The sequence below is a fragment of the Rhodococcus sp. IEGM 1241 genome (genome assembly GCF_033142365.1).
GTDB lineage: Bacteria > Actinomycetota > Actinomycetes > Mycobacteriales > Mycobacteriaceae > Rhodococcus_F > Rhodococcus_F erythropolis.
This window is the reverse complement of the sequence record NZ_JAWLSE010000003.1, coordinates 250,356-306,212: the sequence shown is the minus strand read 5'-3', so window position 1 is coordinate 306,212 and position 55,857 is coordinate 250,356. Positions and strand designations below refer to the sequence as shown.

Sequence of the window (55,857 nt, the reverse complement as noted above, 5' to 3'; positions counted from 1 at the left end):
GTACGTCGCGCCTTCGGTCAAACAACCGTCGACGACGACCCCCGTGCCGTCCTCGACCGAGCCGACGACCACCTCCGAGGCTCCGTCCTCGGAATCGAGTACGGGCAGCTCCGGTTCTCCGACGCCGACTTCTGGTCCAGCGCCTGCTCCGGGAAACGCCGAACAGTCTGCGACCACAGTGCCGACGACTCCTGCGACGACGACCGTCCCGCAACCTGGCGCGGCAATGCAGGCACCGACGTCGGTGCCACAGTCACCTGCGACCACAGGTACCGGATAAGGACGAGGTGCTCGCGCGTGGCGCCAAGGTCACCGTTAGATAACGGCTAGACTGGCTAGTTGTGATCAGCATGAAGAATGTGTCGAAGTCCTACAAGGCCTCCACCAGGCCGGCGCTCGACAAAGTCAGCGTGGAGGTGGAGAAGGGGGAGTTCGTCTTCCTCATCGGCCCCTCCGGCTCTGGCAAGTCGACGTTCATGCGGTTGCTGCTCAAGATGGAGTCACCCACGTCCGGTGACATCGAGGTCGCGGATTTCCACGTCAACAAGTTGGCGGCCCGCCGCGTGCCGAAGCTTCGCCAGAGCATGGGCTGTGTTTTCCAGGACTTCCGCCTGCTTCAGCAGAAGACGGTGTCCGAGAACGTCGCCTTTGCGTTGGAAGTCATCGGCAAGCCCCGCAACGTCATCGCGCGCACTGTGCCCGAGGTTCTCGACATGGTCGGTCTGGCCGGCAAAGCCGATCGACTGCCCACCGAACTCTCCGGCGGTGAGCAGCAGCGCGTCGCCATCGCCCGCGCATTCGTGAACCGCCCGCTCGTGCTGCTCGCCGACGAGCCCACCGGCAACCTGGACCCCGAAACGAGCCAGGACATCATGCTGCTGCTCGAGCGGATCAACCGCACAGGCACCACCGTCGTGATGGCGACCCACGATCACCACATCGTCGACTCCATGCGTCGACGCGTCATCGAACTCGATCTCGGCAAGGTGACCAGAGACGAAGCGCGGGGTGTGTACGGCGTCGGCAGGTAGCGCCGACTACGACCACACGTCCCGTACGCCCACCGGTTGTCGTGAAACAACCGGCCTCTCGAAAAGGAATCGGATTCCCCGATGCGCGCCAGCTTTATTTTCAGCGAAGTCCTGACCGGCCTACGCCGCAACATCACGATGACCATCGCCATGATCTTGACGACGGCAATCTCCCTCGGTCTCTTCGGCGGTGGTCTGCTGGTCGTGCAGATGGCAGGCAAGACCCAGCAGATCTTCCTCGAACGTGTCGAGGTGCAGATCTTCCTGACCGACGACATCTCTTCGGCTGATCCCGGTTGCGAGCAGGAGATCTGCAGTTCGTTGCGCAAGGAACTCGAGCAGACTCCGTCCGTCGTCGCGGTTCAGTACCTCAACCGCGAAGACGCCGTGAAGGACGCCACCGAGCGCGTGTTCAAGGACCAGCCCGAGCTGGCAGCGCTGGTGAGCCCGGACAGCTTCCCGGCGTCGTTCAAGGTCAAGCTCAGTGACCCGGAGCGGTTCGGCGTCATCAACGACACCTTCGGTTCGAGGCCCGGCGTCGAGAGTGTGCTCAATCAGCGCGAGTTGGTGGACCGACTGTTCAGCGTGCTCGGTGGAGTGCGCAACGCAGCGTTCGCGATCGCGATCGTCCAGGCGATCGCGGCCATCCTGCTGATCGCCAACATGGTCCAGATCGCCGCGTTCACGCGTCGTACCGAGGTCAACATCATGCGGTTGGTCGGCGCGACGCGGTGGTACACCCAGCTTCCGTTCCTCCTCGAAGCCGTCGTGGCGGCCTTGATCGGTGCGGTGCTCGCCATTGCCGGCCTGTTCACGGCGAAGAACGTCTTCATCGACGGGGTCCTGTCCGATGTCTACGAAGCCAATATCGTGGCGCGGATCTCCAACAGTGACGTGCTGTTCGTCTCGCCGATCCTCGTGCTTGCCGGCGTCGGAATGGCCGCGGTGACGGCGTACGTGACACTGCGTCTTTACGTCCGCGAATAATCGGTTTGCACGAGCTTCTATGCTGGAACAGCAAGAACCATTCGACAGCAAGACAGCGGACTGAGAGGCCCGGACAGTGAAGGAAAAGGGCCGCAAGGTCATTGCGACCAATCGCAAAGCACGCCACAACTACACGATCATCGACACCTACGAGGCCGGAATCGCGCTCGTCGGGACCGAGGTCAAGAGTCTGCGTGAAGGCAAGGCGTCGCTCGTCGATGCGTTCGCCACCGTGGACAACGGCGAAGTGTGGTTGCGCTCGTTGCACATTCCGGAGTACACGCAAGGCACGTGGAACAACCACTCACCGCGCCGCACCCGAAAGCTCCTGCTGCACAAGCGTGAGATCGAGCACCTCGTCGGCAAGACCCGCGAGGGAAACCAGACACTGGTTCCGCTCTCGATGTACTTCAACGACGGCAAGGTCAAGGTCGAACTCGCGCTGGCAAAGGGTAAGCAGGACTACGACAAGCGCCAGGACATGGCCAAGCGGACCGCCGAGCGCGAGGTGACCCGCGAGCTCGGTCGTCGTATCAAGGGCATGCGCTGACCTCCATCCTGCTTGCCCTCGTGGCGGCAGTTGCCTACGGAGTCAGCGACTTCGTCGGGGGAGTTGCATCACGACGAGTTGCCGCACTGCGCGTGGTGATCGTCTCGTATCCGCTCTCGCTCGTCATCGTTCTGATCGCAGCACCTTTCGTATCCGGGACGCTGACGCTGAACGGTTTGATCTGGGGCGCGATCGCGGGCGTCACGAGTGGTCTGGCGGTGTGGTGGTTCTATCTCGCGCTGGCAACTGGCCCCATGTCGGTGGTCTCGCCGCTGACAGCTGTTCTGGTGGCGGGTATTCCGGTCCTCGTCGGATTCGCTTTCGGTGAGCGGCCGGGGTTGATCGCGTACCTGGGTATTGCCGTCGCGCTGGTCGCCGTCGTCCTGGTCAGCCGCGAGTCGCCTGACGACACCGCGGGTGAGGTTGCCGGCGGAATCACTCTCCGCTTCACCAGGCAAGTGGCGCTTCTGACCGTCGGAAGCGGCGGCGCATTTGCTCTCTCGTTCATCGCACTTCACCAGATCGGCGAGGGCAGCGGACTGTGGGCGTTGGCCGTATCTCGCGGCGCCGCGACCGTCGTGGTGTGGTTGGTCGCGCTGGCGGCCGGTCACTTCGTTCTCCCACGAGGCGAGCCACTCAAACTCGCGGTGTACGTCAGCGTCCTCGACGTCGTCGCGAACGGGACGATGATCTACGCCTTCCAAGGCGGAATGCTCTCACTGGTCAGCGTGATCGGTTCGCTGTATCCGGCTGCGACGGTTCTGCTCGCCATGGTGATGCTGGGCGAGCGAGTAAGCCGCGTGCAACAAGCAGGAATGCTGTTGGCGCTGGCGGCAGTCGGCATGATTGCCGTCGCGGGCGCCTAGATTCTTTTCGAGTTCCAGCGTTTTCAGTCCTAGTGTTTCAGCCGCGTCTGTCGGCCGGCGCTGCGCGTAGGTGAACACGCTCGCCCTGTTTCCCGAAGAGACTGATCGCCTCCGCAGGTCGGCCGTCGGCAGCGCTGATGCGGTGCGGAATGTGGGTGTCGAACTCGGCGGCCTCACCTGCCCCCATGATGAAATCCCGGTCGCCGAGTTGGAGTCGGATGCGCCCGGACAGAACGTAGACCCACTCGTAGCCCTCGTGGGATCCCGGTTCGCGATCGTCGTCGGTGGGGGAGATGATCATCTTGTAGGCCTGGAGGTTGCCGGGCTGACTGGTCAGCGGAATGACCGTCATGCATCCGACCGTTCGCGGTTCTTCTCGAACGCGGGGGTCCTTGATCTTGCTGTTCACCAGGTCGTCCAACGGGACGCCGTGTGCCTTGGCGATCGGCAGCAGCAACTCCAAGTTGGCTCGGCGAGTACCGGATTCGAGTCTCGAGAGTGTGCTGACGCTGATGTCGGTGGTCTCCGACAGGTCGGCCAGGGTCATGTCGGACTGCTGGCGCAACGCACGTAGGCGAGGGCCGATGCCGGCTAGAACGGCTTCGAACGATGTTTCGGTCATGGATCTATTTTGCCAAAGTGGCAACAGTGTTTGTCAAGAACGCGATCTCTTGTCATTCTGGATTCATGACGCAGAACTCATTCGACGTAGCAGTAATCGGAGCCGGCGCGGCGGGGCTGAACGCCGCACTCATCCTTGGTCAGGCACGCAGGTCCGTGATCGTCTTCGACAACGGATCACCACGGAACGCGGCCGCCGATCACATGAACGGATTCCTCTCCCGCGACGGCATGAACCCCGCCGAATTGTTGACCATCGGCCGAGGTGAGGTCCGCAAATTCGGCGGCGAGTTCCATGACGGCACCGTTGTCTCCGTGACACGGGACGGCGAGAAATTCTCGGTAGAACTGGCTGACGGCAGCAAGATTCAGGTGCGCAAGGTCCTCGTTGCAACGGGTCTGACGGACCGCCTGCCGGACGAACTCGAAGTCTTCGGCGAGCGTTGGGGCCGCGACGTGTTGCACTGCCCGTACTGCCACGGGTACAGCGTGCGCGATCAGCCGCTTGGCGTGATCGCCAAGAGCGCGGAATTTGCGATGCACCAGGCCCTCATGGTTCGCCAGTGGTCCGACGACGTAGTTCTCTTCCTCCATCGAATCACCGAACTGAGTTCCGAAGATCGGGAAAAGCTTGCAGCTCGCGATATTTCGATCGTCGAGGGTGAGGTCGCTGGTCCCGTCGTCGAGGATGATCGGTTGGTGGGCGTGCGGTTGGCCGACGGCACTGTGGTCGCGCGTTCGGCGGTCTTTGTCGGTGGCGCTCTCACGATGGACCCCAACGATGCGATCTTGCGCGCATTCGGCGCGCAGCGCGCTGAGACGATGATGGGCGATTTCGTCACAGTCGACATGATGGGGGCGACGAGCGTGCCCGGCGTGTTCGCTGCGGGCAACGTCGTCGACCCGGGTGCCCAGGTCATCATGGCCGCAGCCGCCGGGGCGAAGGCTGGAGCGGGGATCAACATGATGTTGACCAACGACGACCTCGAGGTTGCACTCGCGCTTCGCAGTTGAATTGTGCGTAGCGTGGGGTGATGGACGCAGTGAGAGTGTTGATCACGGGTGCGACCGGATACATCGGCGGACGTCTTGCCCCTCGTCTGGTCGAAGAGGGCCATCGCGTTCGAGTGGTGGTGCGCAGCCCGGAGAAACTACGCGATGTTCCCTGGCATGATTCCGTGGAGATCAAGCGTGGGGATCTGACCGACAGTGCCTCCCTCTCAGGTGTTTTCGACGATATCGACGTGGTCTACTACCTCGTTCACGCCATGGGCGGTGGAGGGTCGTTCTCGGATATCGACAAGCGAAGCGCGGAGAACGTCGCCGCCGCTGCCCGCGATGCGGGGGTGCGCCGGATCGTCTACCTGGGCGGGCTTCATCCGTCCGACCGAGAGTTGTCGACTCACTTGCAGTCTCGGCTCGAAGTCGGTCGGATCCTCCTCGACTCCGAGGTTCCGACCGTTGTATTTCAAGCTGGGGTGGTGATCGGATCGGGTTCGGCGTCCTTCGAAATGGTGCGCCACTTGACCAATCGACTTCCGGTGATGACCACACCCAAGTGGGTGCACAACAACATTCAGCCGATCGCGGTGCGTGACGTACTCCACTATTTGATCGCAGCCGCGGCGACAACACCGGAGGTCAACCGCGCCTTCGACATCGGTGGGCCAGATGTCATGCAGTACGGCGAGATGATGAACACCTACGCCGACGTCGCAGGATTGGTACGCCGACGCATCCTCGTCTTGCCCGTCCTCACCCCGCGTCTGGCAGGTCACTGGGTGGGATTGGTCACGCCGATCCCGCGGGGCTTGGCGATGCCACTGATCGAATCACTGCAGAACGACGCGGTGATGCACAACCACGACATCGACGACTTCATCCCGCCTCCGGCCGGTGGCCTCACACCGTACCGGGAAGCTGTGCGTTTGGCGCTTCGCAAGATCGAGACCGGTGAGGTGGAGACGGCGTGGTCCGGTGCGACGATCGCGGGAGCGCCGTCCGATCCTCTTCCGTCCGACCCGGACTGGGCAGGGGAGGCAGTTTACGTAGACCACCGCGAACGTGACTGTGCTGCGGATCCGAAAACCCTCTGGTCGGTCGTCGAGTCGATCGGCGGCGAGAATGGTTGGTATTCATTCCCTTTGGCGTGGGCCATCCGGGGGTGGATGGACCGCGCGGTCGGCGGGGTCGGACTGCGCCGGGGTAGGCGGGATCCACGTCGGCTCAACACCGGTGAAGCCCTGGACTTCTGGCGGGTCGAAGAAATCGATCGAGGCAAGTTGCTCCGATTGCGCGCCGAGATGAAGGTCCCGGGCGGAGCATGGTTGGAGTTGCGAGTGTCGGAAGGTCCGGCGGGTGCGGATGGACGGCCGGTGGGTTCGCATCTCGATCAGCGTGCGGTCTTCTTCCCGCGCGGGCTCGCCGGCCGGGCGTACTGGTACTCGATCCTGCCTTTCCACGGAGTTGTCTTCCAAGGGATGATCACCAACATCACCGGTGCTGCAGAGCGTGAGACCGCAGCTATCAGGGAATCAGCTGCGGCGAAGGACACGGAAAGTGCCGCCGATTAATTGGTATGACTTCCGAACTTCGGCGCGTTATAGTGAATAGCCCCACGAAAGACGCGGGGCACACACGGGGCTGAACGGTTTCGACTGCGTGTGTTGAGTTAGGGGAAGCGTGTCGGTGCAGGCAAGAGACCACCGTAAGCGTCGCTGCAAACCTATAAGCGCCGATTCCAATCAGCGCGACTACGCTCTCGCTGCCTAAGTAGCGAAGCGTGTCTGTCAGCCCGGGGTTGCCCTCGACCCGGTTCCTGGCATCAGCTAGAGGGCTTTACTGTTCGGCTCGGTCACGGAGTCGAATGGGACATCAAACAGTGACTGGGATCGTCATCCTGGCTTGTTCGCGAGACTGGGAGATCCAAGTAGAGACTTAGCGAACTGCACACGGAGAAGCCCTAGCGATTCAACGTAGGACCCGGGTTCAATTCCCGGCAGCTCCACAACAGGTCGGGCCGGAGAGCACACGCTCTCCGGCCCGACCTTTTTGCGGTCTTGCTGCGGCACTCTGCTGAGCGCCCGGGTCTTCTTGCGATCAGGAGCCGAAGAATCCCAGGTCGACCGAGCCGACGAAGCCGGGAGCTTCCTTGGCCAGCGGCTTTCCGTCCAGATCGGCAGGCAATGCAACGCCCAGGCTTTGGAGGATGGTCGGCGTGATGTCGGCGATCGTGTACGCGTCGGTGGTCTTGCCGGCCGCGTATCCCGCACCGCGTGCAATGACGAATGTCGTTGCTTCCGCCGGCGTCTGGCCACCGTGCCCTCCAGCAGGCTTGTGGCCGTGATCCGCAGTGACCAGAACCGTCCACTTCTCACCGGTCTTCGCGGCGCGTTGATCAACGGCATCGACAATCTTGCCCACCTGAGCGTCGACCGAGGCAATGGACTCTTCGTACGCAGCGCCGTTGGTGCCGCCGCTGTGCCCCGCGCCGTCCACCTGATCGAGTTGGGTGAAGATCAGGTCAGGTCCCTTGTCGGTGATGTCGCGGGCGACGGCGTCAGCGGTCGCAGCATCGGTGGCCGCTCCGGAACCTGCATCGGCAGTGGTGACGACAACGTCGGCTTTCGGCGTGCCGCTGGATGCGATGTTGTCGATGCCGCCCCAGGTGGAGATCGACTCGGTGAGCAGAGAGGGCTGTGCTGTTTCCAACCGTGTGAACACGCTCGGGTAGAGGTCGAAGCGGGCGCCTGCGTACGTGTTGTCCTTGACACCGTGCTTGGTGTCCCAGACGCCGGTCAGGATGGTCGACCACGACGGTCCGGAGATGGTGGTGTGGCCGAGGATGGAAGATTCTCCGCTGGTTCCTTCGGCGATCAGCTTCTGGAGACGGGGAGCGTCGGCGGTCTTGATGTGGCTGAGCATGGTGCCGTCAAGGCCGATGACAACTGTCTTCTCGGCGGCCGACGGATTGAGGTCGGACGATCCGGGAATTGCTGCAGCAGTTGCAGTTCCGGCAGCAACAGCGCCGGCGAGGAGGAGTGTGATAGCGGCTGAGGTGCGTGCGATTTTCTTGGTCACGCTAAAGATATTGCGATAGGACTAGACCAATTGCACTACCTGAATGCGAGGGTTGTCCGATTGTTCACGACGGATTCAGATTGGACTAGACCAATGTTTGCTCACGCAGCCCAGCCGTCAAGGGTGACGCTGACCGCGTGATCGAGGTGGAGGGGCTCTCCGCTCCACGCCGGTACGATCGCGTCGTCGGGTACGTCTCCGCGCAATAGGTCATCGGCGAACCCCTCTGTTGGCGGTGCTGGGTCGATGACGTCTCCATTGGCGTAGTGGAACTCGAACTTCTGCTCGCCGAGTGCAGAGATCGTGAACTTGCCGTCGTGCAGCGCGCGGTGGCAGGTACCGCAAAGCATGATCAAATTGTCCAAGTCCGTATTGCCGCCGCGTCCCCAGAATTTCACGTGATGTGCGTGCAGGAAGCGGGTCCGTCCGCATCCTGGTGTGCGGCAGCATCCGTCGCGGTAGTTCAATGCCAACATTTGTTTAGCGCTGACGACGCGAGTCCGCCGACCTAGATTCAGAACGCATCCTTCCTTGGTCGTTCCCAGGCGAAGCTTGGCGTTGCAGAGCACTTCCTCAGCGGCATTTTGAGGCAATGCGGGTCCGCTCGGCACTCGGACGGTGTTCGCTTCGTGGAAGAACACAACTTCGTTCGCGGCGGCCTTGGGCGTGCGGTCCGTGACTGCGGCGGTGGCGAGCTCTGCCATCGCGACGAGACCTGGCCCGATATTTCCGACCGGGTTCTTTGCGGCCTTCTCGTCGACGGGGCGGATGGCGGCGATTCGGGTGCGTTCACGTTCCGCCACAGATAACGCTGCGAGGATTCGGGCGCCGTCCTGCGCAGGCACGCGTCCTTTGATGACAAATTCGCCCGTATCCGGGTCCCAATGCCAGCGGACCTGAAGATGTTCGACCGCTTTGGTTTTGCCGGATTCGTTGTCGGTTGCTTTACGCAGACCTGCGGCGAGACGATCGATCTGGGCTGCGGGCGCCTCACATCCGAACCGAACCATCTGCTTTTCGTTGGAGGGCGTGGTGACCCGGGTGAGGGCGCGAACCTTCGAGTAGGACAGGCGGCCTTGCTCGAAGGCCTTCCGCATCTCGGGCAAAGGTCGGAGCGCTTTGGCGACGCGAACGTATTCACGGCCGGTGTGCAGGCTCATTCCGCACTTCCACGACAACCAGTGGGCGCACGAGTGAAGTCCCGGACCGGTCCATCCGCGGTCTTCGTCGAATTTCGACAGGAGGGTAAGGAATCGAGCCGTGGCCGCGGCGATCTGGCCGGCGAGGGCGCAGATTTCCGAGCCGAGCTGATCCACGTCGTCTCGGTTGGAACCCTGCGTATCTTCATCGATCAGTGCTGCGTTCTCGGTTAATGCTGCGTTCATGGTTGCCCCCCGGCTCGCGTCCGACATCATTTCGAATGTACGTTCGATGGTAGATGTGGGTGCCGACACCTTCACGGATACGGGGTGAAAGCGTCCCCGCGGGGACGTCTAACTGCTGCCGATCGAGTACTCGGCGTAGGTGCCGACATCGTCGAAGCCGAGGTTTCGATAGAGCTGTGCGCCGTCGCTGGACGCCTGAAGTACTGCTGTTCGGGCACCTCGCTCGCGGGCGATGTCGAGTGCGGCAAGGGTGACCGCCGAGCCGAATCCGCGTCGGCGAGCCGTTTCGAGTGTGACGACGCCATACAGGCCGGCGACGCCGGCGGCAAAGTGGACCTCGGCTCCGGCGACAGGCTGGGAGTTCGCGTACCCCACGACAAACGAACTCCGCGAACGCTCATCGAGGGCGGCATCAGCGGTGTCTTCGAAGAATCCAATTACTGCGGCTGAGGGCGGCGACCAGTTGGCGGCCATCACGGCGGCGTAGTCGGCGAGCTGGGTACGAGTAGTCACCCGATGAACGGAGAGTTCTGGGACAGGCGTCGGATGAGGGACGACGTCAAGGTCCGCCGTCATCGCTCGTTCTTCCTCGGAGCGCACGCAGCCGAGGGTGGACAGGCGAGCCCCGAGGTCAGAGGGATTATCGCGGGGTCCGGTCCACCAGGAGAACGGACGTCCGGTTGCCCGAATCGAGGCGAGGATGTCGATCAGTCGCCGATCTTCGGGCCCGTCGGCAGGTACGGCGAAGCGAGCACCAGCGATGATGTTGAAAGTGTCGTCGGCGAGGCCGCTGTCTGCGACGACAACGTCCGCAGTGACCGTGACCGATGCAGTCGGCAAGTGTTCATGCAGGTGGCAGGCATGGGAAACCAAGTTGGCGTCCATGGCGTCGAGGACGTCACCGACGAGTGCTTCACGATTCACAAAAGAAATTCTACGAACCCCATCCAAATGGTTTTCGGCTCCGAATGCCATGCATGACGCCCAACCGACGGCAACAGCAGGACGGTGACCAGCACCTGGTGGTGCTCGTGCTGCCTGGAGGAAAGGTCTCGAGCCATCGCCCGGCTCGCGCCTGGCACCTGTCCAACCTTCGGATGCGCCCGTTCACCGCTCAGCTTCGCCGCTCCGGTGTGAAAGCGGTGCAGGCCCGCTATCGGGTTCGTGGTTGGAACGGTGCCGAGCGCAGTCCGGTCGCCGACGCTCGAGCCGCACTCGACGCGATAACGAAACGTAATGCACAAGCTCGGGTGATTTTGCTGGGCCACTCGATGGGCGGACGGGTCGCCGCCGAACTGTGTGGCGATCCGGCGGTGGTCGGTGTGGTTGCGCTGGCGCCGTGGTGGCCCGATGGAACGTCGGTGAATCTGCGTTCGGACACACCACTGGTTGTGCTCCACGGCACGGCCGACTCGTGGACCGACCCGGCAGCGTCTCGTCGGAAAGTTGACGAACTGCAGAAGTCGGGTAAGAGCGCTGAATGGATCGGCATCGACGGCGCAGGCCACTTCATGCTCCGTCGGGCGGCGACCTGGCATCGCCTCGTCGCGGATGCAATCGCACGAATGAGTCGCGGGGTAGCCGCAACAAAGATGGGAGAACGACGATGAGTTCCGACAAGCGCAAGGTGGCCGTCGTCGGTAGTGGTGTCGCAGGTCTGACAGCGGCGTGGGTGCTCAGTAAGGACAGTGACGTCACCCTCTACGAAGCGGATTCACGGCTCGGCGGGCACGCGGACACCCATTCGGTCACCGACCCGGAAGGGCGAAGCCTCGCCATCGACACGGGGTTCATCGTTCACAACGATCGCACCTATCCGACATTGTTGCGATTGTTCGCAGAACTCGATGTGCCTACGCAGGAATCCGACATGAGTATGTCGGTCAGGTGTGGGGGTTGCGGTCTCGAGTACTCGGGAGGCCAAGGGTTGCGCGGCGTTCTCCCGACGCCGGGGCTCCTTGTCAACGGCAGCTTTCTGTCCATGTTGATGGAGGTCAAGCGCTTCCATCGCCGTGCCCGCGCCCTGCTCGACAACACGGATCCGTCGGCACCCGACCAGACACTGGGAGTGTTTCTGCGCAGCGGCCGGTTCTCCGACTACTTCACCGCTCACTTCATGACTCCGCTCGTGTCGGCAGTCTGGTCGTGTGATCCCGGCTCCGCGCTGAAGTATCCCGCGCGGTACCTGTTCTCGTTCCTCGATCACCACGGAATGCTGAGCGTCACTGGATCGCCGACCTGGCGAACAGTCACCGGTGGATCGGGCGAATACGTTCGTCTCGTCGCCAAAAGTATCGGAGATATCCGCCTGAACACGCCGGTTCGCGCCATCCACCGGTCCGAGGATCGCGTCGACATTCGTGACGGCGACGACCAGATCCAGACCTTCGACGCAGTTGTGGTCGCAACGCATCCGCAGCAAGCGCTGAAGATTTTGGCGGATCCGACGCCTGCCGAATCCCAGGTCCTCGGCGCAATGCCGTACTCCGTCAACCACACCCAACTTCACACGGACGAAAATGTGCTGCCCGGCAACACCAATGCGCGCGCGTCGTGGAACTACTACATCCCTGAATGCAACGCGAAGCCGGATCACGTTCTGGTCAGCTACGACATGACGAGGTTGCAGCGGCTGCCGGAGACCGGTCGGCGCTACCTGGTGACGTTGGGGGGAGACGAAATGGTGTCCCCGGACTCGGTGATCGATCAGATGACCTACGAGCATCCGCAGTACACACCCACCTCCGTCGCCGCTCAAGCGCGGCTTCCCGAGTTGGACTCGGACGTGCTCGCGTTTGCCGGTGCATACCACGGATGGGGTTTCCACGAGGACGGTGCACTGTCTGGCCTGCGCGCCGCCGAACGCGTCGGAGGTCGGTGGCCGTGACCGCACGCATGACGCCGTCCGCACCCATCACGCCGTCCATCGTTCATACGAGCATCCGACACGTACGAACGGAGCCGTTGCACAACGAGTTCGAGTACCGAAGCTACAGCTGGCTCGTCGACGTCGACGATCTGCCCGAGCTCCCGAAGGCACTGCGATCCTTGGCGAAGTTCGACGCCGGAGATCACCTCGGCGACCCCACCCGATCGATTCGTGCCAACGTCGAGTCTTTTCTGGCAACTAACGGATTGGAGTTCGCCGGCGGCCGCATCCTCATGCTTGCGAACGCACGTGTTCTCGGGCATGTGTTCAACCCACTGAGTGTGTTCTGGTGTCTGAACGACGACGGCAGTCAGCGGTGCGTCGTTGCCGAGGTTCACAACACCTACGGCGAGCGGCATTGCTACCTGCTCGAAACCGACGAACGCGGCGGGGCTCGCACGTCCAAAGAGTTCTACGTGTCTCCATTCAACGATCTGGACGGCGAGTACCGGATGCGACTTCCGCTACCCGACACCGCGCTCGCGCTCTCGATAGTTCTGGCCCGTGACGGCAAGGCGCCATTCGTAGCCACGGTGTCCGGTCGTTGTGTGCCGGCGACGACGCGCGAGATCGTCCGCAGTGCGCTCTCCATCCCGCTGGCTCCGCTGCGAGTCGCCGCGCAGATCAGATTTCAAGGAATCCGGCTGTGGGCCAGGCGCTTACCTATCGTTCCCCGACCGCAACATCACCCGCAGGAGGCAGTGCAATGACCACAACCACTCTCGGCACCGAACCTTCCGCTCACCCGATCGAATCCGAGCGGTGGCCGGGCGTTGCCACGGTGCCCAGCGGTTTCAAAGTGAGGGTTGCGTCGCCGGTTGCCCGCGCTCTGTTCCACAAGGCGGTCGCGCGCTTGCCGCTGCGCGTTCAGATGCCCAACGGCGAGTTCTCCGGTGGAGGTAGTCCGGATTCGCCGTTGATGGTCATCCACCGTCCAGATGACTTCGCTGCTCGTGTGGGCGACAGTGGGTTGATCGGATTCGGCGAGTCGTACATGGCGGGCGATTGGGAAGCCTCCGACCTCACCGCGGTCCTGGAAGTCTTCGCCTCCCGGGTGGCGACGCTGATTCCCGACTTCCTGCAGCGGCTACGAGGCCTCTACATTCCGAAGCAGCCTCGCAGTGAGCGGAATTCGACGCAGAACACGCGCTCGAACATCTCCCGGCACTACGACCTCTCGAACGAGATGTTCGAACTGTTCCTCGACGACACCATGACGTATTCCAGTGCTCTCTTCGAGGATCTGTCGGTGGGAGCTACCCCGTCGTGGGACGCGTTCGCAGCGGCTCAGCATCGGAAGATCGATCGCCTGCTGGACGGTGCGGGTGTCGGTCCCGGTTCGCGAGTGCTCGAAATCGGCACAGGCTGGGGAGAATTGGCGATCCGAGCAGCCGAGCGCGGAGCAACGGTGCGCTCAGTGACCCTGTCGGTCGAACAGCAGGAATTGGCGGCGAAGCGGATAAGCGCTGCGGGACTGGCTGATCGCGTTCAGGTCGACCTTCTCGACTATCGGCAGGTGCAGGGGGAGTACGACGCCGTCGTGTCGGTCGAGATGATCGAGGCTGTCGGCCACCAGTACTGGGGAAGCTACTTCCAGACGATCGACGCCCTGCTGGCGCCGGGTGGGCGCGCGGCGATCCAAGCCATTACGATGCCGCACGATCGGATGCTCGCGACCCGCAACACCTACACCTGGGTGCACAAGTACATCTTCCCCGGCGGATTTCTCCCGTCGGTGCGGGCGATAGAGGACGTCACCGAACGCATGACAACCCTTCGGGTGCGTGAGCGGATGTCGATGGGCGATCACTACGCGCAGACGTTGCGGCTGTGGGACGAGCGTTTCAGTGCTCGCACCGACGAAGCGTCCGCGCTTGGGTTCGACGCAGTGTTCGCGCGCATGTGGCATTTCTATCTCTGCTACTCCGAGGCAGGGTTTCGCTCGGGATATCTCGACGTCCAGCAAATTGTTCTCGATCGGAGGAACCAGCGATGACCGCCACGATGGATCGAACGGCGCAAGATGCCGGCGTTGCGGGCCGTCTCTCGGACATCCTCAGTCCACTTGTCGGCGGCGAACTTCCGGTGAGATTGACTGCTTGGGACGGCAGCACAGCAGGTCCGGAAGATGCTCCGAAAGTGACGCTCTACAGCCCGAATGTGCTGCGACGCTTGCTCTGGAATCCCGGCGAGTTGGGAGCGGCGCAGGCATATGTTCTCGGTGAACTCGACGTCGAAGGCGATCTCGGTGATGCGCTCACACACGTGTGGAAGGTCTCTGCCGAGCGGGGGCTCGGGTCGATCACCCCGACCCCGTCTCTCGTCCTGGCCGCGGTCAAGGCTGCGCGATCCTTCGGTGCTCTCGGGAGACCTTTGGCTCCACCGTCGTCGCAGGCTCAGGTGAAGGGCCGCTTGCACAGTCTCGCGCGCGACCGCGAGGCGATCGGGCACCACTACGATTTGTCGAACGATTTCTACCAACTGATCCTCGATGAGAACATGGCGTACTCCTCGGGCTATTGGACTTCCGACGCGCCGGAATACACGCTCGAAGACTCACAGACAGACAAGCTGGATCTGGTGTGCCGCAAGGTCGGCCTCGATCGAGCGCGAGGCCTACGGTTCCTCGATGTCGGCTGTGGTTGGGGCTCGCTGAGCCTGCATGCAGCGCGTGAGTACGGCGCTCGGGTTGTCGGCATCACGATCTCGGCGGAGCAGAAGGCTTTTGTCGACGCGAAGATCCGCGCACTCGGTTTGAAAGACTGGGTCGAGATCCGGCTCCAAGATTATCGTGAGATTCCGGACGGGCCCTTCGATGCGGTCGCGTCGATCGAGATGGGTGAGCACGTCGGTGAGGACAACTATCCGACATACGTGAAAGCGCTCCACGACAACGTTATTGCCGGTGGCCGTGTGCTGATTCAGCAGATGTCACGCACCGGTGCGCACCCCGGGGGAGGTCCGTTCATCGAGTCGTTCATCGCGCCGGACATGTACATGCGGCCGGTCGGTCGCACTGTTGCGATGATCGAGGAAGGTGGACTCGAAGTCCGGGACGTGCACGCCCTGCGTGAGCACTACGTGCGGACCGTCGACGCGTGGATCGAGACCTTCGAATCGAACTGGGATCGCGTCGTGGATCTCGTGGGTGTCGAAGTCGCTCGGGTGTGGCGTCTCTACCTCGTCGGCGGAGGAATGGCTTTTCGGGACGGCAGGATGGGCGTCGATCAGATTCTGTCGGTCCGGCCGCACGGTGATGGTCGATCGGATATGGAATCGGTCCGGCCGCAGTGGGTGTCGCGGCGATGAACGGATTCGACTGGGGCGCATTCGGAGTGGTCACGCTCACGAGCCTGTTGGCGATCGCCGTCGGAATGGCAGTGACAGCCACCATCGGTGTACGGATCGGGCGGCACAATGTTGTCGACGTGTCGTGGGGCGCCGGCTTCGTTCTGATCGCGCTCGTGTCCGCGATAGTGGGAACCGGCGACCTCTGGCGCCGGTTGCTGATGCTTGCGCTGGTGGCGATCTGGGGTCTGCGGTTGGCGACGCACATGGCGATCAGATCCCGCGGCAAGGGTGAAGACCCGCGGTACGAAGAAATGCTCGGACGAGCGACGGGTAATCGAACGCTGTATGCGATCCGCAAGATTTATCTCACGCAGGGGATTTCGTTGTGGTTCGTCTCCCTGCCTATCCAGGTCGCAGCAGTATCGAACGGTAGCTTCGGGCTTCTTGTTGTGCTCGGAATCGTGCTGTGGATTGTCGGCGTCACGTTCGAGACGGTCGGCGACCGGCAGATGGAGGAATTCAAATCCGATCCGGGTAGCCGTGGCCACATCATGGATCAAGGCTTGTGGGCGTGGACGCGGCATCCCAACTATTTCGGCGACGCATGCGTCTGGTGGGGGATCTTCCTCGTCTCGGCGTCCGTGTGGCCGGGAGTGTTGACTGTCCTCTCGCCGATCGCCATGACGTACTTCCTGGTCTTCGCCACCGGTGCGCGGTTGCTCGAGCGACATATGGAACAGCGTCCGGGTTATCGCGAGTATCAGCAGCGGACAAGTTACTTCATTCCGCGCCCGCCGAAAGCCCGATCCGGGACGTAGGCTCTTTCGGGTGAGGCGAGAGCATGGGTGATCTGAAGCTGCCGGGTGCGGTGGGAGCGGTTGCCGTCGGCGGAGCACTGGGGGCACTGAGTCGATACGGGCTGGGGGAGCTCTTTCCCCACATCTGGACGACGCTGGTCATCAACGTCGTCGGCTCGTTCGTTCTCGGTGTTCTCGCGGCCCTCCTCGTCCACAACAAGGTTGGGTACCTCTTTCTCGGCACCGGGTTCTGTGGCGGCTTCACCACTTTCTCGTCCTTCGCGGTTCACGCCGTGACGGAGAGTCCGTGGCGATCGATTCTCTATGTTCTCGGGACGCTGATTCCCGCGATCCTCGCCGCTGCACTGGGCAAAGGGCTCGGTGAACGCTGGATCCGCGCGCGGGACGGAGCGTCGGCATGACAGTTCTCCTGGTGGCACTCGGCGGCGGCGCTGGCGCGAGTGGCCGGTACCTGTTGGCGCGGTATGTACCCGCGTACAAGGGATTCCCGGCTGCGACGTTCGCCGCCAACGTGATCGGCTGCTTCCTCCTTGGATTGTTCACCGGGGCAGCTCTTTCCACCGAGATGGCCGCACTTCTGGCGACCGGATTCTGCGGTGGCTTGTCCACCTACTCGACCTTTGCGAACGAGAATGTCGGGATGGTCGAGAGGCGCCAGACGGCCCTCTCGCTGATCTACATCGTCGTCAGTTTGATCGTCGGACTGTCCGCTGCGTGGTTGGGAATCCAGATCACGGATTGACCGATCCGGCGTCGAGCGTGCACGCCACGCGGCCAGGGTAGACAATTGTCCACAGTCGCGTCGACACAGTGGTCGACCACCGGGCCGAGGGGGATTCGTGGCGCACGAACGAGCAGGACAAGTGGCTCTGCCAGAGGATCTGATCGACGTTCCTCATCTGGTCACCGCGTATTACACGCGCACCCCGGATCCCGAGAACCCGATGCAGCAGGTACTTTTCGGCACTTCAGGACATCGCGGTTCCAGTCTCGACGCGGCGTTCAACGAAGCTCACATCCTGGCGACAACCCAGGCGATTGTCGAGTACCGCGCTTCGCAGGGCATCGACGGACCACTGTTCATCGGCCGCGACACACATGCGCTCTCGGAGCCTGCCTGGCTGTCGGCCTTGGAGGTTCTGGTCGCCAACGACGTCGTCGTCCTCGTCGATTCACGCGATGCCTACACGCCCACCCCGGCGGTCAGCCACGCGATCTTGCGGTACAACTCGACGGGACCGGAGGCAAAGGCCGACGGCATCGTCGTGACGCCTTCACACAATCCGCCGCGTGACGGCGGCTTCAAATACAACCCGCCACACGGCGGACCCGCGGATACGGATGCGACGTCGGTTATCGCCGATCGAGCGAACGAGCTACTGCGCAAGGGGCTTTCCGGGGTACGGCGTGTCACGGCGGCGCAGGCGCTGGACCGCGTCGAACGCTACGACTTCCTCCGGTACTACGTCGAAGACCTCCCCTCTGTCCTCAACCTCGATGCAATCCGCGATGCCGGAATCAGGATCGGTGCAGATCCCCTCGGCGGGGCAAGCGTCGACTACTGGGGCGCGATTGCCGAAACTCATCGACTCGACCTCGAAATGGTGAATCCGCTCGTCGATCCGACCTGGCGATTCATGACGCTCGACACTGACGGCAAGATCCGCATGGACTGCTCGTCGCCCGACGCGATGGCGTCGCTGATCGGAATTCGGGATCGCTACGACATCGCGACCGGAAACGATGCAGACTCCGACCGCCATGGCATCGTCACGCCCGACGGCGGTTTGATGAACCCGAATCACTATCTCGCCGTTGCCATCGAGTATCTCTTCGCGAACCGGCCAGGGTGGCGCGCAGACACCAAGGTGGGCAAGACACTCGTGAGTTCCTCGATGATCGACCGCGTGGTCAGCAGTGTGGGCCGCGAATTGCTCGAGGTTCCAGTCGGTTTCAAGTGGTTCGTTCCCGGTCTGCTCGACGGGTCGGTGGGATTCGGCGGCGAGGAAAGCGCCGGTGCATCCTTCCTCCGCCACGACGGTTCCGTCTGGACGACGGACAAGGACGGCATCATCCTTGCGTTGCTCGCGTCGGAAATCACCGCGGTGACGGGAAAGTCTCCGTCAGCGCATTACGACGCGTTGGCCGAGAAGTTCGGGAGCCCGGCGTACGCGCGGATCGATGCGCCCGCGACACGCGCACAGAAGGCAGTCTTGGCGAAACTGTCTCCCGATCAGGTGAGTGCGACCGAACTGGCGGGTGAACCGATCACGGCGACACTGACCGCGGCGCCCGGAAACGGCGCGGCGATCGGTGGTCTCAAGGTGACGACAGAGAACGCGTGGTTTGCAGCGAGGCCGTCCGGCACGGAGGACGTGTACAAGATTTATGCCGAGTCGATGAAGGGCGCCGATCATCTGGCTCAGGTTCAGGCAGCGGCCAAGGACTTGGTGTCCGGCGTCTTGAAGGCGAACTAGCTCGCGGACCGCTCGTGTCGCCCGGCTAGAATTCCGGGCGACATGAAAACTCGTGCAGCCAAGCTGCCACAGGAAATTTGGGTACTGGTCGCCGCCAGCTTCGTCATCGCCCTCGGGTTCGGGTTGGTCGCTCCGGCTCTACCGCAGTTCGCGCGCAGCTTCGACGTATCGGTCACCGCCGCCACGATCGTGATCTCGTCTTTCGCATTCATGCGATTGGTGTTCGCGCCGATGAGCGGCACTTTGGTACAGAAACTCGGTGAGCGTCCGGTCTACATCGTCGGCCTTTTGATCGTCGCGGTCTCGACCGGTGCGTGCGCTTTCGCCGGGGAGTACTGGCAACTTCTGCTGTTCCGGTCGTTGGGCGGTATCGGGTCGACGATGTTCACGGTGTCGGCTCTCGGGCTGATCATTCGCATGTCACCGCCGGACAGTCGCGGCCGCGTCTCGGGGCTGTACGCGACAAGCTTTCTCATGGGATCGATCGGCGGCCCGCTGGTCGGCGGTGCGCTGTTGCAGTTCGGTCTGCGGATGCCGTTCATCATCTACGCAGTTGCGCTGGTGATCGCCGCGCTCGTTGTCTTCGTGAGCCTGCGTGGATCTCACCTGGCGTCACCGGACAAGGCTGTCGATGTGAAGTCGATGACTCTCACAGAAGGGCTCCAGTCGCCGGTGTACCGGGCAGCGCTCGGATCGAACCTCGCCTTCGGCGGGGTGATCTTCGGAGTTCGCGTTGCCATGGTCCCTCTGTTCGTCGTGGAGTTCCTCGACCGAGACCCGTCGATAGCGGCCTACGCTCTCACGATCTTTGCCGTCGGAAACGCGTTGGTGTTGATCGTGTCCGGACGACTCTCGGACCGCTTCGGACGCAAGCCCTTTGTCGTGAGCGGTCTGCTCATCTGCGGTCTGGGAACCATCGCAATGGGATTCACCGACAACCTTGTGGTGTTCTTCGCCATCGCCGCAGTGACCGGTGTCGGCTCCGGGCTCATGAGTCCGGCCCAGCAGGCCGCGGTTGCCGATGTTGTCGGATCGACGGCCCGAGGCGGACCCGTTCTGGCGGTATTCCAGATGATGTCCGACATCGGTGGGGTAGTGGCGCCGATTTGTGCCGGACTGATCGCCCAGCATGTGTCGTACTCGGCGGCCTTCGCGGTGATGGGAGCCGTAGTAGTCGTGTCGGCGACGGGTTGGTTGTTCGTTCCGTCGCGAACGAAGCCCGTCGAATCCGTCGTCGAAGATCTGACTGATGTGACGGTGCTAACGGATACTCCTGCGCGGACAAACCTGGACTGACCGGGCATTCTGTACTCTCGATCGGGTGGCAATTCGCATCGTGAGTCTTGTGGCCCGATTGGGTTTGGCGGCCGTTTGGCTGATTTCCGGGGGACTCAAGTTCTTTGATCCCGTGCAGACGAAGATCGCGGTGCGCGCCTATCAACTGTTGCCCGAGTCGCTGGTAGGTCCGGTGGCGACGGCTCTTCCCCTGGTCGAAATAGTGCTGGGCCTGCTGATCCTCGTCGGGCTGGCGGTGCGAGTATCCGCTGCGGTCTCGGTGGTCATCCTCACGGTTCTCATTGCGGTGATCATTTCGGTGTGGGCCAGGGGATTGTCCATCGACTGCGGATGTTTCGGCGGCGGAGGTGCAGCCGACGTCGGCGCTTGGGACTATTTGAAGGAGATTCTCCGGGACCTCGGCTTCTTGGCACTTGCCGTCTGGCTGCTCGTGTTCCCGCGTTCGCCGCTCGCATTGGGGCCCGGATCACGCGCGGCGTTCTCAGTGGATACTCAGTCTTCAGTGGCAAGGTAAGCAATCGGTAAATCGTTTCGACGCACGAAGGACTGCATCAGCGTGAGCACCAAGAGCAGCAAGAACAAATACTCGCCGGAACCGGTCTCGAGCCGCTCCACCTACATCATCGGTGGCCTCGCGGTGCTCGTGATCGCGGCCCTCGTCATCGGCGGTGTCTTGTGGACGAACAGCAAGAACAAGCCCCAGAACGACGGCTACGGCTCCGTGCAGAGTTCCGAAGTTGCCGTCACGGTGCAGGACAACGGAGTGGTGCTGCTCGGCAAGCCCTCCGCCGCGACGACCATTGATCTCTTCGAGGATCCGCTGTGCCCGGCCTGCGCTGCTCTCGAGCACCTCAGTGGCCAGGCTCTCGCGGCCGCCGTCGACAACGGTGACGTCGCCGTGCGGTACCACATGCTGAACTTCCTCAACCGGGCGTCGGGCAGCGGTGACTACTCCACACGGGCCGGCGCCGCTCTGCTCTGCGTCGCTCAGGGTGGTGACGCGATCGCGTACTCCGCATTCCACAACAAGCTTTTCGCGACCGACACGCAGCCTGCCGAGGGCGGCAGCAGCGATCACACCAACGACGACCTCGCCCAGATCGCTCGTGATGCGGGCGCATCCGAGGACGTGGCAACCTGCATCTCTTCCGGTACCAACGTCGAAGCAGCCGCGGCCAATGCTGCAGCCGCCAGCCAGGCGCTCAAGGATGTCGGGTCGAACGGGACGCCCACGGTAGTGGCGAACGGCAAGATCGTTGACACGGGCAGTAGCGACTGGGTTTCCAAGCTCTCCTCCTGAGTTGAAGCGGCCGCTCGGACGAGGAGCGGCCGCTTCGCTCTGACCAGGCGATTTGTTGCCCAGGAGTCAAGTGGTGTAACTTTCTTCCAGCAAGCGGAAAGCAGTAAAGCCGCTTCGAGTTCGACTGTTAGAGTGAATTGAATACGGGGCTATGGCGCAGCTGGTAGCGCACCACACTGGCAGTGTGGGGGTCAGGGGTTCGAGTCCCCTTAGCTCCACCAAAAAAGACCAGGTCAGAGGATATTCCTCCGGCCTGGTCTTTTCGTATTCGAGGATGTTGTCCTAACTCTGTCCTACGGCCTCAGAAAGTGCGGCCGAAGCGGCCACTAACCGATCGTTCGACACTCGCCCGTAGACCGCCTGAGTCATCCGTTCCGAGTGGCCGTGCCAGGCAACGACTACGTCGGCGGGGACTCCGGCTGCGCGCATACGTGACACCGACGAATGCCGGAGGTTCCGCAGCGTGATCTTCGACAGTCCGGCCTCGCGGCGCTGCTGTGCGAACATTCGCGAATACTCCTTAACTGGTAATCCTTGGACCTGACGCCGATGAAATCGTGGGCGGTTTCCTGACCGATCTCGGTCAACCACTCGACAACCTGCACGACGACATCGTCGCTCAGCGTGTGGTCGGGGAATTGCTCGACGTACTGCACGATCTGGAGGTAGTCGCGCGGCGAGCACGCCGTCAGATCGACAAGGCTGAGCAGCGGCGAGCAGCGTTTCACCAGCGGATCACACACCGCGATGATGCGGCTGACCGTGAGGCAGCCGAGCGGGAGCAGCGCTGCGCCGAGGAATCGGCAGCGCGTAAAGCGCTGGAGGACAGGATCTCTCGGGTCAGACTGTGTGCCGAACAGCACGGCTTGATCCTGGAGAAGGTTCCGAATTACGACGCCGTCGGTGTGGAGCGGTGGCGACTGGTCACCTCCGAACGAGGTAACCGACTGCTTCCGCACCGCTTCGATGATCCAACCGCCTGGCGCGCCCTGGAAGTCTTGTCCGAGGTGGACGGCAATTCGTGGTGCTACCTGAAAGCGAGGGACCACTCCGACAAGTCGAGCAATGGCTCACCCACCACTGAGGGTTGCGGGGGATGTAGCCAGCTGTTCAGGTGAGCGGCGACCCTTTCACCTGAACAACGTTGTTCGCTAACCGGGTGAAATGTGAAATGTAGTCTGTGAACCGTGCCCAAACGGACAAACGAGTTCCAGGAAATCGTCGCAATCATTCATTCCCATCTCAGTGCGGGTGCGACAGTCACGGAGTCGAAGATGCTCAGAGATCTGGACTCTGGGAACTTTAGGGAAGTAGATACGTGCATCGAAAGCGTGACTGCTGGACATCCGGTCATAGTGAGCATCGAGTGCCGAGCCCATAAGCGCCCGCAAACAGTCAGTTGGGTGGAAGAAATGCATAGCAAGCATCTGAGGCTTCCCACAAATGTCTTAGTTCTCGTTTCGTCGTCAGGGTTCACCCGCTCAGCGATCGAGAAAGCTCGACAATTCGGGATCACTACCGCAGTTCCTGGAGAAATCGAACCGGGAAGGTTCGGCACCGAGGTGGTGGGGAAACTCGACGCGATCTGGATGAAATCCTTCACTCTGACCGTGGGGAAGGTGCGCCTGTGGGTCGAGGAAAGCGCTGACCGCCCGGCCGAAATCGTGGTGCCCTTTCTCGATACCTCACTCTTCTTCGAGGATGGGGACTTCGCGATGTCGGCACAAGATCTTGCGCAAGGATTCATGAGCTCGGTCGACCTGGAGAACGATGCGATGCGCGATGCGCTTGGTGACGAGGAGTTTTTCACCATCGGACGCGATCCGGCTACGGCCTTAGAGCCGGAGTCGGGTGAAGCAGTCGATCTCTACCTGAAGAAGGAGGAGCCGACCGGAAACTACTTGCGCAAGATCACCCGTATTGAGATCACCGGTCCGGCGGAAGTCACTGTCGCAGAGATCCCTCTCACTCATCGTGAACTCAACGGAACCGGCTATTCGGCTGGAGCTGCAAAGCTCGGTGATCGGGCGGTGTTGGTAGTCGCGACAGAGACACCAAGCGGCGAAACAAGCCTCACCGCACGATTCGACGCTCCCTAACTAGCTGTCTCGGCTTACTCCATCCCAGGTAGGAAACTGTTCAGGCCGTGTGCGGTCCGTCGAAACAACCTTCCATCGTCCTAACGGCTTGGGCACGCCGCCGCCGCCGAACTTAAATCGAGTTTGTCTCTGCCACCATTTCCGAGCGGAACTCAACCGGTACCACTGCCAGACCTGCACGTTCGGCTCGACGAGATTGGACCGTACAAACTCGCTGCGAACGTGGTCCCGCGCGAACAGCCCCCGTACCTGGGACTCGTTGTGTCCGATGCCAAACCACACTCGGCCGGAATCGTCGTCGTAGACCTCAATCTCACAACGCAGCGGCTCGCTGGTGTTATCGAATCGGTCGGCCGACTGGCTGAGGTCCTTCCATTTCGGCTCCACTTGATCGTCCACCCACAAGTAGGTCCGAACGTCGTATCGAGTACCGAAACCGGAAGCATGAACCGACGGCTCGAACTTCCGCAAACCTCGGTCGCCGTTGATATGTGTCACCACCCCTGACCTGTTGCTCTGAAACATCAGCGCTTGAACGTCCGCTGTCCGGTTTCGTCGGTGCTCTCTGGTGTCCCGCAACAAGGCCACGAGCGCCACGAGGAGCGCCAGAACTGCGATCAGTATTGTCACCATCTCAGTTCGCCATCGATCCGCCTTGGAGGCACTCAGCCGCGTAGTCCATAGACCCGTCGCTGTAAATGCCGGTGCCCGGCTGGTAGAGCGAAGCATCAGCGCACCCGACGAGTTCGCTACCGCCAGTTCCTGTGGCTCTGCCTTCGGAATCAATCGAATTGGGGTACGGGTTCGGCAGCTTATCGACTGGATTCGTCGTCGGTACGGATTGCGGAGCTTCTGTCGTGGGCTTCGGTGCCGAGGCGGTGCTTTCAGCTGTGGCGGTGACCAGCGTTCCCTCCGGCACCCGCCACTCGATCCGAACATCTTGCCCGCTGAGATTGGACTGATAGCCGATGAACCGCGCCGTGTGCGGAATGTCGAGTGTCACCGCGCCGTCGGCGGAAGAATTGGCGGGTAGGTCGATGAACTTGCTACTCCCCGGGCTCGAACAGGGATTCGCGTCAGACAACGCGATATTCTTGACGACTTTGCCGCCAGCGTCGACGTAGTAGAAATCGGAAGGCCACAGCCACTCAGTGCTTGGCGCAGCACCGATCTCAATGAATGCGGAGAATCGATTCTTGCTGACGAGTCCAGGATGCTCACTGTTGAGCGGACAGCCCTCGATCGAGAGAGCTGTGTCGGACACGGCGAGCAAGAGCGCGCCGGTTTCATCCTTCACCTCAGCTCGCTGGCCGAGGTCGACCTCGACAGCCCCACGCTTGTTCGTTAGATCGGCTGAGGCCGTGACGGACTGCGATGACGCTTCGGGGCGCGCCGCGCCGTCGTCGGTCGATGAACAAGATGTAGCGAGGACGCTCGCCGCGATGGCACTCAACAACAGTGCAGGTACACGAGGATTCATGCTCAGATCAAACCAGACCAACTGGACGCATTGTCTCAAGAGGTGCGATCGACGTCGGCAGTCAGGACCATCGAGGCGCGGGCGTCATCGCCTGAGCGTGTCCTACTGCTGTCCTAGGACACCTGACTACTGCGGCACACGTACTAGACACATCAGACGGAAAAGACTGAAAGCGTGGACGTTTCGGAACGCACTGAACGCACGCTTACAGGTCGATTCACACTGGCAGTGTGGGGGTCAGGGGTTCGAGTCCCCTTAGCTCCACCCGAACAAATGCTCTGCACCAATCGGTGCAGAGCATTTGTTGTTTCGTGCGCAATACTGTCCGCGGTGAGGCTTGATCATCCCGTGCATTCTCGGCATGGGGACCGTCGGCGGAACGGAGAACCATGAGTGCACACGTGGCGATAATCGGGGCAGGATATGCGGGCGTCATGGCAGCGAAGCGACTGCTGCGAACTCGGTCGGACATCACGGTGAGCGTCGTGAATCCGCGCCCACACTTCGTGCAAAGAATCAGGCTCCATCAGATGATCGCGGCTGGCTACGACGCGACGGTCTCGTTCGACAGGGCGCTACCGCGTGCGGCACACCGAGTCTTCGGAGAGGTGACGACGATCGAGGCGGCGCGCGGCAGGCTCACCCTCGACGACGGAAGCGTGCTCGACTACGACTACTTGGTCTACGCAGTCGGAAGTAGGCAGTTACCCAGCACGATCGCCGGGGCGGACGAGCACGGGTTCGGCGTCGCCGAATTCGAGGACGCGGTCCGCCTCTCGTCCAGGCTGGCGACTCTCGACGAGAAGGCTGCGGTCTGCGTTGTCGGCGGCGGTCTCACCGGGATCGAGACTGCCGCAGAATTGGCTGAGCAGCGAAGCAGCCGAATCACTTTGGTGACCGGAGGAATCTTGGCCCCGGATCTGTCAGATCGTGCTCGATCGGCAATTCTCAGAACATTGACCGACCTTGGGGTTGATATTGTCACCGAATCCCGGGTGACTCGGATCGACGGTTCGTCCTGCGAGCTAGCGGGAGGTGTACGGGTTGAGGCCGATTGCACGATTCTCGCGACAGAATTCGGTGTCCCCGAGCTGGCGCGCCGAAGTGGCCTCCCGGTCGACGATCTCGGTCGTCTGAAGGTCGACGATCGACTGGAATGCTCGTCCCACCCCAACATCTTTGGTGCGGGCGATGGCGTCGCAGTCGGTGATCTTTCACTGAGGATGAGTTGTCAGGCCGCGATCCCCTTGGGAGTCCATGCGGCCGAAACAATCCTGCATCGACTCGACGGCTCCCCACCGTTGCCGGTGCTTCCGAAATTCGCCGGGCGATGCATCAGCGTTGGGCGGCGACAGGGGGTGTTCCAGCGGACCACTCGCGCCGACGAAGCAACGGGCATGTTTATTGCAGGCAGGGCGGGTGCATTCGTCAAGGAAAGGGTCTGTTCGTCGACGACCGAATGGGCTGTCACTCCACGCCGCTCTCCCTTCTACAGCTGGACGTGAGCCGCAGTTGGTCACGCTCGATCGCAGACTCGATCGATGATCGCCGCAGTCTTGCGGACGTACGGTTGACGGACGATGTCTTCGTGACACGCGTCGACGTCGTCGAATTCGAGGGAGCCCGTGGCGATGAGTGACCAGATCTCACGTCCACGGTTGTTGGTGGATCCACGGATCACCGTGACAGGCGCGGCGCACGTTCGCATCCGATGCTTCCGGAGCGCCTGGCCGCCGATGTAGAGGAACACCGTCCACTGGGTGGCCGGTGGGTACTGCAGAATGCCGGCGAAGAGCGTGCGGATCCACATCGCCGCGACGGTGCGCCTGGTCGGCTTCCATCGAGTATTGGTGGATGGTTGTGGTGCGAGATCGACGATCGACGGATCCAAGCTGATGCCCGCTCGACCGGCCAGTCGTGCGGCAGTCTCGGTGGAGATTCTGGTGTCGAGAACGGTGACGTGCTCGACAGTGTCACCGGACTCGGACAGCTGTGACGCCATCTCCAGCGCCACGTAGCCGCCGTACGAGTAACCGGCGAGGAGGTATGGCCCGGTGGGCTGAATCTTCTTGATTTCGAATATGAAACGGCGGGCGCTTGCTTTCACTGACCGGTCGGGTAGTCCGCGAGATTCGAAGCCATGTGGCTGAAGTGCGTAAACCGGCCGATCGGTGTGAAGCGCTTTCGACAAGGTGGACAGCGTCGTCGATGGGCACCCCGCTCCGTTCATGATGAACAGCGGTCGCCCGGACCCTTCGAGCTTCAGCGGAACCGTCGTGTTGTGACAGACACGATCATCGGGATCGATTCTGCACCGATCCAACAGCGCTGCAAGGTCTTTGACGGTGCTGGCGGCCGCGAACTCCGCCGCTGTGATCCGGATCCGGAACATGTCGTGAATCTTTGCCACCACTTCGGTTGAAGCAAGCGAATCGCCACCGAGTTCGAAGAAGTCGTCATCACGGTCGATGGAGTCGATACCGAGAATCGACTCCCAGATCGAGGACAACCACAATTCGGCGGGCCCGGCGAGAGTCGGTGGAGTGGACCGCACCTCGACGGAGGGCAGCGCTGTTCGATCGACCTTTCCTCTTTCGTTGCGCGGCAACGCTGGCATCAGAACAAAATGTCGGGGGAGCATCCAGGCCGGCAGATATGTCGCCAATTCGCGCCGCATCTCGGCGCCCGACCGTGCCATCGCGGCTTTGGTCAGGACCACGTAGGCGACAATCTCCGGTCGATCGTTCTCGAGGACGACAGCCACGAAAACATCGGCGACGCCGGGAATTCGACGAATATGCGCCTCGACTTCCATCGGCTCTACCAGATAGCCCCGAATCTTGACGGCGTCGTCGACGCGTCCTCGCAGTTGTAGTTCGCCGCGTTCGTCGATACGGCCCCGGTCACCGGTCCGGTAGATGTTCACTCCGTCGCCGAGGCGCGTGAATCGTGCCGCAGTGCGATCCGGGTCACCGTGGTATCCATCGGCAAGATCGCTCGAGACAACCTGTATCTCGCCGATCTCTCCGTCGGGGAGAGGCACGCCGTTCACATCGACGATCTGTACGTCCTTGCCGTCGCGAGCACGTCCGGCCGGAACCACTCCGACGGGTAGTTCGGAATGTGGTGGGAACGCGTTGTACGCGACGACACCGGTCTCGGTGGTGGCCAGCCAGTTGACGTACGTGACGCGAGCGAAGCCGTGACTGCGATGGCGCGCGTAATCCTCGCCGTGCACTGCTTCCCCGTACGTCACGACGACCCGCAGCGATCCGAGCGAATTATCCTGTGCTTCATCGGATTCGAGGCTTGACCACGCCCGCAGGAATGACGGCGCGCAGTGCGCGGTCGTGATCGAATTCTCGATCAGCCAGTCGTCGATTCCCGAAACTCCGTCTATGCGTGGATCCCAGCAGTAGACGGTGACGCCGTTCATCAGTCCCATGATCAGGGCCGTGATTCCGGCTCCGAAACTGACGGGCAAGAGGTTTCCGATGTGATCGTCGGGGCGCAGGTCGATTGCTGCGGCGAGTTCGTCGGCTTTGTTCAGGCACATGGAGTGGCTCAACACGACTCCCTTGGGCGCTCCACTGGTCCCTGATGTGAACGCGATCATGGCAGGGTCGGAACTCGATGGTTCCAGCGCGTTGTCGAAACGGAAGCCGGTTGCGGCCGATTCGTCGAGGATCGACTGCAGCGCGACGGCGCCCGAGGCGCTCATGATGTGCGCTCGCCGGGCCTCGGGGAGTTGTGGGTCGATCATGACCAAGGGCCGACCGGAAATCAGAGTAGCGAGGATGGCGGGCACCGACTCGGCGGTTGGTTCGAGATCGACCGCAACCGGGCGAGCCCCGTGTGACCCACGTAGGCGAAGTTCGCGGACCAATGCATCGGTCCGGAGTTCGAGTTCGGCGAAAGTGATCCGGTCGCGCGGAGTCACGACGGCAACGGTGTCGTGCTGCATCGAGGTGACTCGGCGCCACCTCGACTCGATCGTCTCGTCGATGACTGCATAGCGAGTGCGCTCGAGACCTAAGTCGACAACCTTCATCACAGTAGCTCCGTCCGACTTTCAGCTATCTTTGAGCAAAGACTACATAAGGTTTGTGAAGTAGGTCCATAACAAACCGAAAGTAGTTTTACATACGTCCCCATCCTCCAGTCCGTCAGCTCCGAATACCTTGAGGAACCAATGCCGATCGAGCGTTGTACAGACGAGGAGCAATGACATGAAGTGGTCGGGGCGAAGTGCGATTGCGATTGCGGGAGTGTGCGCCGCAGCGACGCTGTTTTCGGGAACCGCGCAGGCGAGCCCACTCTGGGAACCTCTGCAGCCGGTGGCGAACCTGGACGTCGCGCGCTACGTAGGGGAATGGAACCAGGTGGCGGCGATTCCTCAGCCCTTCAACCTCGCGTGCGCGAAGGACACCCGGGCGAGTTACGGGATCGTCGATTCGTCGAACGTGAGCGTGAAGAACACGTGTACGACGTGGACCGGCCAAGCCAACGAGATCGTCGGGAATGCCCGAGTTACCGATCCAGCAACGGGTGCCCAGTTGCATGTGAGCTTCCCCGGGGTGCCCTCGCAGGAGAGTTTGGACGGTCCGCCCAACTACATCGTCACGTATATCGCCGACGACTATTCGTGGGCACTGGTGGGCGATCCACTCAGGCTTTCCGGGTTCGTGCTCTCACGGTCCCCGATTGTCGACGCGGCCGGCTGGAGTGAGATCCGTCGGGTCGCCGAATCCCGTGGATACAACGCGTGCACGATCTTGACGTCACCGACCACCGAGGGCACGTCGGACATCCGTCCGCTCTGCACGGTGTGAGTCTGCTGTCAGCGTGAACCTTCCGGAGCCACACTCCACTACGATCACTGATCGGTACGTGTGGTTTCGGAAGGTTGCGTGGTGGCGAAGAAGCAGATTCCCGTAATAGTCGTCGCAGGCTTTCTCGGTTCGGGAAAGACGACGCTGCTCAACCATCTTCTGCGCAACAACGACGGTGTACGCATCGGCGTGATCGTCAACGACTTCGGCTCCGTCAACATCGACTCGATGATGGTCGCCGGTCAGGTCGATTCGATGGTCTCTCTCAGTAACGGCTGTTTGTGCTGCGCTGTCGACGTCTCGGACATGGACGAGATGCTGAACAAGTTGGCGCACCGGCAATCCGGGATCGACGTCATCGTCATCGAGGCGAGCGGGCTTGCTGAGCCGCGGAACATGATTCGACTCGTCCTCGGAAGTGAGAACCCGTCTGTCGTCTACGGCGGCCTGGTGGTCCTGGTCGACGGAGCCAATTTCTCCACCGTTCGCCGCGAACATCCCGAGCTCGATCAACATGTCCGCCTGGCAGACCTGGTGGTAGTCAACAAGATCGACAGCGTTCCGGTCTCCGAGCGCGAGAGATTCACGGCCGGAATTCGCGAGTTGAATCCGCGAGCGCCGATAGTGGAGACGGCGCATTCACGGATAGACCCTGCTCTGCTGTTCGATTCCGGTGAGGTGACCCCTCCCGCTCCGGGCGATCAACTGAGCCTCGACGAGCTCCTGCGCGAGGGGCACGACGACGATCACGAGGACGGCTCGTGTCACCACGATCACCTGCACCACCGCTACGAATCGGTTGATTTCACGTCGGAGATGCCACTCGATGCCAGGGCTCTGACGCATTTCCTCGAGAATCAACCGCCGGGGGTGTACCGCATCAAAGGATTCGTGAACTTCGAGATTCCGGGTTACACAGGAAAATTCGAGATCCAATCGGTGGGTGATCATGTTCGGATCACGCCGCTGCGGTGGAAGTCGGGCGAACCTCGAACCACGCAACTGGTTGTGATCGGTACCGGGATGGATTCGGGAGCGGTCGGCAGCGCACTCCGCGCCTGCGTGCGCGAGGAAACGGTCGAACCGCACCCCGACGCCATGCTGGGATTGCACCGCTATACCGTCGGGGCGTGAGTGAATCAGATGTATCCGTGTACGAAGCGATTCGGCGACGGCGAGACGTTCGCGCCGAGTTCTCGGGAGAGGTCATCCCCGACGAAACTCTGATGCGCATTCTCGACGCCGCCCATCGCGCGCCGAGCGTGGGAAACACGCAACCGTGGGATTTTGTCGTCGTTCGTAATCCGGAGACGCTCAATACCTTCGCGGCACATGTCGCCGATGCCCGGCTGAAGTTCGCACAGTCTTTGCCCGAGGATCGCCGATCGACGTTCGACCCCATCAAGATCGAGGGAATCGCCGAGAGCGGTACCGGCATCGTCGTCACTTACGACCCATCACGCGGTGGCCCGAACATCCTCGGCCGTCATACCGTCGACGACACCGGACTGTTCTCGGCGGTACTCGCAATTCAGAATTTGTGGCTCGCCGCGGTAGCCGAGGAGATCGGCATCGGCTGGGTTTCGTTCTATGACGAGAAGTACCTCACCGAACTCATGGGCATTCCGTCACCCGTACGCCCCATTGCGTGGCTGTGCGTCGGGAAGGTGACGGAGTTTCAACAGGTTCCGGATCTCGAGCGCTTCGGATGGCGACAGCGCCGGCCATTGGCCGACGCTGTCCACTACGAAACCTATTGAGTTGTACCGGGTGGCCTAGCGCGCGGGACGGCCCCCGGTGGAGCCTGCGGTGCGAGCGCCGCCGCCGGTGCGGGGACGGCGAGCGCCGCCGCCTGCATGTTCCTGACGGGCAACTCCGCCGGTGCGAGCACCGCGTGACTGACCGCCTTGTCCGGAGCGCGCCTGACCCGAACGTGCTGCGCCGCCGCGTCCACCCTGGCCGGCGGGACGCTGTCCGCGTCCACCGTTCGGCTGGGCCGGAGCCTTCGGAGCCGGCGTCACGTGCGGTGCGATGTCGCCGACCAACTTGACGACGTGCTCGGAGCTGGCAGTCGAACGAACCGGGGTCACCTTGATGGCCGCCTTACGCATGAGGATCGCGAGATCCTTACGCTGCTCGGGCAGAACCACGGTGACCACGTCGCCGGCGCTGCCTGCTCGAGCGGTGCGACCACTGCGGTGCAGGTACGCCTTGTGCTCGGCCGGCGGATCGACGTGGACGACCAACTCGACGTCGTCGACGTGGACGCCGCGCGCTGCGACGTCGGTGGCGACGAGGACGCGCGCTTCACCGGCGGAGAATGCCGCCAGGTTACGGTCGCGAGCAGCCTGAGAGAGGTTGCCGTGCAGGTCCACTGACGGGATGCCCGACTCGGTGAGCTGGCGAGCCAACTTGCGTGCCTGGTGCTTGGTGCGCATGAACAGGATGCGACGACCGGTACCGGAAGCGAGCTTCTCGACCAGAGCCTTCTTGGCTTCGACGCCGTCGACGTCGAACACGTGGTGAGTCATCGCGGCGACGGGGGAGTTGGCCTCGTCGACCGAATGCATGACCTCGTTCTTGAGGAAACGCTTGACGAGCTTGTCGACGCCGTTGTCCAGCGTTGCCGAGAACAGAAGGCGCTGCCCGTCCTGCGGGGTGGACGAGAGGATGCGGGTGACGACGGGCAGGAAGCCGAGGTCGGCCATGTGGTCGGCCTCGTCGAGCACGGTGATCTCGACGGCGTCGAGGCTGACGAATTTCTGCTTCATGAGGTCTTCGAGGCGACCGGGGCAGGCGACGACGATGTCGACTCCGGCCTTGAGAGCCTGAACCTGGCGGTGCTGCGAGACGCCACCGAAGATGGTGGTCACGCGCAAGTCGTATGCGGCGGCCAACGGTTCGAGGGTTGCGGTGATCTGGGTGGCGAGCTCACGCGTCGGTGCGAGCACCAGGCCGAGCGGTCGACCCGGACGACGCTTGCCTCCGGACAGTTCGCCGGCGAGGCGGGAGACCATGGGGATGGAGAACGCGAGGGTCTTGCCGCTTCCGGTCTTTCCGCGGCCCAGTACGTCGCGCCCCGAAAGAGTGTCGGGGAGGGTGTCGATCTGGATCGGGAACGGAGAAGTGATTCCGCCGTCTTCGAGAGCTTTCACCAGCGGTGCGCGCACACCGAGGGCTGCGAAGGTGGTAGCGGGCGTAGAGATGTCAGACAAGTGTGTTCAGAGCCTTTCGGGCACGTGTTCGTGCCCGGATGCCGACACGGGAATTAACCGGTCGAACAATCAAGCACAGTGGTGGCGGCGCTGCCGGTCGGCAGGCTTCTTCGCCGTAAGAAGAGCGGGTGCATTGAGCACTCAGCAAGAAAATTTGCGTTCTACGACGCTGGATGCCCGATTTCAGGCACCTAGTGATCGCAACTCTACCTTCTCGGAGCGTTCGACCTACAACCCGACCCATTCGGAGACGCCGTTCGCGAAGTGTTGCCGCTTCCAGATCGGTACCTCGTGCTTGATGCGCTCCACCAGTTCGGCGCACGCGGCGAACGCCTCCGCTCGATGCGGGGCGGCGACGGCGGCGACCAGTGCGAGATCACCGATCTCGAGGTGACCGACGCGATGGATCGCAGCAACCGGCAGGCCGGTCGAGGCTGCAACCTCTTGGCAGCACGTCTGGAGGAAGCGTTCGGCATCCGGATGCGCTTGGTACTCCAACGCTGAAACTGCTTGACCTCCATCGTGATTGCGCACCGTTCCCGTGAACACCACAACAGCGCCGTTCTTCGGACCGGCAACGGCGGCGTCGACGGTGTCTGCGTGAATCGGTTGCTCGGAGATCCGAGCCAGTAGCTCACTCATCGTGTGCTCCTCCGCCTGCGACCTGCGCGAGCAGGTGATCGATGATGGGTTCGAGGACGGCGAGACCGTCCTTCACTCCACCGGGAGAACCCGGAAGATTGACGATGACCGTCGTACCTGTGAGACCTGCCACACCACGGCTCAGTGACGCGTGCGGGGTCTTCTCGAGGCCCTTGGTTCGGATCGCTTCTGCGACCCCGGGCAACTCACGGGTCAAGACTGCCCGGGTAGCTTCCGGCGTTGCATCCGTGGGGGAAGCACCGGTGCCGCCGGTGCTGATGACAAGCGACGGGGAGCCCTCCTTGGCGTCAGCGATGCCTGCCGCGATGTCTGCGTCGGCGTACACAAGCGGTCCACGCACCTCGAAGTCCCGCTCGCGTAGCCAGGCTGCGATCGTCGGTCCGGTGGTGTCGGGTCTGGTTCCGTTGGCACCGCCGGTGGAAGCGACGAGGACGGTTGCGGACCGTGGCGAGGCGAAGGCGTGCGCCGGAGATGTCTGTGAGTTCTGAGTGCCGCGGGTCCAATGTCCGTGTTTACCACCGTCTTTGGTGAGCAGGCGAACACCGTTCATAGTGGCTCCGGGATCGACCGCTTTGACCATGTCGTGCAAGGTCAGGCCGGCTACCGCGACGGCGGTGAGTGCTTCCATCTCGACGCCGGTCTGTCCGCGAGTCTTTGCCGTCGCTTCGACGGTGATCGAGGTTTCGGTGAACCCGAATTCCACCTTGACCGACGAAAGCGCGAGCTGATGACACAACGGGATCAGCTCTGACGTCTTTTTTGCACCGGCGATTCCGGCAATGCGCGCGGTGGTGAGGACATCGGCCTTGGGCATGCCGTCGGCGCGGACGAGGCGAACTACCTCGGCGGTCGTGACGAGTTCACCGGCAGCGACGGCGATGCGCGTCGTCTCGGCCTTGGCGCTGACGTCGACCATGCGCGCTCGGCCTTCGCTGTCGACGTGTGTCAATTCGGTCATGAGTGTCCTTTGAATCAGATCGAGTGAATCAAATCGAGGAAGTCGAGAGCGGGAGGACGTCGACGAGATCGCCCGCGCCGAGTTCGGTCACGGCGGCGGGGATGTCGATCAGGGCGTCGGCCCACGCCATGGCTGCAACGAGGTGCGAGCCGGGTCCGGCCACGAGTTCGATACCGTCCGCAGTTCTGCGCGCGCGCAGGAACTGGCGCTTGCCATCCACCGAACGCAGCGGTGCAGTAAGTGGCAGCCGTTCGCGCGGGATCTCGGGCAGACCCGCGGCCCGGCGCAGTTCGCCGCGGGCGAAGACCTCGAACGAGACCATCGTGCTGACCGGGTTGCCCGGGAAACTCAGGACCGGCACTTCGTTCACCACTGCAGTGCCTTGCGGGCCACCAGGTTGCATTGCGACGTGGCCGAAGTGTGCACCCAGAGGGGTGAGAGTTTCCTTCACCACCTCGAAATCGCCCATGGACACCCCACCGGAGGTGAAAACCAGATCGGCGACCGAGGTTGCGTACGAGAGTAATTCGCGGAACTCGGCGGGGTCGTCGCTGCTTCGGGCGACGGATACGACATCGGCGCCGTTGGCTTCGGCCAATGTTGCCAAAGCTGGTCCGTTGGAATCGTAGATCTCGCCGGGTTCGAGAGTTGTTCCGGCACTTTTCAGTTCGGCGCCCGTCGTAATTATCGCGACCCGTGGCTTCGTGTACGTGTCGAGCGAGGCCAGGCCCACAGCGCTCAGCGCGGCGATATGGCGAGGTTCCAAGTGTGTTCCGGCCGTGACCAGTAGCATTCCGGCAGTGATGTCGCTGCCACGTTCGCGAACGAATTCGCCTACAGACCTGCCCCGTTCGATGGTGACCACGTGTTCGGTGACGCCCGTGGTGTCCTCGACGGGAACGACGGCGTCGGCACCCTCGGGGAGCGGCGCACCGGTCATGATGCGAAATGCCGATCCTGGAAGGTGTTTCGGTGGTTTTCCGCTTCCAGCGGCGATCACGCCTCGAACCGTCAGTGTGGTCGGAACCGAGGCCACAGAAGCAGCATCGACCGCATATCCGTCCATCTGTGAGTTGCGGAAGAGGGGCAGGTCCACCGGCGATGCGATATCCGAGCAAGTTATGCGCCCCAACGCTTCTGCCGTCGGAACCGCCGACGGAGAGAGGGTGTGCAGGCCGGTGAGCAATCCGGAGATGTGCGCAGCGTGTTCCTCGACCGAACGCGCGCTCATGACAGTAACCTCGACAACCTCGACATGTTTTGATCCTAGGCGGTGTGGTCCGTCCGACACACGGAGTACGGCTTTCGGTCATACTGGAGCAATACGGAAGTTGGTGAAGTGATGACAGTGGTCTCGATGGGAATTCCCACCGTGCGGTTTGACGCTGCCTCCCTCGCCGGTCGTCCCGAGACGGATCTCCTGGTCGACAGGTTCGGGCGTGTTGCCAGAGATCTGCGAGTCTCGATCACCGAGAAGTGTTCACTTCGTTGCACGTATTGCATGCCGGAGGAAGGCTTGCCGGCCATCGCTGCGGAAGACCTTCTGAGTGCCGACGAGATCGTTCGAGTAGTCGGAATCGGTGTCGAACGAGTCGGTATTCGCGAGGTGAGATTCACCGGCGGCGAGCCGCTGATGCGTAGTGACCTCGAAAAGATCATCGCGGGATGCGCCGCGCGTGTGCCAGGAATTCCACTTGCCATGACCACCAACGCCGTTGGGCTCGAACATCGTGCCGCAAAGCTGGCTGCAGCTGGTTTGACCCGCGTGAATGTTTCCCTGGATTCGGTTGATCGCGCGCACTTCGCGGAATTGACGCGTCGAGACAGGTTGCCTTCGGTTCTCGCGGGAATCCGAGCGGCCGCGGTGGCTGGCCTTGCGCCGCTCAAGGTAAATGCCGTTCTCATGCGCGAAACGCTCCACGGCGCGGCGGACCTTTTACAGTGGTGCCTCGACGCCGGAGTCGAATTGCGGTTCATCGAACAAATGCCTCTCGATGCAGACCATGCTTGGGCGCGCGAGAACATGGTGACTGCGGCTGAATTGCTGTCGGTATTGAGTGAGCGTTTCGAATTGGCCGCAATCGGTCGCGAAGACCCGTCGGCTCCTGCTGAAGAATGGCGTGTCAACGGGACTGAAATGACGGTGGGGATCATCGCTTCGGTGACGCGCTCGTTCTGCAGTGATTGCGATCGGACGCGAATGACTGCAGAGGGGACAATTCGGTCATGTTTGTTCAGTGACCGTGAAGTTGATCTGCGTGCCGCGCTCAGGGCCGGAGCAAGTGACGACGAACTTGCGGATTTGTGGCGCGGTGCGATGTGGAACAAGTGGGCAGGGCACGGCATCGACGCCGCGGACTTCGTTCCGCCGGAAAGAAGTATGGGAGCGATTGGTGGCTGATCCGCATTCGATCTCGGTTCGTTACTTTGCTGCTGCAGCGGATGTATCCGGTTGCCGTAGCGAGGTAGTCGCCATTTCGCCCGACAACACACTTGCCGAGTTGGTGGCGGTCTTGGTCGGGCGATACGGACCGGAGATGGAGCGAGTGCTGTCGGTCTCGGCTTTCCTCGTCGGTGACGAGTTGACCCGCGACGTCTCTCGAGCCTCCGGTAGCGCTGTCGATATTCTTCCGCCTTTCGCTGGAGGCTAGTCCGAGAATTGCCGGCGTAGCTATTTGTGGGCTGCCGTCGTATTGTCCTTTTTCGGTTTCCCGGTCCAAATATTTATATCTTGATCACTCCAGCTCAAGTGGCATCTATCTCCGTTTTCTCCATTGTTGGTCAATTGTCCAGCATTGGTCGTTTTGTTTAGTTTCTCCTACTTTTGGGGGAGTAAATGCACTTCTAATTGCCCAGGTGAATTGTCATCTGTTTGGATGACAAAAGAAATACCTTCGCTGTTGGTAATTGTCGACATGTGTTAATTTTGGCGCAATTCCACTCGGGATATATGAAAGGTATTTCAATGTCGATTAATTCCACGCGCCGTGTCGGAGTCGTCGTAGCGCTCCTCGGGGCAGCTGCACTCACCGCTCCGGCAATTGCTACTGCGCTTCCGTCCACCGGTTCTCTCGGCTCTTCTGCGCCGGAAGCCTCGTGCTCGACCCTGTCCACCGAAGCGACGCCGAACGGGTGGGGCATCCCGTTCACCGACGAGAAGGATCAGACCGCGTCGTACTCGGCCGACAACGTTCTCGACAAGGACGGTTCACTGAAGCTGGCCGTCGACGGTACCGGCGATCGTTCGGTTTCCTACCATTCGGCCGGCGGTATCAAGCTGTCCGACGCAGTCAGCAAGGCGATCGGTTTCGCCGAGCGCGCCGCCACGCCGACTGCGGCGTTCCAGCTCCGCCTCACCGGAACCACCGGCGGAAAGTTCGAGAACGGATTCACCACCTTGGTGTGGGTCCCGGGACCGGACGCGACGCCGACGGCTGACGGCGGCGTTCACGCGGATCTCCAGAAGGGCGTGTGGTGGAGCACTCAGAACATCGACGGCGCCAAGGACCGCGTGTCAGTGCCTTTGGCTGACATCGTCGCCGCGAACCCGAAAGCGGTAGTCGACCACTACGGCGTCAGTGTCGGGACCGGTTCCGCTGCCACCTCGACGCTGGTCGATGCGGTGCAGTTCAACGGATGCACCACCAACTTCGCGAAGAAGGATCCGGCTTCGGGAACGGGTTCGCTGGGCGACGTCTTCGGCAGCCTGTTCGGTAGCTAGTCGCTGGTAAGAGTTACTTCCACCAGTCATCCAGGGGTGTGACCGGCACCGTGCGCTTGTGACGAGTGTTGGCGAACATCTTCTCGAGCTTTTCGGCTACCTCGGAGGAAACGTCCTTTCCTTCGAGGTAGTCGTCTATCTGTGAGTACGTGACGCCGAGGGCAACTTCGTCGGGCAGCGCGGGTCGGTCGTCCTCGAGGTCGGCGGTCGGCACCTTGCGCCACGTGCTCTCCGGTGCGCCCAATTCCTGCAGCAATGCAGCGCCCTGACGTTTGCTCAAGCCGGTGAGCGGCGTGATGTCGACGCCGCCGTCACCGAACTTCGTGAAGAAGCCGGTAATCGCTTCTGCGGCGTGGTCGGTACCGATCACCAAGTAGCCGAGCTGACCGGCAATCGCATACTGAATGACCATTCGTTCGCGCGCCTTGATGTTGCCGCGGACGAAGTCGCGCAGTTCGCCGTTCCCCAACGCCTCGGAGGCCTCACGGGCTGTGGCGTCGGCGCCAGGCTTGACGTTGACCGTGAGAGAGCGGTCCGGCTTGATGAAGCCGAGTGCGATCTGAGCATCGGATTCGTCGGCCTGCGCGCCATAGGGGAGTCGAACGGCGACGAACTCGGCCTCGTGGCCTTCTTCACGAAGTTCAGTGACCGCGCGTTGGGCGAGGGATCCGGCGAGCGTGCTGTCCTGACCGCCGCTGATTCCCAGAACGAACCCTTTGGCGGGGGTCGAGCGCACGTAGTCCTTCAGGAACTGGACTCGCGCGCGAACCTCCGCTGCGGCGTCGATTGTCGGCTTTGTGCCGAGTTCTTCGATGATGCTTTCACGCAGTGTGGCCATGAATGGACTCTAGCGATGTGAGCAGGCGCGTGCAGTGCCACCGTATCCGGGGCGGTACGGTCGCGCACATGAGTGCGAACAACGTTCTGGTGGTCAGTGCGACGAAGTCGGAAGCGGCATACGTGCCGCAAGGATACGAACTGCTGATCACGGGGATTGGAAAGGTCAGTGCTGCAACAGCAGTCGCCTCTGCTCTCGCGCGGTACGAGCGGGAGAATCTGCCGCTGGTCGTCAACATCGGGACCGCCGGTGCGCTGCACGCGCACCACGGTGGCCTCTATGTTCCCGGGGTTGTCATCAATCACGACATCAGCAGCACCGCGATCCGAGCGCTGGGGCACGACGTCGCGGACCGTTTGGTGCTCGCCGGCGGTGACGACTCGGTGTTGGCGACCGGCGACGCATTCATCGCCGACACTGCGACCCGGGACGCTCTCGCTCAGCGAGCCGATCTGGTCGACATGGAGGGGTTTGCCATCGCATTCGCCGCGCAGGCTGCGGGTGCTAGCTGCCGACTCGTCAAACATGTCAGCGATCACGCGGACGACTCGGCCTTGGACTGGCCCGCGATGATCGATGCCAGCGCCCGCGAATTGGGGCGCTGGCTGCTCGACAACGTCTGATCGAGCCTGCAGCGTCTGGTCAAGCCTGCGCAGTCAGTATCAATCCGGTGTTGTCGGGCTTGCGCAGGGTCAGCGTGTCGGCGTCGACGGTGTAGCTCACTTCACCGTCGAGTACCGCCAGGATCTGACGCTCGATGTCCATGTTCTCCTCGGGGCAGGCCATTCGCGTGGTTGCCATCGGCGTGAATGTGACTGTGGTGTCGGATACCTGGGCGCTTCCGGTCATGCGATTGCATCCGGTGGTTCCGCTGACCGAACCGTCTGCGGCAATCGTGAGTTCGGGAGCTGACGTCTCCAGAGCCAGGCTCGTACTGATCGCATCGGGACTGATGAGTGACGTGACGGTCCACGTCGTGCCCTGCAGAGGTCGATCCGGCGTGACGATCTTCTTGTCCTGCAGAGTCACTGTGGCGTCGTCCGATGTCAGGGTGAGGGTGTCGCCGTCGAGGCTCCACGTCGGCGCGGAGGTCAGCAATGTTGTTGTCCAGGCGTCGGATTCGGCGATGCCGGGAGGGCAGCCCATCATGGTCGACGCCATGGTGCCGGTGGTCAGCTTGCCTTCGGTGAACTCGACCGAGCCGTTTGCCGTGTTGCATCCGGCGCTCGCGGACACTCGACCGGCTTGGCTGAAATCGAGAGTCAGCGGGCCGCCGCCGGGAATTTGTGTTCCGTCGACGGACGTCGAGATGAAGACGCGGCCGGAGGGATCCGTCTTGTCCTCGGGGGAGTCGGACGAAGCTGAGCAACCGCTTACCGCGGCGATGGTCAGGAAGCCGATGACGGCTGCTGCGATGCGCATGGGCTCACATTAAGTGGTGGGACGGATCTGGGGAGTCAACATCGAGTAACGCGCCGGGCAAGGTCTTCCCAGCCGGCAGCCAGGCGCTCGGTGGTCATCCCGAGATCGCGCACCTGATGAAGGACAAGCGACGCTTCGAGCGGTGCCAACAGTGCTGAAGCGAGCAGATCGAGGTCGCCCTCGACGCCGGCTCCTCGAAGAAGTCCGATGACGTGAGCGATGCCGAGTGCTCGTGCCGGACCGCCGAAGCGGTATTCAGGAGCGTTTTCCGCCGCTCGGAGGACTTCGCCCTGTACTTCCACCATGGCGATCCGGGCTCGTCCGAACGCGATGAGGCGCTCGATCGGCGGCGCGCCAGGACCCAACGGTGGGGGGCCGAACATGAATGCCTGCTGCAGTTCTCGCTCGGTGTGATCGAGCAGTGCCTGCATCAGTCCCGATCGATTGCCGAAGCGCCGAAAAACTGTGCCCTTGCCCACACCGGCCCGGCACGCGACGGCATCCATCGTGACCGCGTCGACACCTCGCTCGGCGACGAGGAGGGCTGCGGCGTCGAGCAGAAGTACGCGGTTACGTGCTGCGTCACCGCGCTCGACGGGTACGGCGCCGATCTGGGGGAGGGGGATTGCGCTCACGGGATCAGGTTACAGGGCCGGGGAATGTAAGTGGACCGCGGTCCGTTTAGTTGATATAACTTTCAACCGGAGCCACCAACCGCACCACTCTCGAAGGAATCTCGTTATGTCACAGACCAATGTTCTCGTTCTCGTCGGCAGCCTGCGCGCCGGATCCGTCAATCGCCAGCTTGCCGAGACGGCTGTGTCCGCCGCACCCGAGGGTGCAACGCTGACGGTCTTCGAAGGCCTCGCCGACGTCCCCTTCTACAACGAAGACATCGACGTCGAGGGTGCTTCCATTCCCGCTGTCGACGCACTGCGCGCCGCTGCGAGCGACGCTGACGCGTTCCTGCTCGTCACCCCCGAATACAACGGCACCATCCCCGCTGTTCTGAAGAACGCCATCGACTGGATCTCGCGTCCGTACGGTGTCGGTGCAGTCAAGGACAAGGCTGTCGCAGTCATCAGCGCTTCGCCCAGCGGTAACGGCGCCAAGTGGGCACACGAAGACACCACCAAGGCAGTCCGCATCGCCGGCGGCAAGGTCGTCGAGGACACCGCACTGAGCATCGGTGGAACCGGCGCACTGTTCGGTGAGCTGCACCCGCGTGAGAACGCAGAGGTGCTCGCTCAGGTCTCCAAGGTCGTCTCCGACCTCGTCGACGCCAGCAAGCAGCTCGTCAACGCGTAATCCGTTTCACGAGTGAGGGCCATGCCGGAAGGTATGGCCCTCACTCGTATGCGAGTCACGCCCATCTGTGCGCTAAAGCCCTTCGCGTTCCATAGCGTCGTCGACGGCGTCGCGGACCGACTCGAAATCCTTGCCGGCCATCATCGCTTCGCCCATCGCGGCATCGATACGATCGGCGACGACGGCGTACCGACGCTCCCAGTTCTCCTTGTCCTCCCGCCAGTAACCCATCACGTGCATGCGGGGTGCCGGGATTTCCCATGTTCGACGCAGATGGGCGCGGATGCGTCTGGCGGTCGCGGCCTCGACTGCGCACCAGATGTAGCCCTCGCCGGGAGGCAGGGGAATGGCGGCCAATTCGGCGAGCAGTGAGTCTGCTTCGTCGATCCATCGGTAGTGAGCGTCGGCGCGCGTCGTGAACGTCTGCTGTTCGCTCGGCGCGGGCACCTGTGCAATGACGTGGATCGGTAGACCGTCGGGTGCTTCTTCCAAGATCCGCCCGATCGCTGGCAGTGCGGCGTGATCGGCGACGAGTAGCAGCCAGTCGCACTCTGTCGGCGGCTTGAACCACCCGCTCGCAGTCGAAAGATGGACGGTCTCGCCCGGTTGCGCATTCTCGGCCCAGAGCGCAGCTCCGCCGTGGCCGTGGAGAACGAAGTCGATCTCCAGTTCGTTCTTCGAGGGCTGCCAGTGCCGGACCGTGTAACTACGGGCGTGAGGGGGGTCGACGGGGAATCTGACGAGCACCCGTTCGTCGGGGCTCCCGCTCGTCTCGAAGTCGCTCAGGCCCGCACCGCCGAAGGTGATTCTGCGCATCTTAGGTGTCACCTGCTGCGTTCTCGTCACGGTTGCCTGGTGGCGCGGAGCCTCGTCCTTCGGGGGTGTTTCCACGACGCTCATGGTAGGTCCGAGTAGTGGTTTTCAGATGCTGTCGGACCTGCGACCGAAATGTGACGGGCGACACGCCGACGCGCCGGAAGATGTGTGCGCTGAACTGGGGCTACCTGGGAATTTCAACGATGTGACTCACAACATCTCGCGTTATGTGTTTCTGTCGGCCACTAGGTGTAGTGTCTTGAGCACTGAGAGACCACAACGCGGAACGCCTCGAGCGAGACTCCGGCAATCGGTCGAATCGGTGCTGAACATCACTACATCGGCCTTTGTTGGCTAAGCGAAAGAGGGACTCTCATGAGCATCACCGTCTACACCAAGCCCGCTTGCGTTCAGTGCAATGCCACCTACCGCGCCCTCGACAAGGCCGGTCTCGAATACAACATCATCGACATCACCGAGGATGCCGAAGCCCGCGACTACGTCATGGCTCTCGGGTACCTCCAGGCGCCCATCGTGGTTGCCGGTGAAGATCACTGGTCGGGTTTCCGTCCCGATCGCATCAAGACCCTGACCGTCGCTGCTTGAAGCGCCGCAGTGTCGGCGGTGGACACCTCCGCCGACACATCTGAGTAGTTCCGGGCACCGTACAAGAAAATGGTGACAACCGATGACTTCGCTGGTCTATTTTTCCAGCGTGTCGGAGAACACCCACCGATTCGTTCAACGTCTCGGCCTGCCTGCGACACGTATACCTATCCATGACCGTGACGGCTCATTTCGTGTAAACGAGCCCTATGTGCTGATTCTGCCCACCTATGGTGGCGGGGTCACCGTGACAGGGCGCGATACCAGTTATGTGCCGAAGCCGGTCATTCGTTTTTTGAACAATCCACACAACAGGTCGTTGATCAGAGCAGTGATCGCGGCGGGAAACACCAATTTCGGTGAGTCCTTTTGCTATGCAGGAAACATCATTTCCCAGAAATGCCACGTTCCTTTTCTGTACCGGTTCGAACTCATGGGCACTGCCGAGGATGTCGACCGAGTACGAGAAGGCTTGGGGGAGTTCTGGAATCATCTCGAAACAGAGAAGGAGCACGGGCAGTGGCGCCAACCATCACTGACACGATCGCGGCAGGAAGCGTAGAGCGTGATGCACGCGGCGGCGATTCCACCAACGGTCTCGACTACCACGCACTCAATGCCATGCTCAACCTGTACGGCGCCAACGGTGAGATCCAGTTCGAGATGGATGTCGCTGCAGCCCGTCAGTACTTCTTGCAGCATGTCAACCAGAACACCGTGTTCTTCCACAACCTCGACGAGAAGCTGGACTACCTCGTCGAGGAAAACTATTACGAGCCCGAGGTTCTCGATCAGTACTCACGTACTTTCGTGAAGTTCCTGATCGATCACGCGTACGCCAAGAAGTTCCGCTTCCCGACGTTCCTGGGTGCATTCAAGTACTACACCTCGTACACGCTCAAGACCTTCGACGGTAAGCGCTACCTCGAGCGTTTCGAAGATCGTGTCTGCATGGTTGCGCTCACCCTGGCCGCAGGCAACGAAGACCTGGCCGTCGAACTCGTCGACGAGATCATCGCCGGACGCTTCCAGCCCGCCACCCCGACGTTCCTGAACTCGGGCAAGAAGCAGCGCGGTGAGCCCGTGTCCTGCTTCCTGCTTCGTATCGAAGACAACATGGAGTCCATCGGTCGCTCCATCAACTCGGCACTGCAGCTGTCCAAGCGCGGTGGCGGTGTTGCCTTGCTGCTCACCAACGTTCGTGAGCACGGCGCCCCGATCAAGAAGATCGAGAACCAGAGTTCGGGTGTCATCCCGATCATGAAGCTTCTCGAGGACTCGTTCTCCTACGCCAACCAGTTGGGTGCGCGTCAGGGCGCCGGCGCCGTGTACCTGCATGCGCACCACCCCGACATCTACCGCTTCCTCGACACCAAGCGTGAGAACGCCGACGAGAAGATCCGCATCAAGACGCTCTCTCTCGGCGTCGTGATCCCGGACATCACTTTCGAACTGGCGAAGAAGAACGAGGACATGTACCTGTTCTCGCCGTACGACGTCGAGCGCATCTACGGAGTTCCGTTCTCCGACATCAACGTCTCCGAGAAGTACTACGAGATGGTCGACGACAAGCGAATTCGCAAGTCCAAGATCAAGGCTCGCGAGTTCTTCCAGACCGTCGCCGAATTGCAGTTCGAATCGGGCTACCCCTACATCATGTTCGAGGACACGGTGAACCGGGCAAACCCGATCGAAGGCAAGATCACGCACTCGAACCTGTGCTCGGAGATCCTGCAGGTTTCGACGCCTTCACTGTTCAACGACGACCTGTCCTACTCGAAGGTCGGCAAGGACATCTCCTGCAACCTGGGTTCGCTGAACATCGCGAAGACCATGGACTCGCCCGACTTCGCCAAGACCATCGAAGTGTCGATCCGCGGATTGACGGCCGTGTCCGACCAGACGCACATCTACTCGGTGCCGTCGATCGAGCAGGGCAACAACGACTCTCACGCCATCGGCCTCGGTCAGATGAACCTGCACGGATACCTCGCTCGTGAGCGGATCTTCTACGGCAGCGAAGAAGGCATCGACTTCACGAACATCTACTTCTACACCGTGCTGTTCCACGCACTGCGTGCGTCGAACAAGATCGCCATCGAGCGCGGCTCGTACTTCAAGGGTTTCCCGGAGTCGAAGTACGCCTCGGGTGAATTCTTCGACAAGTACACCGACCAGGCCTGGGAGCCTGCAACCGACAAGGTTCGCGGACTCTTCGCCGATGCGAAGCTGCACATCCCCACCCAGGACGACTGGCGTGAGCTGAAGGCTTCGGTTCAGAAGCACGGTATCTACAACCAGAACCTTCAGGCCGTCCCGCCGACCGGCTCGATCTCGTACATCAACTACTCCACCAGCTCCATCCACCCGGTGGCGTCGAAGATCGAGATCCGCAAGGAAGGCAAGATCGGTCGCGTCTACTACCCGGCGCCCTACCTGACCAACGACAACCTGGAGTACTACCAGGATGCCTACGAAATCGGGTACGAGAAGATCGTCGACACCTATGCTGCCGCAACGCAACACGTCGACCAGGGCCTGTCGCTGACGCTGTTCTTCAAGGACACCGCCACCACCCGCGACATCAACAAGGCGCAGATCTACGCGTGGCGTAAGGGCATCAAGACGCTGTACTACATCCGTCTGCGTCAGATGGCACTCGAAGGCACCGAGGTCGAGGGCTGCGTTTCCTGCATGCTGTAAAGGGCTCCGCCCCGTGCGCCTTTTCGGTAGTGGTTACTACCGAAAAGGCGCACAGGGGTATCAGGCCGGCGGACGGCCTGGACCGTGCATCTTGCCGGCATTCTTCGGCATTCGACCGTGCTCGGTGAGTGCGCGCCGAAGGAGAAACTCGATCTGGGCGTTGGTACTTCGGAGATCGTCGGCGGCCCAGCGGGCAAGCGCGTCGTGCACCGCTGGGTCCAACCGAAGCAGGATCTTCTTGCGCTCCGACCTCGGAGCTGGATCCGTGGCCATGTGGCCTTTCCTTTACTGGTAGAGCGAACCGGTGTTCAGCACCGGTTGTGCGTCGCGGTCGCCGCACAGCACGACCAGAAGGTTACTGATCATCGTGGCCTTGCGTTCCTCGTCGAGTTCGACGACGTGCTTTTCCTCGAGTTGCTTGAGTGCCATGTCGACCATGGACACCGCACCTTCGACGATTTGCTTGCGGGCGGCGATCACTGCACCCGCTTGCTGGCGCCGAAGCATTGCGCTGGCGATCTCGGGTGCATACGAGAGCCTGTTGATGCGTGTCTCGATAACTTCGACACCCGCCGCACGCACGCGGGCGTGAACCTCCTCCGACAAGGTGGTGGTGATGATATCGGCGTTCTCGCGCAACGAGACTCGGCCTTCGGCGTCGTACGGGTAGCTGCCGGCGATATGGCGGACTGCCGCCTCGGTCTGCACCGAGACGAACTCCTCGTAGTCGTCCACCTGGAATGAGGCGAGCGCTGTGTCGGCAACTTGCCAGACGACCACCGCCGAGATCTCGATGGGATTTCCGTCGGCGTCGTTCACTTTCGCCTGACCGGTCTCGTGGTTTCGGATGCGCGTCGAGATCGATCGACGGACCGTCAGCGGATTTGTCCATCGCAGGCCCGGCGTGCGCAGGGTGCCGCTGTACGAGCTTCCCAGGAGTTGAAGGACTCGGGCTTGATTCGGTTGCACCAAGGTCAGGCCCATCAGCAGGGGGAGTGACGCGATGAACAGCACCACACCGACCGGAATCAGGGCGAAGAGTCCCAGAACTCCGCCAACGACGGACAGCGCGATTCCGGCCAGGAAGAGAAGGACGCCGCCGAGGAGCATCCAGCTGCCGGACAGGTCCCAGCCTGGGCGTTCGGCGATCGTTGTGGTGGCGACTCCGGTCGGTTTCTCGGCCACGGTGGGTGTGCTGGTCATGCGGGACTCGCTTTCCATCGGTAAGTGATATTTAATTGATATCACATTTTTTGTACTCGTGGAGGGGCGCGTGCGACACATGTTGTTGTGTTGGCATCGCGGACCCGACACAACGGGTAGTGTTCAGGCAAGCCAACATTCGGCAGTATCTCTCTCGCTAGGTAGGAATTATGGTCAAGCTGGTCAGTCGCGTTTCCGCCATCAACTGGAATCGCGTCCAGGACGAGAAGGACGCCGAGGTATGGGATCGCCTCGTCAGCAACTTCTGGCTGCCCGAAAAGGTGCCGGTCTCCAACGACATCCCGTCCTGGGGAACGCTGACCGCGCAGGAGCAGCAGCTCACCATGCGCGTCTTCACGGGCCTGACGCTGCTCGACACCATCCAGGGAACGGTCGGCGCCGTCAGCCTCATCCCGGACGCGATCACTCCCCACGAAGAAGCGGTGTACACCAACATCGCCTTCATGGAATCGGTGCACGCGAAGAGTTACAGCTCGATCTTCTCGACGCTGTGCTCCACCCCGGACATCGACGACGCGTTCCGCTGGTCGGAGGAGAACCCCAACCTGCAGCGCAAGGCGCAGATCGTTCTCGACTACTACAACGGCGAGTCGCCGCTCAAGCGCAAGGTCGCCTCGACGCTCCTCGAGAGCTTCCTCTTCTACTCCGGCTTCTACCTGCCGATGTACTGGTCCTCGCGAGCCAAGCTCACCAACACCGCAGACCTCATCCGCCTCATCATCCGCGACGAGGCCGTGCACGGGTACTACATCGGCTACAAGTACCAGAAGGGCCTCGAACAGCTCACCGAGGCCGAGCGTGAAGAGCTCAAGAACTACACGTTCGAGCTGCTCTTCGAGCTCTACGAGAACGAGGTCGACTACACGCAGGACCTCTACGACGGCGTCGGCCTGACCGAGGATGTCAAGAAGTTCCTGCGCTACAACGCCAACAAGGCGCTCAACAATCTCGGCTACGAAGGCCTCTTCCCGAAGGACGAGACGGACGTCAATCCGGCTATCCTGTCGGCACTTTCACCGAATGCGGACGAGAATCACGACTTCTTCTCCGGCTCGGGAAGCTCCTACGTCATCGGCAAAGCCGTCAACACCGAAGACGACGACTGGGATTTCTAGAGCGACCCTGCACCCAACGAAGCCCGACTCCTGCACACGCGGGAATCGGGCTTCGGTCGTCGATGGGGGAGTGGGTCAGCGCAGAAACCACGCTTCCGGCTTGTCCAGCAATGCTTTTGCGAGGCGCAGACGCGAGGTTTCCGTCATGTCCGAAGGCAATCCGCTCGGCGCGAACCACGCGACCTCGAGGTTTTCGTCGTCCGCCACGTGTGCATCTCCGCCGGTCCACCTGGCCAGGAAGCAGACGTCGAGGTACTGGGTCACGTCACCATTGGGGTACGTAATGGGTTCTGTGACATCGACACTCGTGATCCGAATCAATTCGGCGTCGACGCCGGTTTCTTCCTTCGCCTCCCGCACCGCCGCCGCCGACGGTTCCTCTCCGGGCTCGAGAACGCCGGACACGACGGCCCACTGACCGTTGTCGGCGCGGCGGGTGAGCAGGACCCGGCCGTCGTCGTCGCGGATCACGACGCTCACGCCGGACAGCCAGAGCGGCGCATGACCGACCTTCTCGCGCAAAGCGACAATGAATTCCGGGATCGGCATGATCAGAACCCGACCGTCACAGTTGTGGCGAGCCGCCTCGAATGTGGGAGTAGCGGTTCGTTCCAGTCAGCTCGCATATCCGTTCAAGGTTCCCTTCAAGTCCGCCAATACGGCACGGGCGGCAGTCATCCCGTTTCCGTTCCAGATTTCGTCTTCAGCGACGAACACACGCCGGTCGGTGGCGGCGGCGAGGTCCTGCCACTGGTCGCTCTTCATGATCTCGGTGCCGTAGGTACGGCCGTTCGGCCCGTCGAAGAGTACGTAGATCAAGTCACCTTCGGCGGCGCTGAGATCGTCGGCCGGAATCGGTGCTGTGGTCGCATCGGTCAATCGCTGCGCCGGTGGGCGCCGGACGCCGACGTCGCTGAGGATCTGTCCGGCGAAGGATGCGGGACCCTCGATCTGCAGGTCCTTCGAACCGAACCGAACCACTGATGCCTGCGTCTGTGATGCATTCAATGCGTCGCCGAGTTGCACGACGTCCTGCTGGTAGCGGTCCAGCTCCGTCGCAGCCGCGGACGAACGGCCAAGTGCCTGGCCGGCGAGGGCGAACTGCGCTTTCCAGTACACGGGATCCGCGCCGGCGAACACGGTGGGGGCGATGGCGTCGAGTTGCCCGTACAAACCGTCGGACGCCGGACTGGACCCGAGGATCAAGTCCGGCGCGGCGGCCTTCACGGCGTTGACGTCGGGTGCGCTCACGGGGCCGACGCTCGGAATCTCCGAGATGCCGAAACCGAGGTACGACGGTTGAGGCGAGTCGACACCGGTCGCGGCGCCCACTACCCGCTCCCACAGACCGAGGGCGCACACGGCGTCCATCGAGACGCTGTCGAGGACCACGATCCGTTGGGGATCGGAAGGAACCTCGGTTTCACCCGCAGTGTGTACGACTCGACGCTTCACCCCGGGGCCCGCTCCCGGGTCGGCTTGCGTCGGCGTCGGGCACGCGGTGGCGGTGTCGCGTTCGATGCCCATCACGCCGGCACCGGCGATCGACGTAGTGGTCCGGACGATGGTGCTCGCGGGATCGTCCGACGAGTCGGACGAGCAACCACCGAGGACGAGCATCGTGGCGGCGATCCCCAGGATCGAGACACGACGAATGGACGTGCGGGCGGACGTGCGTGAGAGAACAGACGTACGTGAGAGAACAGACAAGTCGACGGCTTCCTGTGTGAGCGGGCGCCGTTCAGGTTAGCTGTTCGACTCAGCTGTTCTGCTTGTCCATCTCGAACGTGTCCGAGAGGTCGTCGAGGATCATGTGGGCGCCCTGGATGCTGACCGGCGACATCCAACGTGAATCGTCCACGTCGACCTTGCGTCCTCGAAGGGTCTGCCACAGCGGGCTCTCGAGGAACGGCTTCGCAGCTTCGGCGCTCTTGCCCTCGGCGTCCTGCCAGGTGCTGATGAAGATGACGTCCGCGTCGGCTTCGTTGATTAGCTCGGGGCTGATCTTCATCATGATGTTTCCGGCATCGGCGGGGTCAGGTCCCTGGTTGTCCGGGCGCTTCAATCCGGCGTCCTGAAGGACGATGCCGCTGAACGAGGTGGTGCGGTAGAGGCGTGCCGTCGGTTCACCGGCGAATCGGACTACCGAGATGACCGGGTTGTTCGCCTTCTCGTTGATTTCCTTGCCGACGGTGGCTGCGCGGGTTTCGTACTCGGTGATCTTCGCCTCGGCCAGTGACTCCTTGCCCAGCGCTTGACCGACCAGGCGGATGTTGTCCTTCCACGTCGGGCCGGTCGTCTGAGTGAAGACGGTGGGTGCGATCGCGGACAGTTGTTCGTAGTTCTTCCCGTCGCGGACCTCGGCGGAGATGATGAGGTCTGGCTGCAGTGCGGCGATCTTCTCGAGGCTTGCACTGCTGACCGTGCCGACCGAGACGGCGTCCGCGGCGAATTCCTCCCGCGAGGATCCGAGGTAGTCGGGCAGACCGGGCTCGCGGTAGTCGACGTAGCCGACGAGCGGGGATTCGAGGAGAAGGACGGCGTCGGTGAAGCTGTTGTCGAGCGCGACGATCCGCTGGGGTGCTGCCGGGATTTCGGTGCTTCCACGGAAGTGTTCGATCGTGCGGGGGAATGCGCCCGACTCGGTCGAGGTGGTGGTTGCAGCGGGCTCGTCGTTACTTGAGCAGGCTGGAACGACCAAGGCGATCGAGGCTGCGACGGCTACCAGCGCGGCGCGGCGGGGAAAGAATTTCACTGAATACTCCTGAGGTGAGTTAGGCGAGGGTGACCTTATCAGTGGAGGAGATGGCCGAAAACGGACACCGGCCGAATTCTTCGACGGGTACGACACGCCGATTCGGATGTGGGTTCGGACTCCCGAGGGAACATAAACCGCAGGTCGTTCGTTTGGTGCCCCCAAAAACGGATGCTCGAGTACGACGCAGAGTAGGACCGGGTCGCGGTGCCTCGGAGTCACGGTCTACGATTCGATGAGCGCAAGCCAGAAGCCGTTGTCCGCAGCCCGGGCGACGGACCCTGCGGGCGCAACCAAGGGCTCTTTGACGGAGTCTGCGGAGCGACCAAAGGCACATTCAGGAGGATCAGTGACTGCCGTAGCGCCCCAGCCAGTCCCCACGATAGCGCCGGCCAGGCCTTACCCGCCGCGGCAGGGACCCAAGGGCTCATTCATTTTCAAGATGATCACGACCACCGATCCCAAGGTGCTCGGAATCATGTACTTGGCGACTTCCATCGCCTTCTTCCTCATCGGTGGCCTCATGGCACTGATGATGCGTGCCGAACTTGCTGTACCCGGCATGCAGTTCCTTTCCAACGAACAGTTCAACCAGCTGTTCACCATGCACGGCACGATCATGCTGCTGCTGTACGCGACCCCGATCGTCTTCGGCTTCGCGAACTACATTCTTCCGCTCCAGATCGGTGCACCCGACGTCGCGTTCCCGCGTCTGAACGCGTTCAGCTACTGGCTGTACCTGTTCGGCGCGATCATCACGACGGCCGGATTCGTCACGCCCGGTGGCGCAGCAGACTTCGGTTGGACGGCATACACGCCGCTGACCAGCGCGCTGCACAGCCCCGGCGTCGGCGCCGACCTGTGGGTCTTGGGTCTGGCTGTCGCCGGCCTCGGCACCATCCTCGGTGGCGTCAACATGGTCACCACCGTGATTTGCCTGCGCGCACCCGGTATGACCATGTTCCGCATGCCGATCTTCACCTGGAACATCTTCATCACCAGCATCCTGATCCTGCTGGCGTTCCCGCTGCTGACCGCTGCATTCATGGGCCTGTTCGTCGACCGCCATCTCGGTGGACACATCTTCGACCCGGCAACGGGCGGTGTGCTGCTGTGGCAGCACCTGTTCTGGTTCTTCGGTCACCCCGAGGTGTACATCATCGCGCTGCCGTTCTTCGGCATCGTCTCGGAGATCTTCCCGGTCTTCAGCCGTAAGCCGATCTTCGGCTACAGCGGCCTGGTGTACGCAACGTTGGCCATCGCCGCTCTGTCGATCGCAGTGTGGGCTCACCACATGTACGCGACCGGCGCTGTTCTCCTGCCCTACTTCTCGTTCATGACGTTCCTGATCGCCGTGCCGACAGGTGTGAAGATCTTCAACTGGATCGGCACGATGTGGAAGGGGCAATTGACCTTCGAATCGCCGATGCTGTTCTCGATCGGCTTCCTGATCACCTTCCTCTTCGGTGGTCTGTCGGGCGTCATCCTCGCGAGCCCGCCGCTCGACTTCCACGTCACGGACAGCTACTTCGTCGTCGCCCACTTCCACTACGTGGTCTTCGGTACGGTCGTGTTCGCCACGTACGCCGGTATCTACTTCTGGTTCCCGAAGATGACCGGCCGCATGATGGACGAGCGCCTCGGCAAGTGGCACTTCTGGACCACGTTCGTCGGCTTCCACGGCACGTTCCTCGTCCAGCACTGGCTCGGTGCCGAAGGTATGCCGCGTCGTTACGCCGACTACCTGCCCTCGGACGGGTTCACGGTTCTGAACTCGGTGTCCACGATCTTCGCGTTCGTACTCGGTGCCTCGACGCTCCCGTTCATCTGGAACGTCTTCAAGAGTTACCGCTACGGCGAAGTGGTCACCGTCGACGATCCGTGGGGCTACGGAAACTCGCTCGAGTGGGCGACAACCTGCCCGCCGCCGCGTCACAACTTCACCGAGTTGCCGCGCATCCGCAGCGAGCGTCCGGCCTTCGAGCTGCACTACCCGCACATGGTGGAGCGAATGCGCGCAGAAGCGCACGTCGGCCCCGGTCACGGTGGGAAGAACGCCAGCACCGTGCTCGAAGATGCTCGTCACGAGCCGCTCACAGTCGGGGACGAAGGCGACCCCGGCACCGACAGCCGCTCCTGAGCGAAGTAACACACTGAAGTAATCAGCGAAGGCCCCGCCCGAGTAACGGGTGGGGCCTTTCGCTTGGCACAATAGTGACGATCAAGACGCGAACGAAGAAACGATCGGAGTTTTCGGTGGGTGCCTCTGACACCACTGTTCTGGTGACTGTGACCGGGCCGGACCGCCCTGGCGTCACCTCGGTACTGTTCGCGGCGCTGTCGCGGCACGATGTGCGTCTGCTCGACGTGGAGCAGGTGGTGATTCGAGGTCGACTGACACTCGGCGTCATGGTGGCCTGCCCGAACGATCCCGAAGCCCTTCAGGAAGAGCTCGAACAGGCGATGGCGACGGTCGGAATGAACGTCGACATCGAAATCGGTGCCGATCCAGGTCGACCTGCAGTGTCCACTCACGCGGTCGTTGTTCTCGGCAGCCCCGTCAATGCCCGCGCAATGCGCTCGGTAGCACGCGAACTCGCGAAGCAGGGCGCCAACATCGACTCCATCCGTGGTGTCGCCGACTATCCGGTCACCGGCCTCGAACTCAGCGTCAGCGCAGCCGATACTGTCGACGGCGACGCGAAGCTGCGTACCGGACTCGCCGAGGTCGCCGCTCTCGAAAACGTCGACATCGCAGTCGAGCGCGCAGGACTGGCTCGCCGGGCCAAGCGTCTGATCGTGTTCGACGTGGACTCGACGCTCGTACAGGGCGAGGTCATCGAGATGCTCGCCGCGAAGGCCGGCGTCGAGGACGAGGTCCGCGCCGTCACCGAAGCTGCGATGCGCGGCGAGATCGACTTCACCGAATCACTGCACCAGCGTGTGGCGACACTCGCCGGTCTCGACGCGTCCGTCATCGACGAGGTGGCAGAGAGCATCGAACTGACGCCGGGGGCGCGCACCACGATTCGCACCCTGCGCCGCCTCGGATTCCACTGCGGCGTGGTGTCCGGCGGTTTCCGCCAGGTCATCGAAGGCCTCGCACACGAACTCGAACTGGACTTCGTGCACGCCAACACCCTCGAGATCGTCGACGGCAAGCTGACCGGACGTGTGATCGGTGAAATCGTCGACCGCGCCGCGAAGGCCGTTGCGCTGCGCAAGTTCGCCGATCAGGTCGGTGTGCCGATGGAACAGACTGTCGCCGTCGGTGACGGTGCCAACGACATCGACATGCTCAACGCCGCGGGACTGGGTGTGGCGTTCAACGCCAAGCCCGCGTTGCGGGAGGTCGCGGACGCGGCTTTGTCGCATCCCTTCCTCGATGCTGTGCTGTTCATTCTCGGTGTGACCCGCGACGAGGTCGAGGCTGCGGACGCCGTCGACGGTGGCGTACGACGCGTACCGATTCCATGAGTTCCGATCCAGCAGTCAGTTCCGATCCCGATTCTCGCTGGCGCGAGCGCCACGCGGTGTTGGCCGCTGGGTACGGTGGGCGAGACGATCCCGCGGATCCGGCACTGGTGTTGGCGATGCCGATCATTCTCCACATCCCGAAGGCAGACCCGCCGAAGCGCACTGCACTGCTCGAGGCTGCCGCAACGGCGGCAGTGGCGCTGTGCCTGGACGAACGCGTCGGGTTCACCGAAGACGGGGAGCCCGGCCCGTGGCACGAGGACTATTCGGCGTGGGTGGGTGCCCGGATCCGGAAAGTGTCTCGCCGAGCGCGTGGAGCCCAATGGCTCGCCGCGCAAGAGGTGCCGGGAATCACCGTCGACGTGGATGGCGCCCAGGCGCGGGCTCTGGTTCCCGGACCGGTCGGAGAACTGGACCCGCGAATCAAGAAGTTGCAGATCGGTGGCACCGACCTGGAGCACGACGAGCCTGGCCAGCCCGAGCCCGGTCTTCCGGTGCTGTGGATCGACTCGGAGCTCGAGATGACGGTAGGCAAGGCGTCGGCACAGGTAGGGCATGCCTCGATGTTGTTGGCAGCGGCCATGTCCGAGAAACAGTGCTGGGTATGGGCGCAGAACGACTTTCGCTGCTCGGTACGCGACGCAAGTCCGAAACAGTGGGCCGAGGCAGTAGACCGATTGAAGCGGTCGGAGGCTGTCGCGGTTCGTGATGCGGGCTTCACGGAAGTGGCACCAGGCTCCATGACAGTCATTGCGGTTCCTTAGAGACCTAACCGACCAGTCCAGTATCGACAACTTGGCTATGGATGAACAGTCCAGTGGCCTTCAAGATAGTCGAGTGTTGATACGGAGATTCGCCTCGCTGTTCGTTGGTCTGTGGTTGTACGGCTTCTCGATGGCCATGATGATCACAGCCGGCCTCGGACTGGACCCCTGGGATGTGTTCCATCAGGGCGTGGCCGAGCATGTTTCGCTCAGTTTCGGCGTGATCACTG

At 62.1% G+C, this 55,857-nt stretch carries 58 protein-coding genes, 1 tRNA gene and 1 other RNA gene (2 of these 60 running past the window's edge); 40 read left to right on the top strand and 20 right to left on the bottom strand.

The annotated features are described in order from the left end of the window. The 5 genes from R4P70_RS16415 to R4P70_RS16395 all read left to right on the top strand — a co-directional run. A protein-coding gene (locus R4P70_RS16415; RefSeq protein ID WP_317831016.1) for a hypothetical protein crosses the window boundary here: on the top strand, window positions 1-280 show its 3' portion. 206 nt of this gene lie to the left of the window's left edge; 280 of the gene's 486 nt are visible here — the last part of the coding sequence; the start codon falls outside the window, past its left edge; the stop codon is at window positions 278-280. 70 nt (window positions 281-350) lie between these two features. Then, the gene (ftsE, locus tag R4P70_RS16410) at window positions 351-1,031 is read left to right on the top strand and encodes a cell division ATP-binding protein FtsE (protein WP_020969258.1); all 681 of its coding nucleotides are present in this window, start codon (window positions 351-353) and stop codon (window positions 1,029-1,031) included. Between the two features lie 81 nt (window positions 1,032-1,112). Further along, on the top strand, window positions 1,113-2,018 hold the full coding sequence (gene ftsX / locus R4P70_RS16405) for a permease-like cell division protein FtsX (protein WP_003942367.1): 906 nt from the start codon (window positions 1,113-1,115) through the stop codon (window positions 2,016-2,018). 76 nt (window positions 2,019-2,094) lie between these two features. Continuing rightward, on the top strand, window positions 2,095-2,568 hold the full coding sequence (smpB, locus tag R4P70_RS16400; protein WP_003942330.1) for an SsrA-binding protein SmpB: 474 nt from the start codon (window positions 2,095-2,097) through the stop codon (window positions 2,566-2,568). A gap of 8 nt (window positions 2,569-2,576) precedes the next feature. Beyond that, window positions 2,577-3,434 carry a DMT family transporter gene (locus tag R4P70_RS16395; protein ID WP_075832889.1) on the top strand — a complete coding sequence of 286 codons (858 nt, stop codon included), beginning with the start codon at window positions 2,577-2,579 and terminating at the stop codon, window positions 3,432-3,434. Window positions 3,435-3,471: 37 nt separating this feature from the next. Here R4P70_RS16395 and R4P70_RS16390 read toward each other — a convergent pair whose 3' ends face one another. After that, the gene (locus tag R4P70_RS16390) at window positions 3,472-4,056 is read right to left on the bottom strand and encodes a helix-turn-helix domain-containing protein (RefSeq protein WP_007731290.1); all 585 of its coding nucleotides are present in this window, start codon (window positions 4,054-4,056) and stop codon (window positions 3,472-3,474) included. A gap of 65 nt (window positions 4,057-4,121) precedes the next feature. Between R4P70_RS16390 and R4P70_RS16385 the strand changes: the two genes are divergently transcribed. The 3 genes from R4P70_RS16385 (at window position 4,122) to ssrA (ending at window position 7,065) form a co-directional block, all read left to right on the top strand. Then, window positions 4,122-5,069 (top strand): NAD(P)/FAD-dependent oxidoreductase, encoded by a 948-nt coding sequence (locus tag R4P70_RS16385; RefSeq protein ID WP_060938676.1) that lies wholly within the window; start codon window positions 4,122-4,124, stop codon window positions 5,067-5,069. Between the two features lie 20 nt (window positions 5,070-5,089). Next, window positions 5,090-6,628, top strand: a complete 1,539-nt coding sequence (locus R4P70_RS16380; RefSeq protein WP_020969261.1) for an SDR family oxidoreductase — start codon at window positions 5,090-5,092, stop codon at window positions 6,626-6,628. A 66-nt stretch (window positions 6,629-6,694) separates the two neighbouring features. Further along, window positions 6,695-7,065, top strand: a transfer-messenger RNA (tmRNA) gene (ssrA, locus tag R4P70_RS16375). Window positions 7,066-7,154: 89 nt separating this feature from the next. Here the strand turns inward: ssrA and R4P70_RS16370 are convergent. The 3 genes from R4P70_RS16370 to R4P70_RS16360 form a co-directional block, all read right to left on the bottom strand. Then, a complete protein-coding gene (locus R4P70_RS16370; protein WP_046378361.1) occupies window positions 7,155-8,135 on the bottom strand; it encodes an alkaline phosphatase family protein in 981 nt (326 codons plus the stop codon). A gap of 101 nt (window positions 8,136-8,236) precedes the next feature. Then, window positions 8,237-9,520 (bottom strand): HNH endonuclease signature motif containing protein, encoded by a 1,284-nt coding sequence (locus tag R4P70_RS16365; protein WP_317831015.1) that lies wholly within the window; start codon window positions 9,518-9,520, stop codon window positions 8,237-8,239. A 108-nt stretch (window positions 9,521-9,628) separates the two neighbouring features. After that, window positions 9,629-10,444 (bottom strand): GNAT family N-acetyltransferase, encoded by an 816-nt coding sequence (locus tag R4P70_RS16360; protein WP_269577739.1) that lies wholly within the window; start codon window positions 10,442-10,444, stop codon window positions 9,629-9,631. A gap of 53 nt (window positions 10,445-10,497) precedes the next feature. Here R4P70_RS16360 and R4P70_RS16355 point away from each other — a divergent pair, with 53 nt between their 5' ends. The 13 genes from R4P70_RS16355 to R4P70_RS16295 all read left to right on the top strand — a co-directional run bounded on the left by R4P70_RS16355 (window position 10,498) and on the right by R4P70_RS16295 (window position 21,852). Next, entirely contained in the window at window positions 10,498-11,130 is a 633-nt protein-coding gene (locus R4P70_RS16355) for a dienelactone hydrolase family protein (RefSeq protein WP_069145918.1), read from the top strand. Beyond that, window positions 11,127-12,407, top strand: coding sequence for an NAD(P)/FAD-dependent oxidoreductase (locus R4P70_RS16350; RefSeq protein WP_317831014.1), 1,281 nt, complete (start codon window positions 11,127-11,129; stop codon window positions 12,405-12,407). The genes R4P70_RS16355 and R4P70_RS16350 overlap by 4 nt, the downstream gene beginning before the upstream one ends. Window positions 12,408-12,415: 8 nt before the next feature. Further along, window positions 12,416-13,159 (top strand): DUF1365 domain-containing protein, encoded by a 744-nt coding sequence (locus R4P70_RS16345; RefSeq protein ID WP_092763872.1) that lies wholly within the window; start codon window positions 12,416-12,418, stop codon window positions 13,157-13,159. Beyond that, window positions 13,156-14,445 (top strand): SAM-dependent methyltransferase, encoded by a 1,290-nt coding sequence (locus R4P70_RS16340; RefSeq protein WP_069145920.1) that lies wholly within the window; start codon window positions 13,156-13,158, stop codon window positions 14,443-14,445. Before R4P70_RS16345 ends, R4P70_RS16340 begins: the two co-directional genes overlap by 4 nt. Then, window positions 14,442-15,758, top strand: coding sequence for a cyclopropane-fatty-acyl-phospholipid synthase family protein (locus R4P70_RS16335; protein ID WP_317831013.1), 1,317 nt, complete (start codon window positions 14,442-14,444; stop codon window positions 15,756-15,758). Before R4P70_RS16340 ends, R4P70_RS16335 begins: the two co-directional genes overlap by 4 nt. Continuing rightward, window positions 15,755-16,558 (top strand): DUF1295 domain-containing protein, encoded by an 804-nt coding sequence (locus tag R4P70_RS16330; protein WP_042951461.1) that lies wholly within the window; start codon window positions 15,755-15,757, stop codon window positions 16,556-16,558. Before R4P70_RS16335 ends, R4P70_RS16330 begins: the two co-directional genes overlap by 4 nt. A 23-nt stretch (window positions 16,559-16,581) precedes the next feature. Further along, entirely contained in the window at window positions 16,582-16,959 is a 378-nt protein-coding gene (locus R4P70_RS16325) for a fluoride efflux transporter FluC (protein ID WP_019747864.1), read from the top strand. Continuing rightward, a complete protein-coding gene (gene crcB, locus R4P70_RS16320; RefSeq protein ID WP_019747865.1) occupies window positions 16,956-17,300 on the top strand; it encodes a fluoride efflux transporter CrcB in 345 nt (114 codons plus the stop codon). The genes R4P70_RS16325 and crcB overlap by 4 nt, the downstream gene beginning before the upstream one ends. Before the next feature lie 97 nt (window positions 17,301-17,397). Then, window positions 17,398-19,035 carry a phosphoglucomutase (alpha-D-glucose-1,6-bisphosphate-dependent) gene (pgm, locus tag R4P70_RS16315; protein ID WP_317831012.1) on the top strand — a complete coding sequence of 546 codons (1,638 nt, stop codon included), beginning with the start codon at window positions 17,398-17,400 and terminating at the stop codon, window positions 19,033-19,035. 42 nt (window positions 19,036-19,077) lie between these two features. Continuing rightward, window positions 19,078-20,331 (top strand): MFS transporter, encoded by a 1,254-nt coding sequence (locus tag R4P70_RS16310; protein ID WP_084326404.1) that lies wholly within the window; start codon window positions 19,078-19,080, stop codon window positions 20,329-20,331. Between the two features lie 25 nt (window positions 20,332-20,356). Next, a complete protein-coding gene (locus tag R4P70_RS16305; protein ID WP_019747868.1) occupies window positions 20,357-20,845 on the top strand; it encodes a MauE/DoxX family redox-associated membrane protein in 489 nt (162 codons plus the stop codon). Between the two features lie 42 nt (window positions 20,846-20,887). Then, window positions 20,888-21,631 carry a thioredoxin domain-containing protein gene (locus R4P70_RS16300; protein WP_007731305.1) on the top strand — a complete coding sequence of 248 codons (744 nt, stop codon included), beginning with the start codon at window positions 20,888-20,890 and terminating at the stop codon, window positions 21,629-21,631. A 145-nt stretch (window positions 21,632-21,776) separates the two neighbouring features. Continuing rightward, window positions 21,777-21,852 (top strand) — tRNA-Ala (locus R4P70_RS16295). A gap of 61 nt (window positions 21,853-21,913) precedes the next feature. On the opposite strand, the gene R4P70_RS16290 is transcribed toward R4P70_RS16295, so the two are convergent. Next, window positions 21,914-22,138, bottom strand: a complete 225-nt coding sequence (locus R4P70_RS16290) for a tyrosine-type recombinase/integrase (RefSeq protein WP_054801644.1) — start codon at window positions 22,136-22,138, stop codon at window positions 21,914-21,916. A 50-nt stretch (window positions 22,139-22,188) separates the two neighbouring features. On the opposite strand from R4P70_RS16290, the gene R4P70_RS16285 reads away from it, so the two are divergent. Beyond that, window positions 22,189-22,749: a hypothetical protein gene (locus tag R4P70_RS16285; RefSeq protein ID WP_243617138.1), complete on the top strand. Its 561-nt coding sequence runs from the start codon at window positions 22,189-22,191 to the stop codon at window positions 22,747-22,749. Window positions 22,750-23,043: 294 nt separating this feature from the next. Continuing rightward, window positions 23,044-23,730 carry a hypothetical protein gene (locus tag R4P70_RS16280; RefSeq protein ID WP_317831011.1) on the top strand — a complete coding sequence of 229 codons (687 nt, stop codon included), beginning with the start codon at window positions 23,044-23,046 and terminating at the stop codon, window positions 23,728-23,730. Between the two features lie 634 nt (window positions 23,731-24,364). Here the strand turns inward: R4P70_RS16280 and R4P70_RS16275 are convergent. After that, window positions 24,365-25,210 carry a hypothetical protein gene (locus tag R4P70_RS16275; protein WP_042951463.1) on the bottom strand — a complete coding sequence of 282 codons (846 nt, stop codon included), beginning with the start codon at window positions 25,208-25,210 and terminating at the stop codon, window positions 24,365-24,367. A gap of 389 nt (window positions 25,211-25,599) precedes the next feature. Between R4P70_RS16275 and R4P70_RS16270 the strand changes: the two genes are divergently transcribed. Continuing rightward, on the top strand, window positions 25,600-26,715 hold the full coding sequence (locus R4P70_RS16270) for an NAD(P)/FAD-dependent oxidoreductase (RefSeq protein WP_317831010.1): 1,116 nt from the start codon (window positions 25,600-25,602) through the stop codon (window positions 26,713-26,715). 11 nt (window positions 26,716-26,726) lie between these two features. On the opposite strand, the gene R4P70_RS16265 is transcribed toward R4P70_RS16270, so the two are convergent. Further along, window positions 26,727-29,261, bottom strand: coding sequence for an AMP-binding protein (locus tag R4P70_RS16265; protein ID WP_317831009.1), 2,535 nt, complete (start codon window positions 29,259-29,261; stop codon window positions 26,727-26,729). Window positions 29,262-29,439: 178 nt separating this feature from the next. Between R4P70_RS16265 and R4P70_RS16260 the strand changes: the two genes are divergently transcribed. The 3 genes from R4P70_RS16260 to bluB all read left to right on the top strand — a co-directional run bounded on the left by R4P70_RS16260 (window position 29,440) and on the right by bluB (window position 31,802). After that, window positions 29,440-30,042, top strand: a complete 603-nt coding sequence (locus R4P70_RS16260) for a lipocalin family protein (RefSeq protein WP_020969274.1) — start codon at window positions 29,440-29,442, stop codon at window positions 30,040-30,042. 81 nt (window positions 30,043-30,123) lie between these two features. Continuing rightward, window positions 30,124-31,176: a CobW family GTP-binding protein gene (locus R4P70_RS16255; protein WP_070796200.1), complete on the top strand. Its 1,053-nt coding sequence runs from the start codon at window positions 30,124-30,126 to the stop codon at window positions 31,174-31,176. Next, window positions 31,173-31,802, top strand: coding sequence for a 5,6-dimethylbenzimidazole synthase (bluB, locus tag R4P70_RS16250; RefSeq protein ID WP_019747874.1), 630 nt, complete (start codon window positions 31,173-31,175; stop codon window positions 31,800-31,802). The genes R4P70_RS16255 and bluB overlap by 4 nt, the downstream gene beginning before the upstream one ends. Before the next feature lie 15 nt (window positions 31,803-31,817). Here the strand turns inward: bluB and R4P70_RS16245 are convergent, their stop codons facing one another. From R4P70_RS16245 to glp, 4 genes are all read right to left on the bottom strand, one after another. Further along, a complete protein-coding gene (locus tag R4P70_RS16245) occupies window positions 31,818-33,257 on the bottom strand; it encodes a DEAD/DEAH box helicase (protein ID WP_029255082.1) in 1,440 nt (479 codons plus the stop codon). 228 nt (window positions 33,258-33,485) lie between these two features. After that, window positions 33,486-33,899, bottom strand: coding sequence for a molybdenum cofactor biosynthesis protein MoaE (locus tag R4P70_RS16240; protein ID WP_007731311.1), 414 nt, complete (start codon window positions 33,897-33,899; stop codon window positions 33,486-33,488). Then, window positions 33,892-34,878: a bifunctional molybdenum cofactor biosynthesis protein MoaC/MoaB gene (gene moaCB / locus R4P70_RS16235; protein ID WP_029255083.1), complete on the bottom strand. Its 987-nt coding sequence runs from the start codon at window positions 34,876-34,878 to the stop codon at window positions 33,892-33,894. The genes R4P70_RS16240 and moaCB overlap by 8 nt, the downstream gene beginning before the upstream one ends. Before the next feature lie 28 nt (window positions 34,879-34,906). After that, window positions 34,907-36,109, bottom strand: a complete 1,203-nt coding sequence (gene glp / locus R4P70_RS16230; protein WP_029255084.1) for a gephyrin-like molybdotransferase Glp — start codon at window positions 36,107-36,109, stop codon at window positions 34,907-34,909. A 111-nt stretch (window positions 36,110-36,220) separates the two neighbouring features. Between glp and moaA the strand changes: the two genes are divergently transcribed. The 3 genes from moaA to R4P70_RS16215 all read left to right on the top strand — a co-directional run bounded on the left by moaA (window position 36,221) and on the right by R4P70_RS16215 (window position 38,599). After that, the gene (moaA, locus tag R4P70_RS16225) at window positions 36,221-37,279 is read left to right on the top strand and encodes a GTP 3',8-cyclase MoaA (RefSeq protein WP_019747878.1); all 1,059 of its coding nucleotides are present in this window, start codon (window positions 36,221-36,223) and stop codon (window positions 37,277-37,279) included. Next, window positions 37,272-37,529 carry a MoaD/ThiS family protein gene (locus R4P70_RS16220; protein ID WP_003944706.1) on the top strand — a complete coding sequence of 86 codons (258 nt, stop codon included), beginning with the start codon at window positions 37,272-37,274 and terminating at the stop codon, window positions 37,527-37,529. Before moaA ends, R4P70_RS16220 begins: the two co-directional genes overlap by 8 nt. Before the next feature lie 314 nt (window positions 37,530-37,843). Next, complete coding sequence (locus R4P70_RS16215; RefSeq protein WP_020969281.1) at window positions 37,844-38,599, top strand: hypothetical protein; 756 nt, start codon at window positions 37,844-37,846, stop codon at window positions 38,597-38,599. A gap of 13 nt (window positions 38,600-38,612) precedes the next feature. Here R4P70_RS16215 and nadE read toward each other — a convergent pair whose 3' ends face one another. Next, the gene (nadE, locus tag R4P70_RS16210; RefSeq protein WP_243617143.1) at window positions 38,613-39,437 is read right to left on the bottom strand and encodes an ammonia-dependent NAD(+) synthetase; all 825 of its coding nucleotides are present in this window, start codon (window positions 39,435-39,437) and stop codon (window positions 38,613-38,615) included. 68 nt (window positions 39,438-39,505) lie between these two features. On the opposite strand from nadE, the gene R4P70_RS16205 reads away from it, so the two are divergent. Continuing rightward, the gene (locus R4P70_RS16205; protein ID WP_080910898.1) at window positions 39,506-40,060 is read left to right on the top strand and encodes a nucleosidase; all 555 of its coding nucleotides are present in this window, start codon (window positions 39,506-39,508) and stop codon (window positions 40,058-40,060) included. A 19-nt stretch (window positions 40,061-40,079) separates the two neighbouring features. Here the strand turns inward: R4P70_RS16205 and R4P70_RS16200 are convergent, their stop codons facing one another. Continuing rightward, complete coding sequence (locus tag R4P70_RS16200; protein ID WP_317831008.1) at window positions 40,080-40,859, bottom strand: META domain-containing protein; 780 nt, start codon at window positions 40,857-40,859, stop codon at window positions 40,080-40,082. A 35-nt stretch (window positions 40,860-40,894) separates the two neighbouring features. After that, a complete protein-coding gene (locus tag R4P70_RS16195) occupies window positions 40,895-41,494 on the bottom strand; it encodes a TetR/AcrR family transcriptional regulator (protein WP_019747883.1) in 600 nt (199 codons plus the stop codon). 106 nt (window positions 41,495-41,600) lie between these two features. On the opposite strand from R4P70_RS16195, the gene R4P70_RS16190 reads away from it, so the two are divergent. Further along, a complete protein-coding gene (locus tag R4P70_RS16190; protein WP_019747884.1) occupies window positions 41,601-42,167 on the top strand; it encodes an NAD(P)H-dependent oxidoreductase in 567 nt (188 codons plus the stop codon). A gap of 72 nt (window positions 42,168-42,239) precedes the next feature. On the opposite strand, the gene R4P70_RS16185 is transcribed toward R4P70_RS16190, so the two are convergent. Then, the gene (locus tag R4P70_RS16185) at window positions 42,240-43,067 is read right to left on the bottom strand and encodes a siderophore-interacting protein (protein ID WP_317831007.1); all 828 of its coding nucleotides are present in this window, start codon (window positions 43,065-43,067) and stop codon (window positions 42,240-42,242) included. Between the two features lie 291 nt (window positions 43,068-43,358). Between R4P70_RS16185 and nrdH the strand changes: the two genes are divergently transcribed. From nrdH to nrdE, 3 genes are all read left to right on the top strand, one after another. Then, complete coding sequence (gene nrdH / locus R4P70_RS16180) at window positions 43,359-43,589, top strand: glutaredoxin-like protein NrdH (protein WP_019747886.1); 231 nt, start codon at window positions 43,359-43,361, stop codon at window positions 43,587-43,589. An 82-nt stretch (window positions 43,590-43,671) separates the two neighbouring features. Further along, window positions 43,672-44,151, top strand: coding sequence for a class Ib ribonucleoside-diphosphate reductase assembly flavoprotein NrdI (gene nrdI / locus R4P70_RS16175; RefSeq protein ID WP_019747887.1), 480 nt, complete (start codon window positions 43,672-43,674; stop codon window positions 44,149-44,151). Further along, window positions 44,109-46,292, top strand: coding sequence for a class 1b ribonucleoside-diphosphate reductase subunit alpha (gene nrdE / locus R4P70_RS16170; protein WP_003944756.1), 2,184 nt, complete (start codon window positions 44,109-44,111; stop codon window positions 46,290-46,292). Before nrdI ends, nrdE begins: the two co-directional genes overlap by 43 nt. A 60-nt stretch (window positions 46,293-46,352) precedes the next feature. On the opposite strand, the gene R4P70_RS16165 is transcribed toward nrdE, so the two are convergent. Both R4P70_RS16165 and R4P70_RS16160 read right to left on the bottom strand, forming a co-directional pair. Continuing rightward, complete coding sequence (locus R4P70_RS16165) at window positions 46,353-46,565, bottom strand: hypothetical protein (protein ID WP_003944723.1); 213 nt, start codon at window positions 46,563-46,565, stop codon at window positions 46,353-46,355. 12 nt (window positions 46,566-46,577) lie between these two features. Next, entirely contained in the window at window positions 46,578-47,495 is a 918-nt protein-coding gene (locus R4P70_RS16160; protein ID WP_003944699.1) for an SPFH domain-containing protein, read from the bottom strand. Between the two features lie 170 nt (window positions 47,496-47,665). Between R4P70_RS16160 and nrdF the strand changes: the two genes are divergently transcribed. Beyond that, window positions 47,666-48,631, top strand: coding sequence for a class 1b ribonucleoside-diphosphate reductase subunit beta (gene nrdF, locus R4P70_RS16155; RefSeq protein WP_003944744.1), 966 nt, complete (start codon window positions 47,666-47,668; stop codon window positions 48,629-48,631). 75 nt (window positions 48,632-48,706) lie between these two features. Here nrdF and R4P70_RS16150 read toward each other — a convergent pair whose 3' ends face one another. From R4P70_RS16150 to R4P70_RS16140, 3 genes are all read right to left on the bottom strand, one after another. Beyond that, on the bottom strand, window positions 48,707-49,180 hold the full coding sequence (locus tag R4P70_RS16150) for an NUDIX hydrolase (protein WP_029255089.1): 474 nt from the start codon (window positions 49,178-49,180) through the stop codon (window positions 48,707-48,709). A 66-nt stretch (window positions 49,181-49,246) separates the two neighbouring features. Continuing rightward, on the bottom strand, window positions 49,247-50,341 hold the full coding sequence (locus tag R4P70_RS16145) for an iron-siderophore ABC transporter substrate-binding protein (RefSeq protein WP_214500023.1): 1,095 nt from the start codon (window positions 50,339-50,341) through the stop codon (window positions 49,247-49,249). Window positions 50,342-50,390: 49 nt separating this feature from the next. Further along, window positions 50,391-51,386 (bottom strand): iron-siderophore ABC transporter substrate-binding protein, encoded by a 996-nt coding sequence (locus tag R4P70_RS16140; RefSeq protein WP_317831006.1) that lies wholly within the window; start codon window positions 51,384-51,386, stop codon window positions 50,391-50,393. Window positions 51,387-51,735: 349 nt separating this feature from the next. Between R4P70_RS16140 and ctaD the strand changes: the two genes are divergently transcribed. The 4 genes from ctaD to R4P70_RS16120 all read left to right on the top strand — a co-directional run. Continuing rightward, window positions 51,736-53,526, top strand: coding sequence for a cytochrome c oxidase subunit I (gene ctaD, locus R4P70_RS16135; protein WP_020907234.1), 1,791 nt, complete (start codon window positions 51,736-51,738; stop codon window positions 53,524-53,526). Window positions 53,527-53,642: 116 nt separating this feature from the next. After that, entirely contained in the window at window positions 53,643-54,863 is a 1,221-nt protein-coding gene (gene serB / locus R4P70_RS16130) for a phosphoserine phosphatase SerB (protein WP_020969288.1), read from the top strand. Further along, window positions 54,860-55,627 (top strand): peptidyl-tRNA hydrolase, encoded by a 768-nt coding sequence (locus R4P70_RS16125; RefSeq protein WP_080910890.1) that lies wholly within the window; start codon window positions 54,860-54,862, stop codon window positions 55,625-55,627. The genes serB and R4P70_RS16125 overlap by 4 nt, the downstream gene beginning before the upstream one ends. 37 nt (window positions 55,628-55,664) lie before the next feature. Continuing rightward, window positions 55,665-55,857 carry the beginning of a YczE/YyaS/YitT family protein gene (locus tag R4P70_RS16120; protein WP_242459944.1) on the top strand. 602 nt of this gene lie beyond the right edge of the window, so only the first 193 of its 795 coding nucleotides appear in the window; the start codon lies at window positions 55,665-55,667; the stop codon falls past the right edge of the window.

Excerpts from the sequence above, each read along its gene's own strand:
- R4P70_RS16355 (WP_069145918.1), top strand. The coding sequence starts at position 10,498 with ATGACGCCCAACCGACGGCAACAGCAGGACGGTGACCAGCACCTGGTG.
- R4P70_RS16260 (WP_020969274.1), top strand. The coding sequence starts at position 29,440 with ATGAAGTGGTCGGGGCGAAGTGCGATTGCGATTGCGGGAGTGTGCGCC.
- moaCB (WP_029255083.1), bottom strand. The coding sequence starts at position 34,878 with ATGACCGAATTGACACACGTCGACAGCGAAGGCCGAGCGCGCATGGTC.
- R4P70_RS16310 (WP_084326404.1), top strand. The coding sequence starts at position 19,078 with ATGAAAACTCGTGCAGCCAAGCTGCCACAGGAAATTTGGGTACTGGTC.
- R4P70_RS16150 (WP_029255089.1), bottom strand. The coding sequence starts at position 49,180 with ATGCCGATCCCGGAATTCATTGTCGCTTTGCGCGAGAAGGTCGGTCAT.
- R4P70_RS16240 (WP_007731311.1), bottom strand. The coding sequence starts at position 33,899 with ATGAGTGAGCTACTGGCTCGGATCTCCGAGCAACCGATTCACGCAGAC.
- R4P70_RS16215 (WP_020969281.1), top strand. The coding sequence starts at position 37,844 with ATGTCGATTAATTCCACGCGCCGTGTCGGAGTCGTCGTAGCGCTCCTC.
- R4P70_RS16125 (WP_080910890.1), top strand. The coding sequence starts at position 54,860 with ATGAGTTCCGATCCAGCAGTCAGTTCCGATCCCGATTCTCGCTGGCGC.
- moaA (WP_019747878.1), top strand. The coding sequence starts at position 36,221 with ATGACAGTGGTCTCGATGGGAATTCCCACCGTGCGGTTTGACGCTGCC.
- ftsE (WP_020969258.1), top strand. The coding sequence starts at position 351 with ATGAAGAATGTGTCGAAGTCCTACAAGGCCTCCACCAGGCCGGCGCTC.
- R4P70_RS16165 (WP_003944723.1), bottom strand. The coding sequence starts at position 46,565 with ATGGCCACGGATCCAGCTCCGAGGTCGGAGCGCAAGAAGATCCTGCTT.
- ftsX (WP_003942367.1), top strand. The coding sequence starts at position 1,113 with ATGCGCGCCAGCTTTATTTTCAGCGAAGTCCTGACCGGCCTACGCCGC.
- R4P70_RS16385 (WP_060938676.1), top strand. The coding sequence starts at position 4,122 with ATGACGCAGAACTCATTCGACGTAGCAGTAATCGGAGCCGGCGCGGCG.
- R4P70_RS16335 (WP_317831013.1), top strand. The coding sequence starts at position 14,442 with ATGACCGCCACGATGGATCGAACGGCGCAAGATGCCGGCGTTGCGGGC.
- R4P70_RS16280 (WP_317831011.1), top strand. The coding sequence starts at position 23,044 with ATGCATAGCAAGCATCTGAGGCTTCCCACAAATGTCTTAGTTCTCGTT.
- R4P70_RS16275 (WP_042951463.1), bottom strand. The coding sequence starts at position 25,210 with ATGAATCCTCGTGTACCTGCACTGTTGTTGAGTGCCATCGCGGCGAGC.
- glp (WP_029255084.1), bottom strand. The coding sequence starts at position 36,109 with ATGAGCGCGCGTTCGGTCGAGGAACACGCTGCGCACATCTCCGGATTG.
- R4P70_RS16290 (WP_054801644.1), bottom strand. The coding sequence starts at position 22,138 with ATGTTCGCACAGCAGCGCCGCGAGGCCGGACTGTCGAAGATCACGCTG.
- nrdI (WP_019747887.1), top strand. The coding sequence starts at position 43,672 with ATGACTTCGCTGGTCTATTTTTCCAGCGTGTCGGAGAACACCCACCGA.
- R4P70_RS16190 (WP_019747884.1), top strand. The coding sequence starts at position 41,601 with ATGTCACAGACCAATGTTCTCGTTCTCGTCGGCAGCCTGCGCGCCGGA.
- R4P70_RS16340 (WP_069145920.1), top strand. The coding sequence starts at position 13,156 with ATGACCACAACCACTCTCGGCACCGAACCTTCCGCTCACCCGATCGAA.
- R4P70_RS16160 (WP_003944699.1), bottom strand. The coding sequence starts at position 47,495 with ATGACCAGCACACCCACCGTGGCCGAGAAACCGACCGGAGTCGCCACC.
- R4P70_RS16205 (WP_080910898.1), top strand. The coding sequence starts at position 39,506 with ATGAGTGCGAACAACGTTCTGGTGGTCAGTGCGACGAAGTCGGAAGCG.
- R4P70_RS16185 (WP_317831007.1), bottom strand. The coding sequence starts at position 43,067 with ATGAGCGTCGTGGAAACACCCCCGAAGGACGAGGCTCCGCGCCACCAG.
- crcB (WP_019747865.1), top strand. The coding sequence starts at position 16,956 with ATGACAGTTCTCCTGGTGGCACTCGGCGGCGGCGCTGGCGCGAGTGGC.
- nadE (WP_243617143.1), bottom strand. The coding sequence starts at position 39,437 with ATGGCCACACTGCGTGAAAGCATCATCGAAGAACTCGGCACAAAGCCG.
- R4P70_RS16200 (WP_317831008.1), bottom strand. The coding sequence starts at position 40,859 with ATGCGCATCGCAGCAGCCGTCATCGGCTTCCTGACCATCGCCGCGGTA.
- R4P70_RS16330 (WP_042951461.1), top strand. The coding sequence starts at position 15,755 with ATGAACGGATTCGACTGGGGCGCATTCGGAGTGGTCACGCTCACGAGC.
- R4P70_RS16390 (WP_007731290.1), bottom strand. The coding sequence starts at position 4,056 with ATGACCGAAACATCGTTCGAAGCCGTTCTAGCCGGCATCGGCCCTCGC.
- R4P70_RS16350 (WP_317831014.1), top strand. The coding sequence starts at position 11,127 with ATGAGTTCCGACAAGCGCAAGGTGGCCGTCGTCGGTAGTGGTGTCGCA.
- nrdF (WP_003944744.1), top strand. The coding sequence starts at position 47,666 with ATGGTCAAGCTGGTCAGTCGCGTTTCCGCCATCAACTGGAATCGCGTC.
- R4P70_RS16365 (WP_317831015.1), bottom strand. The coding sequence starts at position 9,520 with ATGAACGCAGCATTAACCGAGAACGCAGCACTGATCGATGAAGATACG.
- R4P70_RS16380 (WP_020969261.1), top strand. The coding sequence starts at position 5,090 with ATGGACGCAGTGAGAGTGTTGATCACGGGTGCGACCGGATACATCGGC.
- R4P70_RS16325 (WP_019747864.1), top strand. The coding sequence starts at position 16,582 with ATGGGTGATCTGAAGCTGCCGGGTGCGGTGGGAGCGGTTGCCGTCGGC.
- R4P70_RS16265 (WP_317831009.1), bottom strand. The coding sequence starts at position 29,261 with ATGAAGGTTGTCGACTTAGGTCTCGAGCGCACTCGCTATGCAGTCATC.
- nrdH (WP_019747886.1), top strand. The coding sequence starts at position 43,359 with ATGAGCATCACCGTCTACACCAAGCCCGCTTGCGTTCAGTGCAATGCC.
- R4P70_RS16345 (WP_092763872.1), top strand. The coding sequence starts at position 12,416 with ATGACGCCGTCCGCACCCATCACGCCGTCCATCGTTCATACGAGCATC.
- R4P70_RS16270 (WP_317831010.1), top strand. The coding sequence starts at position 25,600 with ATGAGTGCACACGTGGCGATAATCGGGGCAGGATATGCGGGCGTCATG.